The 57,671-nt window shown below is 59.8% G+C and carries 43 protein-coding genes, 1 tRNA gene and 2 pseudogenes (2 of these 46 cut by a window edge); 24 read left to right on the top strand and 22 right to left on the bottom strand.

Annotation, left to right across the window (positions count from 1 at the left end):
• Positions 1–761, bottom strand: partial view of a peptidase domain-containing ABC transporter gene (locus WFJ47_RS02900; RefSeq protein WP_127100765.1) — the start only. 1,402 nt of this gene lie to the left of the window's left edge; 761 of the gene's 2,163 nt are visible here — the first part of the coding sequence; the start codon lies at positions 759–761; its stop codon lies beyond the left edge, outside the window.
• A 272-nt stretch (positions 762–1,033) separates the two neighbouring features.
• Complete coding sequence (locus WFJ47_RS02895; RefSeq protein WP_336760777.1) at positions 1,034–1,426, bottom strand: hypothetical protein; 393 nt, start codon at positions 1,424–1,426, stop codon at positions 1,034–1,036.
• Between the two features lie 155 nt (positions 1,427–1,581).
• On the opposite strand from WFJ47_RS02895, the gene metH reads away from it, so the two are divergent.
• The 4 genes from metH to WFJ47_RS02875 all read left to right on the top strand — a co-directional run bounded on the left by metH (position 1,582) and on the right by WFJ47_RS02875 (position 9,419).
• On the top strand, positions 1,582–5,082 hold the full coding sequence (gene metH, locus WFJ47_RS02890) for a methionine synthase (protein ID WP_408868606.1): 3,501 nt from the start codon (positions 1,582–1,584) through the stop codon (positions 5,080–5,082).
• Positions 5,083–5,229: 147 nt separating this feature from the next.
• On the top strand, positions 5,230–5,985 hold the full coding sequence (locus WFJ47_RS02885; RefSeq protein ID WP_336760776.1) for a YdcF family protein: 756 nt from the start codon (positions 5,230–5,232) through the stop codon (positions 5,983–5,985).
• A gap of 106 nt (positions 5,986–6,091) precedes the next feature.
• Positions 6,092–8,224: a glycosyltransferase gene (locus WFJ47_RS02880; RefSeq protein WP_336760775.1), complete on the top strand. Its 2,133-nt coding sequence runs from the start codon at positions 6,092–6,094 to the stop codon at positions 8,222–8,224.
• Position 8,225: 1 nt separating this feature from the next.
• Entirely contained in the window at positions 8,226–9,419 is a 1,194-nt protein-coding gene (locus tag WFJ47_RS02875; RefSeq protein WP_336760774.1) for a polysaccharide pyruvyl transferase family protein, read from the top strand.
• A gap of 355 nt (positions 9,420–9,774) precedes the next feature.
• Here WFJ47_RS02875 and WFJ47_RS02870 read toward each other — a convergent pair.
• The 3 genes and pseudogenes from WFJ47_RS02870 to WFJ47_RS02860 form a co-directional block, all read right to left on the bottom strand.
• Positions 9,775–10,653: pseudogene (locus tag WFJ47_RS02870) on the bottom strand (IS630 family transposase); the annotation flags it as partial.
• A 158-nt stretch (positions 10,654–10,811) separates the two neighbouring features.
• Positions 10,812–11,684, bottom strand: a complete 873-nt coding sequence (locus WFJ47_RS02865; RefSeq protein WP_127100639.1) for a hypothetical protein — start codon at positions 11,682–11,684, stop codon at positions 10,812–10,814.
• 87 nt (positions 11,685–11,771) lie between these two features.
• On the bottom strand, positions 11,772–12,851 hold the full coding sequence (locus WFJ47_RS02860) for an alkene reductase (protein WP_336760773.1): 1,080 nt from the start codon (positions 12,849–12,851) through the stop codon (positions 11,772–11,774).
• 123 nt (positions 12,852–12,974) lie between these two features.
• On the opposite strand from WFJ47_RS02860, the gene WFJ47_RS02855 reads away from it, so the two are divergent.
• Both WFJ47_RS02855 and WFJ47_RS02850 read left to right on the top strand, forming a co-directional pair.
• The gene (locus WFJ47_RS02855) at positions 12,975–13,271 is read left to right on the top strand and encodes a helix-turn-helix transcriptional regulator (RefSeq protein WP_336760772.1); all 297 of its coding nucleotides are present in this window, start codon (positions 12,975–12,977) and stop codon (positions 13,269–13,271) included.
• 54 nt (positions 13,272–13,325) lie between these two features.
• Positions 13,326–15,467, top strand: coding sequence for a hypothetical protein (locus WFJ47_RS02850; protein WP_336760771.1), 2,142 nt, complete (start codon positions 13,326–13,328; stop codon positions 15,465–15,467).
• 95 nt (positions 15,468–15,562) lie between these two features.
• Here the strand turns inward: WFJ47_RS02850 and WFJ47_RS02845 are convergent, their stop codons facing one another.
• The gene (locus WFJ47_RS02845) at positions 15,563–15,913 is read right to left on the bottom strand and encodes a hypothetical protein (RefSeq protein WP_336760770.1); all 351 of its coding nucleotides are present in this window, start codon (positions 15,911–15,913) and stop codon (positions 15,563–15,565) included.
• Between the two features lie 33 nt (positions 15,914–15,946).
• Between WFJ47_RS02845 and WFJ47_RS02840 the strand changes: the two genes are divergently transcribed.
• Together WFJ47_RS02840 and rpoH are read left to right on the top strand one after the other, a co-directional pair.
• Entirely contained in the window at positions 15,947–16,930 is a 984-nt protein-coding gene (locus WFJ47_RS02840) for an RluA family pseudouridine synthase (protein WP_127100649.1), read from the top strand.
• 241 nt (positions 16,931–17,171) lie between these two features.
• Complete coding sequence (rpoH, locus tag WFJ47_RS02835; protein WP_127100651.1) at positions 17,172–18,086, top strand: RNA polymerase sigma factor RpoH; 915 nt, start codon at positions 17,172–17,174, stop codon at positions 18,084–18,086.
• A gap of 130 nt (positions 18,087–18,216) precedes the next feature.
• Here the strand turns inward: rpoH and WFJ47_RS02830 are convergent, their stop codons facing one another.
• Positions 18,217–20,868 (bottom strand): Hint domain-containing protein, encoded by a 2,652-nt coding sequence (locus tag WFJ47_RS02830; protein WP_336760766.1) that lies wholly within the window; start codon positions 20,866–20,868, stop codon positions 18,217–18,219.
• A gap of 620 nt (positions 20,869–21,488) precedes the next feature.
• Between WFJ47_RS02830 and WFJ47_RS02825 the strand changes: the two genes are divergently transcribed.
• Complete coding sequence (locus WFJ47_RS02825) at positions 21,489–22,157, top strand: CPBP family intramembrane glutamic endopeptidase (RefSeq protein WP_336760764.1); 669 nt, start codon at positions 21,489–21,491, stop codon at positions 22,155–22,157.
• Positions 22,158–22,220: 63 nt separating this feature from the next.
• On the opposite strand, the gene WFJ47_RS02820 is transcribed toward WFJ47_RS02825, so the two are convergent.
• Positions 22,221–23,108, bottom strand: a complete 888-nt coding sequence (locus WFJ47_RS02820; RefSeq protein ID WP_336760762.1) for an NAD(P)-dependent oxidoreductase — start codon at positions 23,106–23,108, stop codon at positions 22,221–22,223.
• Positions 23,109–23,229: 121 nt separating this feature from the next.
• Here WFJ47_RS02820 and WFJ47_RS02815 point away from each other — a divergent pair, with 121 nt between their 5' ends.
• Positions 23,230–23,997, top strand: a complete 768-nt coding sequence (locus WFJ47_RS02815) for a helix-turn-helix domain-containing protein (RefSeq protein ID WP_127100657.1) — start codon at positions 23,230–23,232, stop codon at positions 23,995–23,997.
• Between the two features lie 30 nt (positions 23,998–24,027).
• Here WFJ47_RS02815 and WFJ47_RS02810 read toward each other — a convergent pair whose 3' ends face one another.
• A complete protein-coding gene (locus tag WFJ47_RS02810) occupies positions 24,028–25,461 on the bottom strand; it encodes a sugar porter family MFS transporter (protein ID WP_336760759.1) in 1,434 nt (477 codons plus the stop codon).
• Positions 25,462–25,960: 499 nt separating this feature from the next.
• On the opposite strand from WFJ47_RS02810, the gene WFJ47_RS02805 reads away from it, so the two are divergent.
• Positions 25,961–26,746, top strand: a complete 786-nt coding sequence (locus WFJ47_RS02805; RefSeq protein ID WP_336760758.1) for a hypothetical protein — start codon at positions 25,961–25,963, stop codon at positions 26,744–26,746.
• Between the two features lie 92 nt (positions 26,747–26,838).
• On the opposite strand, the gene WFJ47_RS02800 is transcribed toward WFJ47_RS02805, so the two are convergent.
• On the bottom strand, positions 26,839–28,206 hold the full coding sequence (locus WFJ47_RS02800; protein WP_336760756.1) for a Hint domain-containing protein: 1,368 nt from the start codon (positions 28,204–28,206) through the stop codon (positions 26,839–26,841).
• A gap of 271 nt (positions 28,207–28,477) precedes the next feature.
• Between WFJ47_RS02800 and WFJ47_RS02795 the strand changes: the two genes are divergently transcribed.
• Positions 28,478–29,440, top strand: a complete 963-nt coding sequence (locus tag WFJ47_RS02795; RefSeq protein WP_336760754.1) for a GlxA family transcriptional regulator — start codon at positions 28,478–28,480, stop codon at positions 29,438–29,440.
• 57 nt (positions 29,441–29,497) lie between these two features.
• Here the strand turns inward: WFJ47_RS02795 and WFJ47_RS02790 are convergent, their stop codons facing one another.
• The 6 genes from WFJ47_RS02790 to argC all read right to left on the bottom strand — a co-directional run bounded on the left by WFJ47_RS02790 (position 29,498) and on the right by argC (position 36,251).
• A complete protein-coding gene (locus tag WFJ47_RS02790) occupies positions 29,498–30,787 on the bottom strand; it encodes an adenylosuccinate synthase (protein ID WP_336760753.1) in 1,290 nt (429 codons plus the stop codon).
• Positions 30,788–30,799: 12 nt separating this feature from the next.
• Positions 30,800–31,945 (bottom strand): ATP phosphoribosyltransferase regulatory subunit, encoded by a 1,146-nt coding sequence (locus tag WFJ47_RS02785; protein ID WP_127100669.1) that lies wholly within the window; start codon positions 31,943–31,945, stop codon positions 30,800–30,802.
• Positions 31,942–33,102 carry a phosphoserine transaminase gene (locus tag WFJ47_RS02780; protein ID WP_336760751.1) on the bottom strand — a complete coding sequence of 387 codons (1,161 nt, stop codon included), beginning with the start codon at positions 33,100–33,102 and terminating at the stop codon, positions 31,942–31,944. The genes WFJ47_RS02785 and WFJ47_RS02780 overlap by 4 nt, the downstream gene beginning before the upstream one ends.
• 102 nt (positions 33,103–33,204) lie before the next feature.
• Positions 33,205–33,288: transfer RNA gene (locus WFJ47_RS02775), tRNA-Leu, on the bottom strand.
• Positions 33,289–33,351: 63 nt separating this feature from the next.
• Positions 33,352–35,193: a bifunctional diguanylate cyclase/phosphodiesterase gene (locus tag WFJ47_RS02770; protein ID WP_336760749.1), complete on the bottom strand. Its 1,842-nt coding sequence runs from the start codon at positions 35,191–35,193 to the stop codon at positions 33,352–33,354.
• A gap of 158 nt (positions 35,194–35,351) precedes the next feature.
• Positions 35,352–36,251, bottom strand: a complete 900-nt coding sequence (argC, locus tag WFJ47_RS02765) for an N-acetyl-gamma-glutamyl-phosphate reductase (RefSeq protein ID WP_127100675.1) — start codon at positions 36,249–36,251, stop codon at positions 35,352–35,354.
• A gap of 67 nt (positions 36,252–36,318) precedes the next feature.
• Between argC and WFJ47_RS02760 the strand changes: the two genes are divergently transcribed.
• From WFJ47_RS02760 to WFJ47_RS02745, 4 genes and pseudogenes are all read left to right on the top strand, one after another.
• Positions 36,319–37,695: an amino acid permease gene (locus WFJ47_RS02760; RefSeq protein WP_336760747.1), complete on the top strand. Its 1,377-nt coding sequence runs from the start codon at positions 36,319–36,321 to the stop codon at positions 37,693–37,695.
• Between the two features lie 38 nt (positions 37,696–37,733).
• A complete protein-coding gene (locus tag WFJ47_RS02755) occupies positions 37,734–38,570 on the top strand; it encodes a methyltransferase (protein WP_336760746.1) in 837 nt (278 codons plus the stop codon).
• A 172-nt stretch (positions 38,571–38,742) separates the two neighbouring features.
• Positions 38,743–39,492 (top strand): annotated as a pseudogene (mazG, locus tag WFJ47_RS02750) (nucleoside triphosphate pyrophosphohydrolase).
• A 264-nt stretch (positions 39,493–39,756) separates the two neighbouring features.
• Positions 39,757–40,647 (top strand): AraC family transcriptional regulator, encoded by an 891-nt coding sequence (locus WFJ47_RS02745; RefSeq protein WP_336760744.1) that lies wholly within the window; start codon positions 39,757–39,759, stop codon positions 40,645–40,647.
• 25 nt (positions 40,648–40,672) lie between these two features.
• Here WFJ47_RS02745 and WFJ47_RS02740 read toward each other — a convergent pair whose 3' ends face one another.
• Complete coding sequence (locus tag WFJ47_RS02740; protein ID WP_336760742.1) at positions 40,673–43,963, bottom strand: Hint domain-containing protein; 3,291 nt, start codon at positions 43,961–43,963, stop codon at positions 40,673–40,675.
• A 424-nt stretch (positions 43,964–44,387) separates the two neighbouring features.
• Here WFJ47_RS02740 and WFJ47_RS02735 point away from each other — a divergent pair, with 424 nt between their 5' ends.
• Positions 44,388–45,173, top strand: a complete 786-nt coding sequence (locus WFJ47_RS02735; protein WP_336760740.1) for an FkbM family methyltransferase — start codon at positions 44,388–44,390, stop codon at positions 45,171–45,173.
• A gap of 102 nt (positions 45,174–45,275) precedes the next feature.
• On the opposite strand, the gene WFJ47_RS02730 is transcribed toward WFJ47_RS02735, so the two are convergent.
• The gene (locus tag WFJ47_RS02730; protein WP_127100683.1) at positions 45,276–46,547 is read right to left on the bottom strand and encodes an autotransporter strand-loop-strand O-heptosyltransferase; all 1,272 of its coding nucleotides are present in this window, start codon (positions 46,545–46,547) and stop codon (positions 45,276–45,278) included.
• A 192-nt stretch (positions 46,548–46,739) separates the two neighbouring features.
• Positions 46,740–47,387, bottom strand: coding sequence for a TetR/AcrR family transcriptional regulator (locus WFJ47_RS02725; protein WP_336760738.1), 648 nt, complete (start codon positions 47,385–47,387; stop codon positions 46,740–46,742).
• 157 nt (positions 47,388–47,544) lie between these two features.
• Here WFJ47_RS02725 and WFJ47_RS02720 point away from each other — a divergent pair, with 157 nt between their 5' ends.
• On the top strand, positions 47,545–48,291 hold the full coding sequence (locus tag WFJ47_RS02720) for a glucose 1-dehydrogenase (protein ID WP_127100685.1): 747 nt from the start codon (positions 47,545–47,547) through the stop codon (positions 48,289–48,291).
• Between the two features lie 45 nt (positions 48,292–48,336).
• Here WFJ47_RS02720 and WFJ47_RS02715 read toward each other — a convergent pair whose 3' ends face one another.
• Positions 48,337–50,064 carry a DUF885 family protein gene (locus WFJ47_RS02715; RefSeq protein WP_336760737.1) on the bottom strand — a complete coding sequence of 576 codons (1,728 nt, stop codon included), beginning with the start codon at positions 50,062–50,064 and terminating at the stop codon, positions 48,337–48,339.
• A gap of 135 nt (positions 50,065–50,199) precedes the next feature.
• Positions 50,200–51,714, bottom strand: coding sequence for an FAD-dependent monooxygenase (locus WFJ47_RS02710; protein WP_336760735.1), 1,515 nt, complete (start codon positions 51,712–51,714; stop codon positions 50,200–50,202).
• A 50-nt stretch (positions 51,715–51,764) separates the two neighbouring features.
• Between WFJ47_RS02710 and WFJ47_RS02705 the strand changes: the two genes are divergently transcribed.
• From WFJ47_RS02705 to WFJ47_RS02680, 6 genes are all read left to right on the top strand, one after another.
• Complete coding sequence (locus tag WFJ47_RS02705; protein WP_336760733.1) at positions 51,765–52,433, top strand: TetR/AcrR family transcriptional regulator; 669 nt, start codon at positions 51,765–51,767, stop codon at positions 52,431–52,433.
• A gap of 156 nt (positions 52,434–52,589) precedes the next feature.
• Entirely contained in the window at positions 52,590–53,144 is a 555-nt protein-coding gene (locus WFJ47_RS02700; RefSeq protein WP_336760732.1) for a hypothetical protein, read from the top strand.
• A 60-nt stretch (positions 53,145–53,204) separates the two neighbouring features.
• Positions 53,205–53,759 (top strand): hypothetical protein, encoded by a 555-nt coding sequence (locus WFJ47_RS02695; protein WP_336760731.1) that lies wholly within the window; start codon positions 53,205–53,207, stop codon positions 53,757–53,759.
• A gap of 196 nt (positions 53,760–53,955) precedes the next feature.
• Positions 53,956–54,909, top strand: coding sequence for a metallophosphoesterase (locus WFJ47_RS02690; RefSeq protein WP_336760730.1), 954 nt, complete (start codon positions 53,956–53,958; stop codon positions 54,907–54,909).
• 124 nt (positions 54,910–55,033) lie between these two features.
• A complete protein-coding gene (locus tag WFJ47_RS02685) occupies positions 55,034–56,311 on the top strand; it encodes an anthranilate synthase component I family protein (protein WP_336760728.1) in 1,278 nt (425 codons plus the stop codon).
• Complete coding sequence (locus tag WFJ47_RS02680; RefSeq protein ID WP_336760726.1) at positions 56,308–57,123, top strand: aminotransferase class IV; 816 nt, start codon at positions 56,308–56,310, stop codon at positions 57,121–57,123. Before WFJ47_RS02685 ends, WFJ47_RS02680 begins: the two co-directional genes overlap by 4 nt.
• A gap of 8 nt (positions 57,124–57,131) precedes the next feature.
• Here the strand turns inward: WFJ47_RS02680 and cls are convergent, their stop codons facing one another.
• Positions 57,132–57,671, bottom strand: partial view of a cardiolipin synthase gene (gene cls / locus WFJ47_RS02675; protein WP_127102041.1) — the 3' portion only. 909 nt of this gene lie beyond the right edge of the window; the window shows 540 of its 1,449 coding nt (coding positions 910–1,449); the start codon falls outside the window, past its right edge — the gene reads right to left on this strand; the stop codon is at positions 57,132–57,134.

Below are 57,671 nucleotides of genomic sequence, written 5' to 3'. Positions count from 1 at the left end.
AGGAAGTCACGTACCTTGTAGATCGCCATATAGCGACCGAGAATGCGCCCGGTCTGCTCACGCTCGTAGAATTCGAGGGGTAGAGCCAGAAGTCTGCTGAAGGCGTGCAGCGAGATACGCGTATCGACGCGGGTGGTCAGCACAAGCATGAGCTCGCGCCGTCCATAGGTCAGCAGGACCTCGTAGAAACTCAGGATCAGGACGATGGCGGTGATCGAGACCAGCGTCGACATCGAATGGTAATTCACCACGCGATCGATAACCTGCATGACGATCAGCGCTGGGAAAATCTGCAGGATAGCCAGAACCATCGAGGCGAAGAGCACATCGCGCAGCGAGTTCTTCTCGCGCATGACGATGCGTACGAACCACATCAAATCGAAAGGCGCATCGGCCTCGGAAAGGTCACGACGGCGTTTGATGAGCAGGATATCGCCTGTCCAGACCTGAGAGAGACGCAGCTCATCCACGGCCACAGGTACGCTGCCATCATCCCCAAGGGGGTCACGCAGCCAGACGATGTTGCGCTCCGGATCGGCACGCACCATCAAGGCCGCCGAGCCATCGCGGAACATCAGCACGATCGGCGGCGTATTCTGCATACGCACAAGAAAGCGCCATTTAATGCGCATTCCCTTCGCCACAGCCCCGTTTTCATTGAGCCAGCGTGCGAGAGAAGCAGGGGAAGGCGATGATTCACCAGGTTCCGCAGCGAAGTCACGGATATCCAGATCGAGCCCGTGATATTTGGCGGCCGCCATGGCGGCGCGCAGCCGGATATAGACTGGATCCTGGGTCTCGCTGTCCGCAGCGACGCCATCACGATGCTTCACGAAGCTTCCTCTTGCTTACCTCTGAGCCGCCCGGATTCCAGGACGCCAGAATGAGATGGGATCACCGCCCCAGATCGGGCGCACCCTTTCATCCTCGACCTGAACTTGTAGAAATCACGGAACCGCGCCCCGAAACCCCTCTTATTCCCTTAACGATACTGTGTAAATTCCTAAGAGGATGATGAAAAAATACATAGAATTTAAAATTCGTATCGCGCCATGATCATTCCATCACTCTTGAGCTTGGCTCTGACTTCATTTTCCGCGCCTCCGTTACAGAGACAGATTACAAAGCCGAAGTCGGGACAGGCACCGCGCACATGATCAAGGAAGAGTTGATGCAGAGCCGTGATCAGAGGATCCCGCCCGCCGCAGCACCCGCAAAAACGTCCATGCGCCCCATACCCGGGCATCATCGGGGCGACTGACCTCCTCAGAGCCCAGTCCGGCTCGTCCGGCGGGAAGATGCCCTCAGCCGTCATGCCTCCCCCATAAGAGAGAAAGGCCCCCTCGCGACGACGCGCCTGCCACGGCATAGCGAGCGCCCGAGTGTTAGTGATCAGGATGAGCGGGATACGACCGCCTGAAGACATGGCTGAAGACCCTCCCTGTTCGCCATGGACATTTATACGTATCGATCCCTACTCTGGACAGAATCCATTGCCTCTGAAAAAAGCGGGCTGCCGCGACCTCCCTGGCGGCGCAATCCCGATCGTGCCCGATCCGAACGACGAGACCCATTGCCATCATGACACGTCCCCATCTTCTCGACGCCCTGCGTGACCATGTCCTGCTTTGCGACGGCGGCATGGGATCGCGCATCCAGATGCTGGATCTGGGGGTCGAGCGCGATTACTGGGGGCAGGAAAACTGCACGGAAATCCTGACCCTCTCCCGGCCCGAGCTCATCCGCGAGATTCATCGCGGCTATTTCGAGGTCGGCGCCGATATGGTCGAGACCAACACATTCGGTGGCTCGATCGTCACCCTTGCCGAATTCGGGTTGCAGGACCGCGCTCGCGAGATCAACCGCAGATCTGCCGAGCTGGCGCGCGAGGCTGCCGAGACCTTCAGCGACGGGCGTCATCGTTATGTTGTGGGCTCCATCGGTCCAGGCACCAAGCTGCCCAGCCTCGCCAATATCGACTACGACACTCTCGAGGCCGGGATCATCGAGCAATGCCGTGGCCTGATCGATGGGGGGGTCGATGCCTTTCTGATCGAGACCTGCCAGGACACGCTCCAGATCAAGGCAGCCGTCAACGCCGCCAAGGCTGCACGGCGCGAGCTGGGCTCTGACGCCCCCATTTTCGTGCAGGTAACGGTCGAGACCACCGGCACGCTTCTGGTCGGCCCCGATATCGCCGCAGCGGCCACCACCATTCATGCGCTGGACGTGCCTCTCATCGGCATGAACTGCGCCACAGGACCGCAGGAAATGGCGGAGCATGTGAAATGGCTGTCAGAGAACTGGCCGGGGCTGATTTCCATCCAGCCCAATGCGGGGCTTCCCGAGCTGGTGAACGGCACCACGCATTACCCTCTCACCCCCGGTGAGATGGCGAGCTGGGTGGAGCGCTTCATCGTGGAGGACGGGCTCAATCTGGTAGGCGGATGCTGCGGCACCTCCACCCCGCATATCCAGGCGCTGGACGGGATGCTTCGCAAGCGCGGCGGGACCAGTCACCGCCCTGCCCCGGTCAAGCGCATCCACCATTGGGTGCCCTCCGTTGCCAGCCTATATACCCAGACGCCGCTGCGTCAGGAGAACTCTTATTTCTCCATAGGCGAGCGCTGCAACGCCAATGGCTCCAAGAAATGGCGTGAGTTGCAGGAAGCCGGCGACTGGGATGGCTGCGTTGCCGTAGGGCGCGAGCAGGCCACCGAGGGCTCCAATGCGCTCGATCTCTGCACGGCCTTTGTCGGACGCAATGAAATTGCCGAGATGAATGAGGTCGTCACGCGCTTCACGTCTTCGGTGAATGCGCCTCTGGTGATCGACTCAACCGAGACCCCAGTCATTGAAGCTGCGCTCAAGCTGCATGGCGGCAAACCCATCATAAACTCGATCAATTTCGAGGATGGCGAAGGCCATGCCGAGGACCGCATGATCCTGGCGCGCAAATTCGGCGCTGCGGTGATTGCGCTCACCATCGATGAAGTGGGCATGGCCAAGACGCCGGAAGACAAGCTGCGTATTGCCGAACGTCTGGTCGATTTCGCCTGCACGAAACATGGTCTGCCGCAATCCGATCTGATGATCGACCCGCTCACCTTCACCATTGCCACGGGCGTGGAAGACGATCGCAAGCTGGGTGTCTGGACGCTCGATGGCATCCGGATGATCCGCGAGCGCTTCCCCGATATCCAGATCATCCTGGGGCTGTCGAACATCTCCTTCGGCCTCAATCCGGCGGCGCGCGCCGTGCTGAACTCGGTCTTTCTCGATCACGCGGTCAAGGCTGGCATGACCGGCGCCATCGTGCATGTCAGCAAGATCCGCCCGCTGCATCTGATTGCCGCCGAGGAAGTGAAGGTGGCCGAGGATCTGATCTTCGACCGACGCAGCGAGGACTACGATCCGCTCCAGAAGCTGCTGGAGCTCTTTGCGGGCCGAAAAGCTGCCGATGCCGTGCAGAAGCGTCGCGCCGAAACCCCGGCCGAACGTCTGAAGGATCGTATCGTCGATGGCGACCGCAAGGGCATCGAGGACGATCTCGCCGCGGCAATGGAAGAAATGCCGCCACTCGACATCATCAACACCGTGCTTCTGGATGGCATGAAAGTGGTGGGCGAGCTGTTCGGCGCGGGCAAGATGCAGCTTCCTTTCGTGCTGCAATCGGCCGAGACCATGAAGACCGCCGTGGCGTGGCTCGAGCCCTATATGGAGCGTGTAGAGGGTCAGGCGCGTGGCACGATGGTCCTCGCGACCGTCAAGGGCGACGTGCACGATATCGGCAAGAACCTCGTCGATATCATCCTGACCAATAACGGCTACCGCGTCATCAATCTGGGCATCAAGGTCCCTCTGGCCGATATGATTGCTGCAGCGCGCGAGCATAACGCGCAGGCCATCGGCATGTCGGGCCTGCTTGTGAAATCCACCGTGATCATGCGCGAAAACCTTGAGGAGATGGCGCGGCAGGGTATCGATATTCCTGTCTTCCTCGGTGGCGCAGCACTGACACGCAACTACGTGGAAGATGAATGCGCCCGCTCCTACGGTATCGAGACAGCAGGGCGCGTCGCCTATGCGCGCGATGCGTTCGATGGGCTGTCGCTCATGGACAAGGTCGTGAATGACCAGTTCGACGACTATCTGAGCGCCATCCAGACGCGCCGGGCGGGCAAGCAGCGCAAGGTCGAGCGTGCGCCCGAGCTGGCCGAGACTCGCGGCTTCGCGCCCATCGACAAGGATGCCGCGCGCATCCGCCGTGCCCGCGTGGCCGGAACCCAGCCCGTACCCGTGCCGCCTTTCTGGGGTGCCCGCGTGGTCGAGGCCACGCCCGCGGCTGTGCTCCCCTTCCTGAATGAGCGCTCGCTCTATCAATTTCAATGGGGCTTTCGCAAGCAGGGGCGCTCGCTCGACGATTTCATGACCTATGCCAAGCAGGAGCTGCGCCCGGTGCTCAAGCGTATGCTGGCGCTCTGTGCGGAAGAAACCATTCTCAAACCCCAGGCCATCTATGGCTACTGGAAGGCCGCGGGCGAGGGCAATGACCTGGTGCTCTTTCATGAGGATGGCGTGACCGAGGCTGCGCGCTTCACCCTCCCCCGCCAACCCCGTGAGGATGGCGAGTGCATTGCCGATTTCGTACGTGACATCGACGAAACCGAGCGCGATGTGGTGGGTCTACAGGTCGTGACCGTGGGCCAGAAGGCATCTGATCTGGCGCGGGACTGGTTCGAGGCCAACCGGTATCAGGATTATCTCTATCTGCACGGGCTGTCGGTCGAAATGGCCGAGGCCATGGCGGAATACACCCATAAGCGGATCCGCGCCGAACTGGGTTTTGCGGGCGAGGATGACCGCGACATGGAAAAGATGCTGGCGCAATCCTATCGTGGCTCGCGCTACTCCTTTGGCTACCCGGCCTGCCCGCGTCTGGAAGATCAGGAGCCCATTCTGAAGCTCCTTGATGCAGAGCGCATTGGGGTCTCGCTTTCGGATGGCTATCAGCTGCATCCCGAGCAATCGACTTCCGCCCTCGTCATGCTCAACCCGCGGGCCAAGTATTTCACGGTCTGACCCGAGTGTGATGCCGCGTTCCAGCCGGCACGGGGCCATACTTGTCCGCAATGAAAACCGGCGTCGCATTTCCCCAGTAGGTGCGGCGTCACCCTACCCGGTCACTCCCTCGATCGGTTCGGGAGAAACGAAGGCGATGGGACAGAGATGACACATCCGGATTTTACCGCTCTGGAACAGCCCGAGATCAGGGAGGCCTCCGATCGCATTGCTGCCTATCTGGCTCTGATCAGCAGCGATGATGCGCCAAACCGGATCGACCTCGTCTGCCTTGCTGGCAATGGCGTACTCGCCTGCGTGGATCATGCTGCGAGCCTGGCGCGCCAACATGGCTGCCTGTTGATGATTACCGGCGGCATCGGGCATTCGACTCCGCCGCTGGTAGCGGCCCTCGCTTCACGTCTCGATTGCGCGCCGTCTGCCCTTGCCGATCTCTCCGAGGCCGAGTTGATCTCTCGCCTGATTGCAGCGGACTCCCTCATCGCGAGTGACCAGATCATCCTGGAAACCCGCTCGACGAATACGGGCGAGAACGCGGCTTTCACGCGCGACACGCTCGATGAGCTCGGGCTCAGGCCGCATCATGTCGTTCTGGTTCAGGACCCGCTCCTGCAACGCCGCACCGATGCGACGTTCCACCATGTCTGGCGCGAGCGAACAACACGCTTCTTTTCCTCCCCACCCTTCGTGCCCCTTCTCGGGGAAGCGCTCACATCAAGATCGTGGACGCAACAGCGGTATTTGTCTCTGCTCCTTGGGGAGATCACGCGCCTGCACGATACGCCAGATGGTTATGGTCCCAAGGGGAGAGGATTCATCGGCCACATAGATGTGCCTGATCACGTTATATGGGACCAGGAGTTATTAGCGGACTCATTTCCTGGTTTGTGTCGCTATTGCTGAAATCAGAAGAAGGCGGTTCTCAAGCGCTATACCCGCCCACTACGAAGGCTGAAAGGTGGATTGAGACACCAGCGTATTGATTCACTCTATGAAGCGATAGATCGTAATGATACAGGGCATTGAACGCAAAAAAGGGTTACCGCAAGTGGTGCATGTAGACGTTTCCGTTGTACTCAATGTGCACCGCGAGGGTGATCTCATATATCCCACCCTACGATCCCTGGAAGCAGCAGCAGAAAATGCTTCTGCGAATGGCATAGTTTGCGAATTGATAATCGTTGCTGATAATATCGACAATATAAGCGAAAAAATAATCAAAGAATACACGTTCGTAAGCTTCGAGAAGATCTCTTACTTGCAGGTTGATCTCAGATCCCTGGGCCTCTCGAGAAACGCCGGAGTGAAAGAAGCGTGTGGCAAGTATATCGCCACCGCGGATGCCGACGATCTCGTCTCATCCAACTATTTGACGGCGCTTTATAACAAAATTTCTACAAACTCTGAGTCGAGCATCGTATTTCCTGAGTACTATCAAGCCTTCGGTGACCGTCACTACGTCTACAAGATGTTCCCCTCTCAAAAAACGGGTATTCGCCGGCTATTTAGTGAGCATACTTATGTCTCACGTTTGATGGTCAGTCGCTCAGCCTTGCTGGAAGAACCATATCACGACTGTTCATCCCATCAGGTTTACGCATATGAAGACTACGATCTCAATCTGCGCGCGGCAGCTCGAGGGTTCGAGTTCATCATCGCTGAGGACACCATAGTCTTCTACAGACAGCACCAGAAAAGCATCATGGCTCTGCTGAGCAAATCTGCACGGCTCAGCCCACCCATCTCGCATTTCTTCAGACCGGAACAATACATGCGTCTCGCCAAGGAAGATGCCCTTGGACTAATCGAACCGCCTCATCACGTCGAGTATAAAAAAGAATATAGGTCGTCCTATCTCATTACCAAATTCATGCAAGAGGCCAACCTCATAGAGCCCGAGATAAATTGCGCGAAGCTTTCATCTGCCGAATTTTTCAGCAATCTCGGTGCGCCCATGAAGCCAGGCGAAGTGTATTTCGATATATGCAACAAACTTCGCAACCGGAAATACTCCGATGTTTTCTTCTTGCCTTTTCTGACGAAGGGCGGAGCGGAAAAGTACATTATCAATTTTATCGCTGCCGCCAATCGAGACCCTTCCCGCTCATGCCTGTTGATACTTGGCCAGGAGTTTGATGCAGACAAGAGCCGGTTTGAAGTTCCCGCGGATGTGGAAGTCCTGGATCTTTTCCCTATGCTCGGAGCTCAGCACGCGCACCATATTCTCGACATTACGTTTAGAGTGATCAAGACATTCGCTCCTAACGCACGTCTTTTCTTCAAATGCTGCGCTTTCTGCGTCGATTTTATCCGCGCGTACCATAACGCTCTAGCAGAATACGCGTTGTGCTACTTCTATTTCTGCCCGAGCTTTTATCTGAGCAACGGTTATTTGTTCGAAGACGGCTATGAACATCGCTTCCTCCTCGAGTATGCCGACACTTTCGATCTGGTAGTCTCTGACCATTCACAAAATCTCATTCAACTTCAGAGCCGGATCCCATCGTGGTCCGGGCGCACCTTTGCACTATATAATTACGGCGTCAGGGGGGATCGCATTCCTGGTCCTTCGTCAGGAAAGCGCCTGATCTGGGCATCGCGCCTGGACGCCCAGAAACGGCCAGACCTTCTGTGCCGCATCGCAACAGAGCTGGAAGCATCAGGGATCGATATCGAGATTCATGTTTATGGGGAGTCGGTACTCGATAGTTTCTGTATCGACTTATTTAACGCTCACCCGAATATTTCCTATCGCGGACCATTTTCAGGATTGAAAAGCATACCACTCAATGATGGTGATGCATTTATCTATACCTCTCTGTTTGATGGGATGCCAAATGTTGTGCTGGAGGCGGCAGAACTCAATCTTCCTATAATAACCGTGGATATCGGCGGAGTCCCCGAGCTTCTCAATGACGATTGCGCCTATATCGCGAGAAATACGCCAGATGACGGCCAGCTCGCTTTCAGGTATGTGGAGAAGATACAGGAATACCTGCAGGCGGATCAGGAAGTGATCGACCGAAAGGTTACACTTCTTGGCAAACGATTTGCCGACAAGCATGCACTCAGCATTTATAGGAGTAAGGTACAGGAAATCTTTGGATTTCTAGACCTGGCAGCAGAAAAGGCTTCGCACTGAGATGGATACAGACTACCAGAGCGTAAGAGCAACAATCCGAGACGAAATTTGGAATGATCCGGCTCTGACAGGAGCGATCCGAGAATTCGCATCCAACAACGCAGCCTATTATCCCGGGTATGGAAATCTTGGTGACGCCTTGATCCAGCTAGGCACCCTGGACTTGTTCAACGACTTAGAATGGTCACCTCGGATTATCGAGGGAAGAAATCCAAATGTCTTTATCGGCCATAACCATGTGGTGATGGGCGGCGGCGGTGGCTGGACACGCGGTTTGTGGGAAACCTACCTGGATCAAGTGCTCGCATTTCTTGAGACTGGTGGACAATTGCTTATCCTCCCCTCGACTTTCTCAGGCTTTGGGTCAGAATTTGTTCCCTATGCGGAGCAGGTCACGCTGTTTTGTCGCGAGGAGAGGAGTTATGAAGACCTCATCCGTAATGGCTTTCCGTCAAACCGGATATTCGTGTGCCACGATCTCGCGTTCTACGTTCACCCTCGCCATTTCTCACAGTTCGAGATTGCGGGGGTATATCCAGATCTAAAAATGCTTCGTCGCGACGAGGAAACAACCCAGTCTACGGTTCCTCGTCATAGCTTCGATTTTCCTCTACTTTTCAACGATATCCAGTGGCAGACAGCAGCTCAGTGCCTCGCCCCCCTCCAAGCTGCGGCAACCTTGATTTCCCAGTTTGATCGTATCGAAACAGATCGCCTGCACATGAGCGTCTTGTCTGCCTTGATTGGCCGCAATGTCAAGATGAGTGCGAATAGTTACTTCAAGAATCGAGCGGTATTTGATTACACGCTAGCCCGCTTCCCAAATGTCATGTTTTCAGAACCAAGTACGTTGCGCTCGCGCGAAGATATGGGTCGCGACGCCGAACTCCGTCTACTGCGGGACATGTTCAAAAAAACCCGAGTTCAACTGGAGCATGAAAAGGAAAGCCATCAGCGCACGCTCAAACAGAACGACAAGTTATTACAACGAAGCGAAGAACTCCCCCGCGTCGCGGCTGAAAAATATCGCTCCCGAGAGGAAGCTCTGAACCGGGAGATAATTTTGAGAGATATCGAGCTTTCTGCGATAAGGTCATCGAAAATAAATCGATTGCAGCGCAAGTATTACGCCCTTTTCGATAGACCTTTGATCGGCCGCCTTTTCCGCAAGCTACGGAAGCTTGCCTCCGCCTGATTTCCAAAGCTATTGACTGAAAGTGTTCACAAAACTGGCTAGTTGTGGCGAGTTGCTGCGCGACGCGCTCACTCACACGTAGTGGCCCTGTCACGCTGCAGTTTCGAGAACACTTTGAACGTTGAGCGCCCTCTCCAGAGCTTAAGAGAAGACAGGTCTGATCTGCGAGGGATTTTGCACGTTCCTTCAGCCGATCTTGGTGCGCGAGGCAGGCCTCGGCGCGTTATGAGCTTTTCCGCGCGATAAGATACGTCCTGCCTTCGCATCCTAGAGCGTTTTCCTGTCAATCTGGCTCCTATCCAGCGGCGGTGAAGAAGTTGGCGTATTCTGCGGGCGCGACCTGATTGATGAGTTAGCCGATCCTGTCCCAAAGCCCGTCGCGGGTGCGGGCGGCGGTGCGGCGGAGATGGGCCTTGAGTTTGGAAAACGCCATCTCGATTGGGTTGATAATCCGGGCTCTAGGGTGGCAGGAACCGCAGGCTGGCTCCGGCGGCCTCGATCGCCGCCTGCACGCCCGGCCCCTTGTGCGAGCCGAGATTGTCCATGACGACGATGTCGCCGGGGCGCAGATCCGGCACGAGGACGCGTTCGACATAAGTCAGGAAGCTGCGGCCGCTGATCGGTCCGTCCAGCACCATGGGCGCCACGATGCCGGTCAGTCGCAGTCCCGCGATGAACGTTGTGGTCTTCCAGTGCCCGTGCGGCACGGTGGATCGTAATCTCTGCCCCCGCCGACAGCGACCATGACGTCGCGCCATATTGGTCGAGGCCCAGGCTTCATCGATGAAAACCAGCCGCTCGAGGGCGAGATCGGGCTGGCTATCGAACCACTCCTGCCGTCGGGTCAGGATATCGGTGCGACCCTGCTCCGCCGCGTGGGCGGACTTTTTCTCCATGCGATCCGGTGGCGGGCGAAGAAGCGCCACAGCGTGCCAATTGCGAAATGGTGGCCATCCTTAGCCAGCTGGATACGGATTTCGGCGAGGGTCAGGTCGTCCTGCGTCGCAATCATCGCATGGATCCGCGCGGCCTGTGCTTAGAACCTGTGTGACAGCCGATCCCCACCGCGTGGCTTTGCTGCGGGGCTGCCAGTCGACGCGGCCAGGGCCCACCAGCGAACGGCACTCGCCGGACTGACGCCGAAGCGCTCGACAGCCTGCCGGCGAGACAGGCCCTTTGAAACCGCGGCGACAACGCGGGCACGTAGATCCAGAGATAGCGTGCGTGACGACATTCAGCGTCGGCCTCCATTCCGGCCGTCATCTCGAATCAGATCACAGTCAGATTGGGAATCTCTCGCGATTCAGTTCGCGCAGAAACAGCTTTAGCCGGGCACTGAAACGACAGTCCGGCGTGAGATGAGTGCCCATGCCGGATTATCCTGCTGCGATCTCAGTACGCGTAGGCGAGACCTGCACGAAGGGTCAGGCCGTTCTGGATGCCGCTTGAGGTCCAGCGTCCTGCGACCTGCCCCTCACTTACGCTCTGATAGCGATACTGGTCTTTGTCATGGCCATAAGATGTATAGGCGTAATCCCCCCCGGCTGTCAGATGCCAGTGGCGCGTCATGCGGTAATCCGCCCCGAGGCTGCCTTCCCAGCGCGGCCGCGTCGCAGCGCCCTTAACACGATAGGTCTGCGTATCGAGAATCTCGGCCCAGCCAAACCGACCGCGAAGGACCAGGCGATCGGTGAGCGCATAATCCGCATTCACGCCGAGACCGACAAAAAAAGCATTCTGCCCGCCGAAGCTATCGTAGCCATAGGAGTCATATCCCCCCTGGACGAAGGGGGTGATGAGCGCCTTATCATGCAGGAACAGGAAACCCTTGCCGATTTCGCCTCGACTATAAGTCGAGTTAGCACTTTCCCCGCCATTGCTCTGCCAGGCGTCGCCTCCATAAGCCGAACTGTAGCGACGCGCATATTTGTCATTGCGCGTTCCTGATCCGAGCCGGAAAAGTGCCGAAGCATAGAGGTTCTCTATTCGCCCCAGAGACACCATCGTCGAGGCGTCCACCTGGAACCCCGGAACCCAGCCGATACGACGGGAGCGGGATTGCGACGCAGAACGATACGGGCCGTACCACCGGCCGCCGGTCGTCTGATACTGGTCGCCATAGCCCCCTACGAGATTATCGAAAATCCCGGCCATCGAAAGGCCAATTTCCCGATTAACAGCAACCACAGGCAGCGGGTCGGCCAGCGCCGTCGAAACCGTGAGAACTGAGAGGAGGGCTGCGGTGAAAATGGATGTTGCGCGCATCAAGGTCCCAGGAAGAAACGAAATGTATCTTCCTGAAACCCGAACGCGCGATGACGTCAATGTTGTCTTATCGAAATCAACATCAAGTCATGATTCGTTATAAAACGGGTAATCGATGTACCCCTCATCACCACGGCTGTACCACGTCTTGATATCGTCCGACTGAAGCGGAAGATCCTCGGCCAGACGTCGCGTCAGATCAGGATTTGCGATGAATTTTCGACCAAAAGCAATGGCATCGGCAACTCCGCCAGCCACCGTTTCGATCGCTTCCTCGCGCGTATAGTCCTGATTCAGGACCAGAGGATTCCGGAATACTTCGCGAATCGGCCCATGCAGCTTGGGCTGGTCGGTCTTGCCGAAGGTACCGTCCGGGCCAGGCTCGCGCAGTTCGAGAAAGCCGATCCCCAGATCGTTCAGCATTCTCGCCGCAGGAACGAACACGGTCTCAGGCGCGCTGTCGATGCAGCCTTGGGTGTCGCCGTTCGGCGAGAGGCGCACAGAGGTACGCTCTGCGCCGATCGTCGCAATCACACGCTCGGCAACCTCACGCAGCAGTCGGATACGGTTCTCGGGCGAGCCACCATATTCGTCCTCACGATGATTGGTGCCATCGCGCAGGAACTCGTCGATGAGATAGCCATTGGCCGCGTGGATCTGCACCCCATCGAACCCGGCGGCAATAGCGTTGCGTGCAGCAACTTCGTATTCGCCCAGAATCCGCGTGATGTCCGCCTTGGTGAGCGCGCGCGCCTGCTCTGGATCCTGCTTGCCGTCATAGGTGTGCAGCGGCGCGGGAGCTGAGGTGGGCGAGCTTGAAACTGGCTGCTGGCCGGTTACGCTGGAATGAACCATACGGCCCATGTGCCAGAGCTGGACGATGATCTTGCCGCCCTTGTCATGAACGGCCTTCGTTATTGGCTGCCAGGCCTCGACCTGCTCCTGCGACCATATTCCGGGCGCATAGGGCCAGCCCAGCCCCTCGCGGCTGATTCCAGTCGCCTCGGAGATGATCAGTCCGGCACTGGCGCGCTGGGCATAGTATTCTGCCATAACAGGTGTTGGCACATGGTCACGCGTGCCACGGCCGCGGGTGAGCGGCGACATCAGGATCCGGTTCTTCGCATGGATAGCGCCAAGCTGGATCGGATCGAACAGAGTTGTCATAATGCTGTGTCCTCATGAACCCGTGGGGGTTTAATTCGATTTTGATCGAACAATATCAGGAATGGGGATGTCCATGGCTCACGACAACCCCTCCCCCGAGTTTTTTGGAATCGGACAGCGCAAATGCCTGACTATGACCACCCCGCTCCGGATGCTCTGACCCTGCTGGGTGTTCTGCGAGGACTAGCCGATCCGATCCGACTTGAGATCGTTCAGCACCTCGGGAAGGTTCCCGAAGCAAGTTGCGCTGCCTTGCTTGGTGACCGCCCCCGATCCAGCATGTCCCATCACTTTCAGGTGCTGCGAGAAAGCGGGCTGTTGCACACACGGGTTCAGGGTGTGCAACACTTCAACTCCCTGCGGAAAGCGGATCTGGATGCCCGTTTTCCGGGTCTGATCGACGCCGTGCTCGCCTGCTGAGTGAAGGGGGAAGCAGTGTTCACCCCGGCGCAAGGCAAGAAGGAGGAAACCCGGATGGCACGCATCTTACTGACCTGGCATGGAGCGGTCGTTTGTTGGTCGGGTGGCTTACTGGCCCCAGTCAGTCCAGCCGCAGTGGCAGCCGGCGATGCAACTCCCCTTCTCCTTGATGAAAATGATCACCTTCTCAGTGGTCCCGCCTGCATTGCGATAGACCCTGCCCCCGGAGATCCTGTCCCGACGGGGCACAAGGCGTCGGCTTTCGTGATCCGCACGGGATCGCTCTATCTGAGCTGCCGAAACGACACCGAGTTTCATCTCGTACCCCATGCGCAGGCATGGGAGTTTTTCGTGTCTTTACCGCAAGCGTGCATTCCCCTCATCGCCCGCGTCGTAGCGATGCGCTGGCTCGTGCAAGGAAAACAGACGCCACGAGGTCGATGTGCCGAGTTCTCGGTCTGGCTCGGAGAGGAACGCTTCGACCCCTCTGCCCTGCTTTTGTCGGAAGATGGGCAGACCCTGACGCTTCCGGATGGCCGCGTTTGCCCGGCCTATCCTGGCCCCGCCCTGTCTCATGCTATCGCATCGGTAGACGATTTGATCCGAAATCCTCTGGTCACCTCAGAGGAGAGAATCTGGGCGCATGGCGGTGATCTGGCCGCCCAGATGCTACACGTGATTACCGCCCCCCACCATGCACCGCATCTGTATCACCTTGCTCGCCTCTGTGCGCTGCTCGGGCATTATGACGCGGCCCTTGCCTGCCTGGACGCGTTGGACGGGCTCATGGAGCCAGCAGAGCTGCTTTGGGCCCGCGCCACTATCGCGTATCGACAGGAGAGATACGCTCTTGTCCGGCCGCTTTTGCGCGACGCAATCGAGGACGCTGCCAAACGCTCACCACGTCAGCAGCTCATCATAAAAACCAGCGAGAGATTTCTTCCCGAAAACTGTCATCCGCTGGCAGCCGCCCGTCTATTCCGCGAGGTTTACGACGTGCATCTCGACGGCGAATTCTGCAGGGTCCTCATGCCCTCTCCCCTGCTTGCAGATGCAACGTACGAGACACGCAGCGTCTATCTGCAGACCCTCGAGGAAATCTGGGGGCAGTGCCCCCCCGCTCGCCGTCGCCTCTTTCTGGAAGCCGAGAAGGCCTTCAACGAAGAGTCCCATGCTCTGAGCGTGGTAAGCGGACATGAGGCGTGGTATCGCGGGGATGCAGACGGTGCGAACCCCCATTACGAACGGGCACGACAGCTTTCGATCGAAACAGGCATGCAGTTCGTGCATTTCAACTGTGGTGCCTATTCCTGGCTGACCGGCTTCCCCCGCAAGCCGGAGCCCGCGCCGCTCGATCTCTCGGGGTGGGAATGGCACTGGACGGGGACGGATGCCACAGCTGCCCAGCCCGATCTTTGCATCGTCGCCGGCAGCGATGAGCGCTATTTCCGCTTCGTGCCAAGGCTGGTCGCCTCTCTCATTCAGGCCTGCGCCGCAGGCAGCCGCCCCGGCATGATCCATCTGATCCTCGGCTTCGCGAGTCCCAGCCCCGACCAGATCAGCTTTCTGGAACGCGTCGCAAAAACGTTGCACGCCGCCCGCAGCCCCGTCGCCCTGAGTTTTACCTCCGGGCGTCTGGCGCATAATGACGGCGCGACCTATTCCTGCATTCGCTATCTCATGATGCCGGAAATTGTCGAACGGTTCTCCTGTCCGGTCATGACAACCGATATCGACGCCATGTTCCCGACCGATTTTCTTTCCCTCTCGGAAGCTCTGCGCACCAATTATGATTACGGATTCCGGCTCTATGCCTTTGACTCGGAGGGCAGACAATTCATGGGCGAGCCCTGGGGCTTTGGTGCCGGTGTCTCGTATTTTGGTGAGACAGCATTGCTACCCGTACTCGCACACGACCTGCATGACTATTTGCGTACGGCCTATCTGACGGCAAACCCGACAAACTGGTGTATCGACCAATGCGCATTGGCCGCCATTTTTCACCGCCATATTGGGCCGCGATGGGCTGATCTGCGCATCCGCTTCATGGATACGCCCCCCGCTATCGTCGTGATGCCCCACCACACCGGCATGGACAAAAGCAGCTTTGCGGCATGGGAGGGGCTCGTTGACATGGCTCAGGTCTATGCTTCTCTGGGCCTCAACCCCGAAGAGGCCAGTGCGCTCGTGACATGACAGGATGCGGTACGCGCTTTTGTAGCGTCGGGGCTTTGCCCGAACTGACGCTCCTCCAGCTCTGACCGCCTCTTTGGGCACCCAGCGCGTCGCCCTTAGGGCGTGACCGAAAACTGCGCCGTGACAAGTCCTGTATCGGGATTCCAGACCACGACCTGCTCTCCCTCGGGATTGCTGATAAGCAGAACGACAGAACCATCCGGGCGTACGGATTGCGAGACGATATGGCCGGTAGCGTGATAGACGAAACCGGGCCGGGCACCACCTGATGACGCGCCTCCCGTCTTCGGCGGGGTGGATACGCCATGATGCGCCGCCGTGCCACCCGAGAGCGCCCTATGGGCGATCACCCCGATCAGCCCCGCCACCCCTACTACGATCATCACACCCATGATGATAACGGCCGCCATGAGCGCACGGGAAACGGGAGGGGCAGGCGTGGTCATGGCGAGACGCGATCCTAATTGCTAAACGGGCGCATGACCGAAGCCCACGCACCCCATGACGACCGATTCGATTTTGATGTCACGCCCGACCAGGCGGGGCAACGCCTCGATCGCTTTCTGGCGGAATCGATCGGCACCCTTTCCCGTTCGCGCGTCAAATCCCTGATCGAGGCCGGACAGGTCTATTGCGATGGCGCCATCATACGCGAGCCCTCGGAAACCACCAGAGCGGGGCGTCATATCACGCTGATCCTGCCCCCAGCAGCCCCGGCCCGCCCGCAGGCGGAGGATCTCCCCCTGCCCATCCTTTTCGAGGATCGCGACCTGATCGTGCTGGACAAGCCTGCCGGCCTGGTCGTGCATCCCGCCCCCGGGAATGAGACCGGCACTCTGGTCAACGCCTTGCTCGGCCATTGCGGTGAGGATCTTGAGGGGATCGGAGGAGAAAAGCGCCCAGGGATCGTGCATCGCCTCGATAAGGATACCTCAGGTCTCATGGTCGTGGCCAAGACCCCCACGGCACATAATGCCCTCTCCGAGGCCTTTGCCGCGCGTGACATCGATCGGGCCTATCAGGCTCTCGCCTGGGGGCTGCTTCCGCCGCAAGTCAGCTATGACGGGGCCATCGGTCGAGACAAGCGCGACCGCAAGCGCATGACCGTGGTTACGCAGGGCGGCAAGCATGCCCTGACGCATGTGCGCTGCCTCGAGGCCTTCGACGCTTCGGTGAGCCTTGTGGAATGCAAGCTCGCCACCGGGCGCACCCATCAGATCCGCGTTCATCTATCACAGGCTGGCCATCCTTTGCTGGGCGATCCGGTCTATCTGCGTCGCATCCCCGCTGCGGCACGAGGACTCGGAGAAACCGCAAAACGCGCTGCACTCGATTTCCCGCGCCAGGCACTGCACGCAGCGCGCCTGGGCTTCACCCATCCTCGAACGAAAGAGACACTGCTCTTTACCTCCGAACCGCCAGAGGATTTCCAGACGCTGCTGCGCACCCTTCGGGGGAGTTAATTAGGAGTAATGTGGTACGTTTTCTTGACTCGAAATTCGGTGTATGATCCACTCATGGTCGATCCGACGAAGTGACGCGCCGCCGGAATGGACGTACCGCCTGGCATTGCTCATGCTGAGGATGCTGTGCGGGGACGCTGGTCCTTCCCTCATCAAGCGTCACCCGGTGTCGGGAACCCTGACGGGGTCATCCCCGTAGATAAGGTTCCTCTCTGCACCGGGCGAAAGGAGTTGCAGCCCAATGGCCTCTTCCGCCGTGTTGTCTCTTGGTCCTGAAAACAATCTTACCCGTTACCTTCAGGACATCCGCAAATTCCCTATCCTGACACCGCAGGAAGAAGGTGAACTCGCTCGCCGCTGGCGTGACCGTCAGGATGACGCCGCAGCCCACAAGCTGGTCACCTCCCATCTGCGCCTCGTCGCCAAGATTGCCATGGGCTATCGTGGCTACGGCCTGCCGCTGAATGAGCTAATCAGCGAGGGCAATATCGGCATGATGCAGGCTGTCAAACGCTTCGATCCTGACCGTGGCTTCCGACTGGCTACTTATGCCATGTGGTGGATCCGTGCCGCGATGCAAGAGTACATCCTGCATAGCTGGTCGCTCGTCAAAATGGGCACCACCGCGTCGCAGAAAAAGCTCTTTTTCAATCTGCGTCGCCTGAAGGGCCAGATGCAGGCGATTGACGATGGCGATCTGAAGCCGGAGCAGGTCGACAAGATTGCGACCACGCTGGGCGTACCCGAGCAGGACGTGGTCTCGATGAACCAGCGCCTTTCCGCACCAGATCACAGTCTGAATGCGCCTCTGCGCAGTGACAGCGAGGGCGAATGGCAGGACTGGCTGGTCGATGATCAGGAGAGCCAGGAAACAACGCTGGGCGAGGCTGAGGAAATGAGTGGCCGCCAGGCGCTCCTGACCGAAGCTATGAAATCGCTCAATGAGCGTGAGCGCCACATCCTGACCGAGCGACGCCTGAAGGACGAGCCTTCCACCCTGGAAGAGCTCTCCCATGAATACGGTGTCTCGCGCGAGCGTATCCGGCAAATCGAGGCCCGTGCTTTTGAGAAGCTGCAGAAAGCCATGGCTGCCGAGGTCGAATTGCGGCGCAAGCAGGATGAAGGTATTTCCCTGCACCACCACATCCAGTCCTGATGGGCTGGCCGGGAAGGCGAAACTCCGGGGGAACGTCCCCTGTTTCCCTTCTCATCGTCCTGAGGTCTCGTTTTCAGCCCCAAGTGCCGTGTGAGGCCCCCACCGGATCGCGGGGGCCTTTCGGGGCCGTTTAGGCGGCTACGACCCTCTCCGCTTGCAGGTGCACGACATCCTCATCGGGGCAATACGGCCCTGCCGCCAGGATTTCGATCGTCAGTACGCTCTCTGACGTCGAGGCTGTGTCACCCAGGGTAAGGGTGGCGTTCCCATCGGTCCAGCGCCCGATTTCCGCTCCTTCGTGCCAGCCCAATTCACGCGAGGCGCTCGTATGGGTAGTAATCACACCGTGCCCTGACGCCGTGAAGTGATTGACTGCGCCCACCATGACGCCGAGACGGCGGCGATCATCCACATAGGGTCCAATCATGTCGCAGGGACGTGCCGTGCGTGACGCGATTCTGACCTCGGACAGACCCGCAGGCAGCTGGAACACGTAGTTACTGCCTGTCCTGCGTGTTGGGCTGAGTGTCGCACCACTCGGACAGACAAGCTTCAGATCGGGATCATGCATGACCGATATGTTCTGACGGGGCGCCTGCTCTCCGGCAAAACGACGATGCAGGGCCTCGGCGAAATCGCGATCGACGCAGAGCGGCAGCGCCCGCTCCGGCAAAGCGCCATGGCGAAGGATGGAGACATTCCCCCGGGCGGTCAGTCCGTCGCGGTTACCAGTATCGAGATAGCTTTCCGCCGGGGTATTCTCGGCCAGAAGGATCGCATGGTCAGCCAGCTCGATATGGAAATACTCGTAGCTCTGGATCGCCTTGTCGTAGAAAATCGTTCGCCCGTTGACCAGCATGCGGATCGGCAGCAGACGCCCCTCGAACGCAAAGCAATGCTCAGGCGTCACCAGCAGATCACGCGAAGGAATGCCGGGCTCGAAGGCATCAGCCAGGATGCGCACCGGATATCCGGCGAGGTCGTCCGGCTGATAGGGCTCAAGACGGTTGAAGCGGCTGCCGATCCAGAGGATAGGGCGATAGAGGATCTCTCCGTCCACCACGCACGCCACTGCCTCGCCGATCTCGAGTTCCTCCACACGGACCTCGCCGCGCGCTGTCAGGATATGCGTGCCTTTCACGAAGCACACCTCGGTAACAGCCTTGTTGACCACAAGATGCCCGCCCGTTCCGACTGAGGGATCGAGCACGACTGAACTCGTATAGGCCGAGACATTGCCCCCGGAACCGACCTGCGGGCTGATCAGCGAGCCGCCAGCCTGAACCGTCGCGAGATCGACGTTGTAGCCATTATTGTAATAGAGGTCGCTCACGGAGCTGCCACCCGCGAGAACATTGACCGGTACCGAGTTGAACATATTGCCACTCGTGATGCCCCCGGCGCTGACATACACCGCGCCATTCCCGACATAGGAGCTCAGCAGCGTTCCACCATTCTGCACATACACTGTGTTGGAGATACCCGAGAGGCCGCTCGCAACCGCGCCACTCATGATCGTCAGGACAGCACCCGTGCCGAGCGTTGCCGGTGCCTGCACGATGGTTGCCCCACTCTGATACACTGTGGTGCTTCCCGATCTGACTGCGCTCCACGTACCATTGAGAACGGTTCCTGTTCCTGTGGGCGGGGTCGTCGGCGGGGTGATCGTGCCCCCCATCGAGGTGTAGGTCTCGAGATAGGTATTCGCCTCGGCATGCAGATCGGACAGATTGACGCCGGAACCGATATAGGCCGATCCGCCCGAGGTGATATCGAGACCATTCACCGTCGCGCCCGTTGCGGCGCTGATCATGGTGTTATTGTTGACCGTCGCATTGGTGATCGTGGCACCGCTGCCTACCGTTACGGATTGGACCGCATAATTGTACCAAGAATAGCTGTCATCCGTGGAGGTTGCGCCGGGATTGAGGGTAACTGCACATCCATCGAAGCGGTTGTCGCTCACAGAGGCCCCGCTATTGACGCGCACATAGGTGCGCGTCACGTGGGAGTCGGTGAGCGCGCCCCCTGCATAGATGCTGATCGTGGGGATGGAGCCCTCGATGCACCCAAGCCCGGTCACCGTGGCACCTGACATGATATAAAGGGTCGCAGCGTTGAGAATGACCGGTCCGCTGACGGTCATCGTCGTGTTCTTGTAGACCGTCTGCCCCCCGACATTGACTGCAGACCACGTGCCGGTGAGCACCGCGCCATTACGGATATTGTCGCCATTGCCCATATAGCCGGAATAGACCATCCCGCCATTGCTGATATAACCACCGCTGACAGCGCTGGTGCCCGGCGCACTTGTCTGGATCATGGCTGACCCGCCACTGGTCGCCAGAATGCCCGAGGCAGTCGCCCCGGCCCAGACATTGAGGGTGACGCCCGACATGACCGTCGCCCCCAGAATCGTCCCGCCACTGCTGACATAATTCGTGACAGCGCCGGAGGAGGCGAAAAATGTGTCATTGACCGAACTGGCCCCGGTGCTGACGGTCAGAGAGACACCGTTGAAGGCATTCGCACTGGTGATACCACCCGCCGATACACGCACCACACCCGCATTCAGTTCGGCGCCAGACAGAACGCCACCGTTGAAAAGGGTCACGGTCAGATTTGTGCCGCTCAGCCCTGTGACGACAGCACCACTCGAAATCGAGAGATAGGTTCCGTTCGAAAAGGATTGCGGCGGCTCTACGGTGACCGTACCGCTCTGATAGACGGTTTTTCCGTCAACATTCCTTGCAACCCAGCTTCCTGACAGCGGCGTAGCCATCCCTCGTTCCTTTCCGGCGATCCCCAGGATCCCCGATGCCTCCCCTCCGCATGGCTGAAGAAGAGAATCCCATCCGATAAAATCTGCGGCTTTCGAAAGCGGCGTCTATCGCCCTGCCGATAACCCTCGCGGAAAGGAAATAACGCCTTACGAGGACACGTATCAATGTGAACAATATTTCAAATGAACAAACAGAAGAAATACTCCGTCGCATTCATGAAGTATGACGAAATAGTAGATATTCGTACAATCATAAAATTCTCAAATATACTATATGTGGTTATAAGACTGTCATTTTGAGATACATTGCCATCAACGACAGAAAAACGTATTTCCCTTCCTAACATTCGCGATTCCATTATCCCGACTCACCAACCATTGCGGCACATCTTGGGCCACGCCACGCGCAACAATATTTCTAGCGACGCTCACATATTAAGTTTACCTCTTGAATTAAAGCACTGTCCTGACGCTTTGGGCGGCGCATCTGCCAGGGAAGGCGCCTGTACTGGGAGGAAAAGTGACCCCTTTCGATCCTCTCATCGGTCCTGAACGGCCTGAACCAACAGCCTGTTGCCGCATTGAACCGAGGGCGCCGATTCCACAAAGCAGGAGATTTCATGACGCATCATGGCATCCCCCCGGAGACCGGACCGGCTCGTTCCCGCTGGGGCACGATGCGTCTGGGCGCTGAATTCATGCTCCTGTTTGGGGGAACACCCTTGCTCATCCTGTCTCTGCGCAGGGCGATGGTACTCTTTATCTTCCTCTGGGTGGCCGCTCTGCTGGCGACTTGGTGGATGCGTGGTACCCGCGCCCGGCCGCATCATCGAAAGCGTGAGATCGCAGTCGTGTTCGGGCGGTTTCTGGTACTCGGATCGGGTCTGGCCCTTCTGTGCTGGCAACTCGCACCGGAGCATTTCCTGGACCTGCCCCGCCATCGGCCTGGTTTCTGGCTCCTTCTGATGCTGCTCTACCCTCTGCTGTCGGTCTGGCCGCAGGAGGTGCTCTACCGTCAGTTTCTCTTCACACGCTACGCAGCCCTTCTGGAAACACCATTACGGCGTATCACGGCCAGCGCGATCGCCTTCGGGTTTGCCCATGTCATCTTTCTGAACTGGATCGCCGTCGCCTTGACTGTGGCAGGCGGCGTCCTGTTCGCTCGCGATTACGAGCGCCATCGCTCGCTGCGCCTTTCCTGCCTGGAACATAGTCTCTTTGGCTGCCTCATTTTCACGCTCGGGCTGGGCCACTATTTCTATACAGGCGCAGCATGGCATCATGAATGACCCCACGCACAGGAGCGCATGAGGGGCTGCAACAAGAGACCGCGCCTGTGATCGCATCCCGGCTCAGCGCGGTTTCAGCCCGGCCTCCTGGCGCACCCTCTCCTGGAGCACCACAAAGTCGCGCTCTGAATCCCCCGCAGCGATAGAGGCCAGAAGCCGATCACGCGCGACCGACGCGAATGGCAAGGGAACTCTCTGCTCGCTTCCAGCCGCCAGGAACATCGCAACATCCTTGAGTCCGAGCGTGACAGGGGCACCGGGTTGATCGTAGTCCTGCGCCACCATCAGCTTTCCATAGTTGCGATGCACGGGTGCGGTATAGAAGCTGTTGGTCATGATCTCGAACATCAGGGCGGGATCAGTGCCCAGCTTCTCATTGATCGTGAAGACCTCAGCCATTTGCTCGATCGTGGAGTAGATCATGAAATTGAGGGAGAGTTTCACCAGATTGGCCTGCACCGGATCCGATCCGGCTATGAAGACCTTCTGCCCCAGACACGCGAGCAAAGGCATCGCCCGCTCGATCTGTAAAGCCTCGCCTGAGGCGATCACGTATAGCGAGCCGTCCTGCGCGGCTGGCGGACGGCCCAGCACATTGGCCGTGACATAGGCCTGACCGCGCTCGGCGTGACCGTCGCGCAACCTGCGTGCCTGCTCGAGCGAAAGCGTGCTGCAGCAGATATGCAACCCGCCATCGCGCAGCCCCTCGGCGATACCCTGTGCGCCAAAGCTCGCGGACTCGGTCGTCGCATCGTCGAACAGCATGGAAAAGACAATGTCGGAACGACTTGCGAGTTGAGCCGGGGTTTCAGCCACGAATGCGCCTGATTGCTCGAGCAGGTCGGCCTTGGCCCGCGTGCGGTTCCAGACGGTCAGAGTATGCCCTGCTTTCTGCAGGCGCAGGGCCATGGCCTGTCCCATGGCGCCCAGACCGACAAATCCGATATCCATTCTCTTACTCCCTCTGCCTGCACTTCTTCAAATCCGGAGCGCCTGACAGGTTTTAACGCGGGAGCATTTGGCGTTCCGCCGCTTCTGCGCCATAAAATGACTCATGCGCGCCAGACCCTGCATGACCCCGGATGAAGCCGATGACGAGAGGGACGCTGCGTTCTGGCTCCTTGGCGGATCCATGGCCCAGCTCACGCGCCGGATTGCCGAGCGCCATCACCATGCGCGCGGACAGATCTTTGGTATCCGGTCCGGCCTTATGGGGCTCCGGACCGAGCGGGCCTACTGGCTGATCGGCCCTGGCCAGTTCCTCTGGCTTCCCCCTTACCTCGCGCATGAAGCGCGCTCACACGGTGCAGTAGAGGGGTGGAGCCTCTACCTTAGCCGCGTGCGTTGCGCGCTGCTTCCCCACACGCCCTTCATGGCGCAGGGTACCGCACTCCTGAACGCACAGGCTGAGAGACTGGCGCGGGATGCGACCCAGAGCCCCGTTTCCGACAGAACGGCGCGCCTCGCCGAGACGCTCTGGGACGAGTTCATCGCTCTGCCGCGTCACGAGACCTGTCTGCCCCTGCCCAGCGATGAACGTCTCAAGCGGGTCACGACGGCTCTGTCGCATGACCCTTCGGATAAGCGTGAACAGGCGGAGTGGGCCAATCTGGCGGGAATGTCGCCACGCTCTTTCGTGCGGCATTTCAGCCAGGATACCGGCCTCGCTTTCGGTGCCTGGCGGCAAAGGCTGCGTATCCTGAATGCGCGGGAGCGTCTGGCGCGAGGCGAGCGCGTGACCCACGTTGCGCTCTCGGTGGGCTATGAGAGCCAGGGTGCCTTTACCGCCGCCTTCAAGGCCCTGACAGGCGTGAGTCCAGGGCGGTATTCGCGCCCCTGACCCTTATCATGTAGCCAATTCGCCACGACCTCAGCCATGGGAGAGAAAATCACCTTCATGCAGGCTGCGCTCGATCGCCTCCAGCGAACGTCCCCTCGTTTCCGGTACGCATTTGCGGATAAATACCCAGCCAAGGCTGGTCATACCTGCGAAGAGAATGAAGGTGCCGGACACGCCAATCAGGGAAATGATCGACAGGGTCACGAGCGAAATCAGCAGATCGAAGGACCAGTGGGAAATCGTAACCAGCCCCATGCCTTTGCCGCGCACCGAGAGAGGGAACACCTCCGCCCCAACCAGCCAGAGTGAGGCATTGATGCTGCCCAGCGTGCACAGCACATAGACCAGCAATCCGCCGACGGCGAAGAACTTGCCCATACCCTGAGGATCCCCGCCGAAAAAGACGAAGGCCAGTACGAGAAGCGCCAGAATGGAGCCGGGCAGAACACGCAGCATCAGGCGGCGGCGCCCCCAGTGATCGACCGCCCAGAAACCGAAAACTGTCGCGATGGTAATCGTCACGCCGATGGCGATGGAAATCAGCAAGGCCGAATTGCGATCAAACCCGGCCCCGGAGAGAATGGTAGGCGCGTAGGTCAGGACGGCGTTCGTCCCGGTGATCTGGCTGAACATGGCCAGGCCAGTACCTGCAATCAGGGCGGGCCTGAGCTTGCGTGAAAAAAGCAGACGCCAACTGCCCGTCTCACCCGCCGCCCCCTGAATATCGCGCATTTCGGCTTCGGGGTCCTCATCAGGACCGCGCAGGGAAAGCAGGATGGCGCGTGCGCGCTCGACATGCCCCCTGGACGCCAGAAAGCGCGGACTTTCGGGAAGAAAGATCAGGCCGATGAGCAACATCAGTGCCGGGACGGCCCCTAACAGAAACATCATGCGCCAATCCCCGCCCCGGCTGAAAAGACGGATGAGCAGGGGATCGTCGCTGAGCGCCCATCCAACGAGAGATGACGCCAGCACGCCCCCCACGATGGCGAGCTGAAACAGAAGCACCAGTCGGCCGCGTCGCGAGGCGGGCGCCAGTTCGGCGATGTAGACAGGCACGATCTGACTCGCCCCGCCTACGGCCAACCCAAGCACGATACGGGTCAGGGTCAGCTCCGTAGGAGACTGTGCAAGCGCCGACCCCACAGAGCCCAGAAGAAACAACGCACCGGCGAGAGCAACGACAGGACGACGCCCCCACCGGTCGGAGAGCGGCCCCGCCCCCATACAGCCGAGCAGAGCACCCGCTACCATGCCTGCCGCGATCGCCTGCTTGCCCAGCGTGCCGAGTGAAAAGCTGTCTCCCAGCGTCAGCAGCGCTGCCGAGATGATCCCCTGATCATAACCGAAGAGCACACCGGCAAGCCCCGCCACACAGGAGGCGATGAAGACACGCCGGCGTCCGTTGCCGGCAGGACCGGGGGAGCCGGTAGGGTCTGAAAATGACGGGACGGCGGACTGCATGATCTCTCCTGTCGCTTCGGCCGCCTTTACGCGGCATTACAGGAAAGTAAGAAAGAGAATCTTTCATTTCGAAAGACAAGTTTTCGTGTTGAAGCCTCCCTGCACGACAAGCCGATACGGTGCGGCAATGAGGCATCATCTACACAGGCCTCAGATCATCTTTGCGTGTGTTCTCCATCATTCCCTGTCCAGTGCCTCGGCGGCAGCCGACGCGAGAATATGGGGATGTCGACCAGCAATGAGCGCTGCGAGACCCTTTTCCGGGCCGCTTGCATAAATCAGCGCGCATCGATCCGTAGCGGCACATCGCAAGCCATGAAATTTTGTTCATTCATAGTGAATACTATTCACTATGAGAACAAATAATAAAAACCTAGCTAGATACGCGAGTATACGGTCTTTTTATTACTGCGTTCAATGTATGAACAAACAAATGTGCCAAGGTCACACTGACAGGCCGGACAACTCACCGATAAAGTAAGATAAAGGATATAATGCGATGAGAGAAGTATTCCTCGCAGGACTTCTGGCTGTCTTTGGCAATGCCACGGCTTTCGCTGCGTCGACCGATGCCGGTCTTGCCCCCAACGCGACACTGCATACGCGGCCGGACCTTCAGCAATCCGCACGCGCGCCGACACCGGAAAAATCGCAGATGGTGACACCCGGGCCGCTGACGCATCTCTATCTCTCGGCACGCCTGCTTGGCAGCTTTGACTCGATCACGGCGATGGATACCAGTCTCCGCCCCGGCATTGGCGCCTTCGTCAAAGGGCGCGAGACCGCGAACCTTCCCTCCGGGTCCTTCGCCTTTGGCGAGCGACTGACACCGAGCTGGCGCGTTGAAGCCGAGTACGTGATCCCCCGCAAGACCAGCTATACGAGTGGTTCAACGCGCTTCCCGACCAGCCTCAATCATTTTTCGAACAAGGTTCAGCGCGCGACGGTCAATATCTATCGCGATATTGCGCTGACGGAGCGCAGTTCCGTATTTCTGATGGCAGGAGGCGGTGTAGCAATTGCGCGATCCACCGGCTGGCAGGGCAATGATGCCCGCGTATTCCTACCCAACACCAATACAAATCTCATGTACATGGTCGGGACCGGTTTATCCCAGCGCCTGGGAGGACGCCACACGCTGGATCTCGGTTATCGTTTTGCGGATATTGGCAACGTCCATACCAGCATGAACGGCTTCGGCAATGCCCGCAACCTGCAAGACGAGCAGCTCAAGGGCCATCTCTACGCGCATGAGGTCTTGCTCGGATATCGTCTCGATATCTGATATGCCGGTCATGAGTTAAACGAGGGGCAGGCCATGTTGCCTGCGCCATCGATAGATGCTGCGGCGTGATCAGGGCGTGGCGCGCGCGGGCTCTATAGCCGGTACGCCTCGCTTCGCACGATACGCACTGCAAGACACGCCTCATTGGCCTGAACAGTTTCAGGCAAGACAAGCTCGGCCGATCCAGCGGTCCAGCGCGTGTCATTCTGTTCGGGGTCATGCCATCCGTTGAGCGAAGGGTCCTGGAAATCGATCTCTCGCGTGGTCCGGCTGTGCATGTCCTGCACCGTGACAGCCCCGATCAGGACTCCGAGGCGTCTCCTGTCATCGATGAAGCGCCCGACCGTATCGCAGGGCCGCCCGGCGCGAGACCGTATGAATACGCGCTCGACGCCCGCGCCCAGACTGAACAGGGCGATCCCTCCCTCCACGGAGATCGGGGCAATTTTCATACCGCAGGGTAGAGCGAGGTGGAGATCCGGATCGTCCGTCATTTGCCCAGCGGAAATGTCACTGATCGCGTCATCCTGCCCCAGCCCAGCAAGCGCGCGATACAAAGGCTCGACAACGGCTCGGTCCGTCACAATAGGCCGCGCTGGATGGAACGGTGCCGTTATCTCGGCCAATGAACCCTGGCGCATCGTGAACCCGGATTCGTTATCACCCGGCAGATAGCTCTCGGTACAGAGATTTTCTGCAAGGATGATCGAATGGGTACGGGTGGCAATATGATAATAATCATACACGGGCCGTCGTCGATCATAGAAGATACTGACCCCATTCACGAGCATCCGGATGGGGATCAGACGATCCCCGACCAGCACGCAATGCTCAGATGTGAGCCAGAGATCCCGACGCGGTGTCCGGGGTCCGAAAGCGTCTGCCCGGATACATACCGGCCACCCTGCCTCGTCTGGCCCCAGCCCCTCTGCGGCATCGACAATGCGACGACTATGCCCGACATAAATCACCTTTCGGAATTCATGTCCGTGATCGCCCATGGTGATCACGGTTTCTCCTGGTGTGATGGTCTCCACAGGTTTGTACCCCTCCCGCGTCAGGATGAGGGAGCCTTTTAGAAAGCAGGGGTCCGGCTTTGGTACGACGGGCTGGGTTATGTGGAAACCCACGGTACCATCATGCTGCCAGCCGATATTGACGATCTTGCCGATTGGGTAGCCGGGCTGACTATAGGATTTGAAATGCATCTGGAAATGCTTGCCGCCCCGTGCCCAGGCCTCGATCGTGACAACGCGTCCGGTTCCATCCTGGACGACATAATCAGCATAGGCACTATCGTCGTCTGCAACGCTGCCGCTCTGCCCCCACTCCACATAAAACCTGCGCGATTCATGCGCGGGTATGAGGTCGGGTGCCTGAAAACGCATCTGATAGGCGCCACCCACGCCTTTTTTCAGATCGTAATCGGTATCGTTGTAGAGCGTAATATAGCCACCCAATCCCATGACGCACCTTCTTCATCACTCTTGGTCAGTCGCAGCGAACGGGCGACGCAAGACACAATCCGGGTCTTTACGATCCAGAAATAACGACTATTGTCTTTTTGGACGAATACCTTACGAGATTGAATGTTCGATCATGATACAGGAACAATGACCGAATTATTTATTGCGTAGTGCCCCAGACAGGCCCAGTCTCCGTTCTTTGTTGCTTGCCTGATACATCGACGGGAATATTGACCACAACGACAGAAATCCCTCATTTTAGGCCATGCGAAAAAAAATCGGCTTCGTCCTCTATCCGGATTTCCAGATCGTCGATGCGACCGGACCCGCTGCTGTCTTTGAGATTGGCGGGGTGATGAGTACCGTCTCGTACGAGATCGCCATGCTTTCTGACCGAGGTGGGCTCGTGCGCTCCTCGTCAGGTATTGCCGTCGAGACCGCATTGCTGGATGCCAGGGAGAGCTTCGACACGCTCATTGTGGTGGGCAGCGCCTATTATCGTGAACGACTGGATAATACCCCCATCGCTGATTTCCTCAGACAGCAGGCACGTCAGACACGGCGCCTGTGTAGCGTCTGCACCGGTGCTTTCTTTCTTGCAGAGGCCGGCCTTCTGGCCGGGCGTCGGGCAACGACCCACTGGCAGGATCTAGGCCATCTGGAAACACGCGCCCCCGATGCCGAAATCGAAAGCGACGCCGTCTATATCCGCGACGGTCAGGTCTGGACGTCAGGGGGTATCACGGCTGGCATCGACATGGCGCTCGCCCTTCTGGCGGAAGATGCCGGTGAGGCGGTGGCCCAAAGTGTCGCCCAGACGATGGTGCTCTATTATCATCGCCCCGGGGGACAATCCCAGATCTCGTCTCTGGTTCAGATTTCCCACGGGACTGACCGGTTTTCCAGCCTCCTCGGCTGGATCCGTGCGCATCTCACCGACGACCTCTCGATCGATGCTCTGGCCACTCGGGCAGGAATGAGCGCGCGTAATTTTTCACGCAGTTTCAAGACCGAAACATCGATGAGCCCAGCCAAGGCCGTAGAGGCCTTGCGCCTGGAGGCCGCTCGTGAGCGGGTCATCAACTCGAAAACACCCATCGAGTTGATTGCCGGGCAGGTCGGATTTGCTGATCCCGAGCGATTGAGACGTGCCTTCAACCGCGCCTATGGGCTTTCTCCGCAGAAAATGCGGCAGAGCATGGGGCATCCTCTGCACCGCCTGGACTGACAGGAAGTCCAGACGTCTACGCAAAAAAAAACGGGCCCGAAGGCCCGTTCTTCCAGCTCAGTCCTCGAAAGGATCGCGCATCAGGATGGTGTCGTCGCGTTCCGGGCTGGTCGAAAGCAGCGTCACAGGAGCTTCGATCAGTTCCTCGATACGGCGGATATACTTGATGGCTGCGGCGGGCAGATCGGCCCAGCTACGCGCCCCAAAGGTCGTTTCCTGCCAGCCAGGCATCGATTCCAGAACCGGTTTCAGACGCGCCTGTGCGGCCGGGCTGGATGGGAAGGAGGTGATGACCTTGCCATCGAGCTCATACCCGACGCAGATCTTCACTTCCTCGAACCCGTCGAGCACATCGAGCTTGGTCAGGGCAATACCGCTGACACCACCAACACGCGCAGCGCGGCGCACCAGTACGGCATCGAACCAGCCGCAACGGCGCGCGCGGCCCGTCACTGTGCCGAATTCGCGCCCACGCTCGCCCAGATCCTGCCCGACCTGATCGAACAGTTCGGACGGGAACGGCCCCTCACCCACGCGGGTGGTGTAGGCCTTGGCAATACCGAGCACGAAACCCACCGTACCGGGACCAACGCCGCTGCCGCTGGCCGCAACCGCCGCAACCGTGTTGGAGCTGGTGACGAAGGGATAGGTGCCGTGATCGACATCGAGCATGACGGCCTGCGCACCCTCGAACAGGATGCGACGACCGGAGCGACGCGCCTCGTCCAGACGTTCCCAGACCGAGCAGGCGAAGGGCAGCACACGCGGGGCCAGCTTCGCCAGATGATCCAGGATTTCCTGCTTCGTGAAAGTCGGCGCGCCGAGACCAGCCAGAAGCGTGTTGTGATGAAGCAGCAGCTCATCAAGCTTCCAGTCTAGCGTTTCGGGCTCCGAAAGATCGCACAGACGAATGGCGCGACGCGCGACCTTGTCCTCATAGGCAGGGCCAATACCGCGCCCCGTGGTGCCGATCTTGCGGTCGCCGCGTGCCGCCTCGCGGGCGCGATCGGTAGCGACATGCAGCGGCAGGATGAGCGGCACGTTATCGGCGACCCACAGCGTCTCGGGATTGACCACCAGACCCTGGGCGGAAACACGGTCGATCTCGGCCAGCAGCGCCTCGGGATCGACCACGACGCCATTACCGATCACGCCCGTCTTGCCGCGAACCAGACCGGAAGGCAGGAGGGAGAGCTTGTAGACCTGATCGCCCACCACGAGTGTATGACCGGCATTATGGCCGCCCTGGAAGCGGACGACGATATCCGCACGGCTGGCCAGCCAGTCCACGATCTTTCCCTTGCCTTCGTCACCCCACTGGGTGCCGATGACGGTGACGTTGGACATGCTCTTTTCCTTTTACAGCGTGATGAGTTCGTCGGCGACGAAAACGAAGGTACAATTCAGGCGCTGCGCTTCGGCAGACAGGTCCTCGACGGGCTCGAGACCGGCCACGGTAGCGTAGCCTTCCTCTCGCAGCCGGGCCGCGCCGGGTGAATCCTGCATCTCGGCGGCAATATAGACGCGTGGACGCAGGATGATGGGACGGGCCGCACGCAGCAGCACCTCGGGACGGAAGGTCAGACCACAGGCCGGTTCCTCTCCCTGCGCCTGGTAACGACCGCCACGCCCCAGTTCTTCGCGCTGGCTCCTGGCAAAGACGGTCATGCAAACACCCGTATGATACTGCCAGCCCCGGAACTCGGCGGGGTCGACCGTCAGACGCAATGCGGGCGCGCGGGAATGGAGCATGCGCACAACGGCCATCAGGCGTTCGGCATGAATACGGATCTCGGGTGGGAGGTCGAGTTTTTCCAACAGCAGCAGCGCCGTTTCGGAAGGCCCGCAAGCCTCGACCAACGCCGTAAGCACCGAGGCGACCGGCCCGCCCAGCTCCGCGACGGCAGCGATATCCTTGCGATCGAGCGCATGAACGAGTTGCGCACGCCGGGTCCCGGTATAGCCCGAAAGCGCCACAAGCGCCTGAACGAGCGCCGGGCAGGAGAGATCGAAGGAATAATCCTCGATCCCGAGCTTTTCGAGAGCCTCGGCCGCAATCAGCACGACTTCGCAATCCGCCTCAACGGAATCGACACCGATCAGCTCGATCCCGGCCTGACTGATCTGGCGTTCGCCTTCGCGCCCGGGACTTCCGACGAGAATGCATGACCCGGCATAGGACAGGCGCAAAGGACGCGATGTGCCAGCCAGCCGCGTGGCGGCGATACGGGCGATCTGGGTGGTCATGTCCGGGCGCAGCGCCATCATACGCCGGGAATCCGGGTCCATCAGACGAAAAGTCTGTTCCTCGAGCGCCTGACCCGCGCCATGGAGCAACGAGGTTTCGAATTCCAGCAAAGGGGGGCGCACCCGCTCATAACCGTGGGCGGCGAACACATCCATGACGGATTCGATTCCCTGCGCCTCGGCCTCGGCCTCGTGCTGCAAAAGGTCGATGAACCCTGAGGGCAAAAGGGCGGTATCGGGCTCGTCGGTCAGTTTCATGCGGCGTATTCCATGCTGACACTCTCATAGGCCCAGTCGAGCCAGGGGAGAAGCGCCTCGATATCCTCAGCCTCGACCGTGGCCCCTCCCCAGATACGCAGACCGGGCGGCGCATCGCGATAGGAGGCGAGGTCGTAACCCGCCCCCTCATCGGCGATGAGCCCTGTCAGGCGCTTGACGATTTTCTGCTGGATTTCGACTTCTTGGGCCGTGAACCAGGGGGTCGTAATACGCAGGCAGATGGACGTGGTCGAACGCTGCGCAGGGTCGCTGGCAAGAAATTCCACCCAGGTGGTGTCTGCCACCCAGCGTGCCACCGCGTCGAAATTGCGGCGCGAACGCTCCTTCAGCGCCTTGAGGCCGCCAATCGCCTCAGCCCAGCGCAACCCGTCCAACGCATCCTCGACACACAGCATCGAGGGGGTGTTGATGGTATCGCCCGAGAAGATGGCGTCTATCAGCCCCTTATTGTTGGTCAGGCGGAAGATCTTGGGCAGGGGGCGTGGCGCAGCCTGTTCCAGACGCGCCACGGCACGGGGGCTGAGGGCGATCATGCCATGCGCGGCTTCACCACCCAGCGCCTTCTGCCACGACCAGGTGACCACATCCAGACGATCCCACGGCAGATCCATCGCAAAGGCGGCCGAGGTAGCATCGCAGATCACGAGCCCCTCATGCTGCGCCGGAATGCTGTCCGGGCCAGGCAGGCACACGCCCGAGGTCGTACCGTTCCAGGTCAGAACCACGTCATGCGACCAGTCGATACGCGTCAGGTCGGGTAGTGCCCCGTAGGGCGCCTCATGGACGGTCAGGTCATCAAGCTTGAGCACATCGCGCAGGTCCTGCGCCCAGAGTCCGGAGAAGCTCTCGAAGGAGAGAACATCGATAGGGCGTTCTCCTGCAAGCGCCCAGAGGATCATCTCCACAGCGCCGGTATCAGAGGCGGGGACGATACCGATCTTCCAATCCGAAGGGGCCTCGAGCAGGGCATGAGACCGATCGATCACGTCTTTCAGCCGAGCCCGCCCCTCAGCCGCGCGATGCGAGCGGCCCAGCAGCGCGCCATCGAGCGCGTTCAGCGTCCAGCCCGGGCGCTTGGCGCAGGGCCCGGAGGAAAAGAACGGACGGGCAGGTTTCTGAACGGGACGTTGGGGCATGATCGGTCCGGCAAACTCCAGGAAAGTTTGCGAGATATGCCGGAGGCAGACCCACAGGCGCAAGTCACGGCCCGGTCACTCACCTGTTTTCAGTGAAAAATCTGGTACGAGAGGGGGGATTCGAACCCCCATGCCTTGCGGCGGTCGATTTTGAGCCGACTACGTCTACCGTTCCGTCACTCTCGCCTGATGGCCGGATTGTTAGCGGGGTTCGATCGAAAAGGCAATTGATACGCGCCGGGGAGCGTTTCAGACCGGGAAGCGACGGCTTCCCGTCAGAAGCCGGGCAAACGCCGTGGAATCGATCGGGGTAGAGAAATGATACCCCTGTCCCGTGGGGCAGTTGATTCGACGCAGCAAGGCGAGTTGATCGTCAGTCTCGATCCCTTCAGCCACAACATCGACAGAGATGGCCTCCCCGAACCGGATGATCGCCTCGACGATGACCTCCATCGAGGGCTCTGCGCAGATACGCCTGATGAAACTGCGATCGATCTTGATGCAGGATACCGGAAAATCGCGCAGGAAGCCGAGCGAAGAATATCCCGTCCCGAAATCATCGAGAATGATCCTGATCCCCGCGCGCTGAAGCTGGGCCAAAGCGCGGTGAATATAGTGCTCGCTGTTCTGGTAGAGCACATGCTCCGTCAGTTCGAGCTCGATCATTCGTGCAGACAGGCCGAAGCGCTCGAGCCGCGCGAGCAGCTTTTCGGCGTAATCGTCCTGCATGAACTCGACCGGAGCGACATTGATCGAAATCGGCGGCGGCATCAGCCCTGTACGGCGCCACAGTGCGATATCCTCGAAAACACGCTCCTGCACGCGCGCGGAGACACGTGAGGCGAGATCGTAATTACGGAAGATCTCTGGAAAGGAGTCCGGGCCGCAATGCAGGTCACCCCGGCCACGCCAGCGCATCAGCGCTTCGGCACCCATCAACTGCCCATCGGTCAGCCTGACCTTGGCCTGATAGGCCGGATAGACGAGATCGTCGCTCAACATCTGCCGGACCACATTGGCCTGAGCGCTGACACCGCCTTCGGGCTTCATGGTCGTCGGATCAAAAAGCCTGAAGCCACCGCGACCATGGGCCTTCACATCCCCCATGGCAATCTGGGCTCCCTGATACAGGCGAGAGAGTACGCGCCCGTCGCGCGGGAACAGCGCGGCACCAATACTCAGACCGAAGGTGATCTGCTGCGCGCCGATTGCAACGGGATGATCCGTGGCGGCCAGAAGAGCCTGGGCCAGATCGGCCAGATTTTCATCCCGCCCGATCCCCGTGAGCAGAGCGGCGAATTCATCATCGCCGCTACGGGCCACGATCCCCCTCCCTGCCACGATATCCGACAGGCATTCGGCGACAATGCACAGGATACGATCGCCTGTCTCACGCCCATAGAGCGTGTTGATGTCACCGAGATAGTCGATATCGAGCAGGAGCAACCAGACGCGCTCGTCGAGCGCCCCCTTCTCGAAAAGAAGAAGCGCCGCCTGCCTGTCGAACGCGGCCCGGTCCGGCAGGCCGGTCAGGGCATCATGGGCCTGTCCGTCGTCTCGTCCATTCTCCGGCTCCGAAGCAAGACCGGCGGGGTGGTCCGCGGGCTCACGCAGAAACGGTGCGGTTTGCTGCAGTCTGGCTTCAGCCTCACTCCGGCCTGGCTCGGTCAGCGAACTGGCCGCCCGCATCAGACCGGGTTCTTCGCCGTCCGGACGCTTTGCCAGCACGCCCAGCGTATGATCCTTGCGCGAACCGGCCTGCATGTCGGTTTCAGGACTGCAATAGAGGAGCCATCCCCCTGTCGCCGGATCCATTTTCTGCCAGTGCAATCGGGCGCGTATATCTCCACGCCCTGGGTGATGCAGGGAAACGGCTTCATGCAGGCAATACGCCATGGGTTCGGGACACCGGCAGGGCAACTGGCCCTCGCCCTCTCCGATCAGATCGGTCCAGGACAGGGTGCCCGCCGTCTCGCACAGACCGGAGAAGCTTCTCCAGCAATGATTGAGATAGGATACCCGGCCATCCGGCTCGACATGGCAGACGAGCAGGGGAAGGGTATCCAGAATACGGCCAGGAAGGCTTGGCATGATACGCTCTCGCGCCTTCCTTTCTATGACGCCGCGCCCCTTTTCCCCGTCGGTGCCGCAGCCGACACAAGGGATGGCATCATGAAGGTTAGCAACCAAAGAATGATCAAACGCTAAGAATGCCCTCCGTTCCGGCACCCGTTGCCGCTTTCCCGGCTCTAGACGCCGCACATGAGGCGAATGTTCTGCAGCGCCGCGCCCGATGCCCCCTTGCCGAGATTATCCAGACGCGCCGTCAAGAGCACGTGGCGCCGGGCTTCATTACCGTGCACCCGCAACTCCATATCGTCTCGACCGGCAAGCCCGGCCGCGTCCAGACGGGGCAGATCGGCAGACGCCATCCTTACGGAAGACGATTCCTGATAATGCGCTGCAAGGCAGGATTCGATATCAGCCACACTTATGGTCCCAGGCAGATCATCCAGATGCAGCGGTATGGAAACAATCATGCCCTGGGCGAAATGCCCGATGGATGGCACGAAGATAGGACGTCTGGTCAGGCCGGTATAATGCATGATCTCGGGGACGTGCTTGTGCTCGAGACCAAGACCATAAAGCTCAAAGGCAGGGCCACCCGCCTGCTCGTGGGCCTCGATTTCGCTGCGCCCCCCGCCGCTATAGCCGCTGACGGCATTGATCGTGACCGCATGATCGGCTGCAAGCAGTCCGGCATCGATCAGCGGGCGCAGGAGGGCGATGGCCCCGGTTGGATAGCAGCCCGGGTTGGAAACGAAGCGCGCCGTTCTGATACGCTCGCTCTGGGCAGAATCGAGCTCGGGGAAGCCGTATTCCCAATCATCAGCCACGCGATGCGCCGTGCTGGCGTCGAGCAACCGCAGATGGTCGAGTCCCGCGGCCAGGGAAACAGTCTCTCTCGCTGCGTCATCGGGCAGACACAGCACCACCAGATCCGCCTGCTTCATCAAATCAAGGCGAGCCTCAGGTTCTTTCCGACGAGCCGGGTCGATGGATAGAATCTCGACGGGGAGGGCGCGCAGGCGTTCACGGATGCCCAAACCCGTCGTTCCTGCTTCGCCGTCTATGAACACCCGTGTCATCAATTCATTCCTTCACTAAAATATTCTGTCTGGACGAAGTAAGCATTTACATGGCTTTGTCCAATGCATGATGGATAAAGATCGACACTCAGAACAGGTTTTTTCCCTTGAAGGCGAGCCCCCGCTGCTCCATGGCGGCAAGCTCAAGGACCGGCATATTGCCATGATCGCCCTTGGCGGTGTCATTGGTGCCGGTCTGTTCATAGGCAGTTCTGCCGCGATCGCCGCAGCGGGCCCGGCAATTCTTCTGACCTATATCGGCACCGGACTTCTCGTCGTCATTGTCATTCGCATGTTGGGCGAAATGCTGCTGGCCCGACCGGGCATCGGCACCTTCATCGACTGCATCCGGACAGCGCATGGCCCCTGGGCGGGGTTCCTTTCGGGCTGGCTTTACTGGCTTTTCTGGGTCGTCACCATCGGCGCCGAGGCTATTGGTGGCGCCATCGCAATGCAGGACTGGGTCGGTTTACCCGTCTGGATTCTGGCCCCGGCACTGATCGTGGCGGTCAATCTGATCAATCTCGTTTCGGTGCGTGTTTTCGGCGAATGCGAATTCTGGCTTTCCCTCATCAAGGTCGCCACCATCATCGCATTCTGCGCCCTTGGCCTGCTCAGCCTGAGCCATTTCATCGGCCCACACCCCCGGATCGCGCATAACGTCTTCAGCCATGACGGCTTTTTTCCGCATGGCTGGGGTGCAATTCTGGCAACGGTCCCAACCGTGCTTTTCTCGATGATCGGCTCTGAATCAGCGACTGTCGCCGCGGCCGAATCGGAAAATGCCGAGGAAAATCTGGCGCGTGTGACCCGTACGATCGGTATCCGCGTCACGCTCTTCTATGTGCTGTCGGTCATTCTGATCCTCACGCTCGTACCCTGGACCGCCATCGAGCCGGGCTACTCGCCCTTCGTGACCGTGATGCGCCATATTGGCGTGCCCGGAGCAGCGACGCTGATGCAGGTCGTTGTGTTCACGGCCATCCTGTCCTGCCTCAATTCCAGCATCTACATCACCTCGCGCACCCTGCGCGGCCTCGCCGAACTCAAGGATGCGCCGCGCTGGTTTGCCGCTCTGTCACGCACCCAGGTGCCGCAACGCGCCGTCACCTTCTCCAGCGCGATCGGACTGGTCGTGGCCTTCTGCTCGATCCTCTCGCCCAAGTTGATCTTCGCCTTCCTGCTCGGTGCGACAGGAGCGGTCATGCTGCTGATCTACGGATTGATCGTCTCGTCCCACAGGATCATCCGCCTGCAGGACCCTCAAAACAGGGCTTTCACCCTGCCTTTCGGCACTGCGCTGAATACCGGCACCATCGGCGCGATCGGTCTGGTCGTGCTCGCAATGCTCGTGCAGTCTTCCCAGCGCCAGACCATCCTGGCGAGCCTCGTCAGCGTGGGCCTGATCATGGGGCTGTATCTCTTGTGCCGCAGGAACAGATAAGCCAGAGTTTTCTTCCAACTCCTGTCAGGATGATCGGTATGAAGCCAAGCGTCTCCCTTGCCCTCCTCCTGACCGGGTTTGCAGCCCTGCAAGGCCATCGAGCCCTGGCGGCCCAGCCAGGGACGACCCAGCCGGGAACACCCCAGACACCCACGACCCAGACGGCGGTTCGGCCTGCCCTCTCCGGCCCGGCGCTTCTGGCATCGCCCGCCCGTCCGGTTGGCGACCAGGCCCGGGATGCGCTGCGCAAGCCGCTCGATCTTCTCGCGCTCATCCCACTGCCGAAAGACGCCAGGGTGGCTGATCTCATGCCTGGAAGCGGTTATTTTACACGGCTTTTGAGCCTGAAACTGGGTAGCGCCGGCCATGTCTACGCCGTGATCCCCGCCGAGATGGCCGCACGTCACCCGCAACTGCCCCAGACAGCGCAGGCCATCGCAGCAAGCCCGGATTTCTCGAATGTTTCGGTGGTCATCACGCCCGTAGTCGATTTCCATGTCTCGCAGCCGCTGGATCTGGTCTGGACCGCGCAGAATTATCACGACGTCTATGGCGCCATGGGACCAGAAACCGCGCAACGCATGGACCGCGCCATTTTCCAGGCACTCAAACCGGGTGGCTACTATATGGTCATCGACCACGTCGCCCAGGCGGGGAGCGGCACGATTGCCCCGACCAGCCTGCATCGCATCGATCCCGCCCTGATCATCCAGCAGGTTGAGGCCGCCGGATTCACGCTCGTGATCAACAGCCCGATTCTGCGCAACTCTCAGGATACCCATACCCTGCCGGTTTTCGACAAGTCGATCCGTGGCCAGACGGATCAGGTCGTTCTCGGGTTTCAGAAACCCCGCACCCGCGACGATGGAAACTGAGCGCAGCGCTGCCTATACTCCGCAACGCCTGACCACCGGACCGGAGCACGCCTTGACCTCTTCCATTCCGCCCATGACTGACCCTGCCGATCATGCTGCGATCGGCCCCCGATCGGTCGGCTCGGAAACGGCGCATCATGCGGCGAAGCAGCTTGAACGCCTGATCGCGATCATGACCCGCCTGCGTGACCCGCAAACGGGCTGCGCCTGGGACCGCGTGCAGACCCATGAAACCATCGCCCCTTTCGCCATCGAAGAGGCCTATGAGGTCATGGACGCAATTGCGCGCAAGGACTGGGTGTCGCTTCCTGACGAACTGGGGGATCTGTTGCTTCAGGTCGTCTATCAGGCCCGTATCGCGGAAGAGGCCGGGCGCTTCGATTTCGGCTAGGTTGCCCGCCTGATCGGCGACAAGATGATCCGCCGTCACCCCCACGTCTTCGGTGACGCGCAGCGCGATGCAGATCTGTGGGAGCGCAGCAAACAGGCCGAGCGCGCGGCGAAAGCCGAACACGGCATTCTGGCAGGGATCGCTCCTGCACTGCCCGCCCTGATCCGGGCCGAGAAACTCGGCAAGCGCGCAGCCCGTGTCGGGTTCGACTGGGACACGCCCGAGCAGGTTCTGGCGAAAATTGCAGAGGAACTCGACGAGGTACGTGACGAACTTCCCGGCGGTGACAAGACACGGCTCGAGGATGAGGTCGGTGACGTACTCTTCACCGTTGCCTCCCTGGCGCGCAAGCTTGGCCTCGATCCTGAAGCCTGCCTGCGGCACGGCAACGCGAAATTCACCCGGCGGATCGAGACTATGGAAGCCGTTCTTGCAGAGACGGGCAGCACTCTTGCCGATCTCGATCTCGCCGCACAGGAAGCGCTGTGGCGCGACGTCAAAATCAGGCTGGCGGCCTTGCACACCGCCTGACCCCCCGCGATTCAGGCCTCCAGCCAGAGGTGCGGAAAAATACCCACACGGGCTGTACGCGACCCGGGCTTCCCCTCCCTTCGGGCCTTGTCCTCGTTACACGCCCCCTATCCCGATTCTGGCCTCTGCTACAGCTTTCAAAAAGCGCAAGATCGGTCGGGCAGCGGGCTTCAGTGCCGGTAGGATGGGAGGATAGCGGGTTTTCACGTCGGAATGAGTGCCGACGGGGGCCCGACGAGAACACCTGAGCCGAAGGAATCGCGGGTGACACGACATCGCCACATGACTGAGGCGCGTTTCAAACGCGCCAGAGACCATATCAGTAGTTTTCCCGGCGAGCGGCTCGATCTAGCCACGCTGAGTCGTATCGCGGCTTTGTCGCCCAGTCATTTTCATCGGCGCTTTCGCACGCTGTTCGGGATGAGCCTGCATCGCTTTACCCAGCTGACGCGGCTCAAGCACGCTGCTTTCCACCTCGCCCATGGCACGCACCCCATTACGCGCATTGCCCTCGAATGCGGGTTCGAAACTCCGGATGGGTTCGCGCGGGCATTTAGACGCTGTTTCGGCACCACACCGTCACGTTTCCGTCGCCAGCAGGACTGGCGCGTATGGCGCAAGCCCCTGGCAGAGCTGACGATTGCGGAGAACCGGTATCAGCGTCGGCGTTTCGAGCCTCGCGATGTCACCATACGCTTCTTTCCCGCCACACCCATCGCTCTGATGATGCATCAAGGTCCTGCCGAGCGGGTCAGCGAAACGGTCCAGCACTTCATTTCCTGGAGGAAACGCAATGGCCTATCCCCTGACAGGGCTGCCACCTACACTATTTTCTTCGACGACCCGGCTGAGACCCCGCCCGAATCCCTGCGGATCGGGCTGGCGGCCGGGGTATTGCGCGCGCTTCCGGCGCAAGGAGACGCCGTGACGCTCCGCACTTTGCCCGCGGGGCGATGCGCCATGCTGCGCCTGGTCGGACGCGCAGACACCATAGAGGATGCTGCCCTCTTCCTCTACCGCGACTGGTTGCCCACAAGTGGCGAGCGCCTGCGAGACTTTCCCCTCTTCTGCCAGCGTGTCGCCTTTTATCCTCAGGTGCCGGAGACCCGCGCCGTGGTCGATCTGTATCTCCCACTCGAAGGGGCCTCGACCTGAATACCGGTTGAACGCAACCCGCCGATCAAACCAGCAGCCGCATCTTCTCTTCACTGAGATACGGAGCCACCCGTTCAGGCTGCTCCATCAGATACGGCCCCCCGGCAACAATCTCTATAGCGATCAGATGCGGCCCTTCATCGGCATGAAGCGTAAGCGGCAGGAGGGCTTCGCCGTTCGTCCAGCGGCAATGATGCCCATCGCGGCAGAGCCAGCCTTCCAGCGTCTCGCTCGTGATATGTTTCTCGACCTCGCGCATCTGCGCATTGCTGAAAATAGTGACCCGCCCGACCAGAACTCCCAATTTGCGTCGATCATCCACAAACGGGCCGATAGCATCGCAGGGGCGGCTGGCATTGGAGCGCAGCGTCAGGTGACGCACATCGCCCTCAAGCATGAACACATGCTTGTCTCCGCTGATCCGCAGCGGCGGAAATACGCGCCCATCCGTCGCCACCAGTTCCATGGCCGTATCGAATGTCGTTTCAGGGGACTCGGCGGTCACCCCGGCCCGCTCCAGGAGACGCTGATAGACAGGCTCGACCCGCGCCCGCGTGCTATCGAGGGGAGCTGCCGCATCATGTGCCCAGTCATGGGCGTGATCGGCGCCGAACTGCACAACCGAACCGTGCTGATGGAAATTCCGTCGGTTTCCCGTATCCAGATAGCTCTCTGTCAGCATGGCTTCCGCCCAGAGCACGGAGTGCTCCTGCGTCTCGACGTGATAGACGAAGTGATCGGCCCTGGTCTTGTCGTAATAGATACTGCGGCCATTCACGAGCATGCGCGCCGGTATGAACACCCCATCAAAAAACAGGCAATGCTCTGGCGTCACATACAGATCACGCGCTGGAATACCTGGTGCCACGGCATCTGCCCGGATACAGACAGGATAACCCGCCTGATCATCGGAGAGCGTGGGGTCGATCTCGACACGCTGCCTGCCAACCCAGCGCAGGCGGCTCGTCCGCTCCACGCCATTCTTCCAGTCCCAGACGCAGACATGATCGCCGATCTGCAGATCCTCGACCGATTTTTCGCCGTGGGGCGTCCTGATGGCAGTCCCGGCGAGAAAGCAGAGGAGCGTGAGCGTGTCTCCTGTGAACGCAAATTCATTATGCGTATAAGTGCCGGCCAGCTGGATACTCGCGGTGCGCCCATTGCTGGCGCGCACAGTCAGCAAACCATCCGATGTCAGATTGGCCGAGGTGATGGTACCGCTCAGATAGTTGAAATCGATGGTGCCGTGTTCCTCGAGACGCCCGCTGACGAGCCCCCCGGCATCATTGATGACGACGGTGCCGCCGCTTCCGATCGTCGCGCCGTTTTCCACGGCGCCGACACCGATGATCTCCGTACCGCCACTCGCGATGTAGGTATTGAAACTATGCGCGGGATCAGAGGTGTTGTTGGAGCTCCCCACATACATGAGGCCACCGCCCTGAACGAGAGCGCTGGTCACTACACCCGTCGTGGTCGCGGAGAGCACGCCGCCATTCGCAATAATCGGCTTGAACGCCGAGCCATAATTCTCAACGATCAGACGCCCGCCGCTCATCACTGTGTCATTGAGGGACAAGCCGCTGGCAACGGATGTGTTGCGTCGTCCGGCCCAGATCGTCCCGCCCGAGGTGATCACGCTCGAGATAGACGTTCCCCCGCTATCAAGCAGTACCGACCCGCTATTGCCGATTTCGGCCTGGCTCACCACAGCACCCGCCTGGGCCGAGATCATACCAAACACCCCGGTCACATGCGCGTCGGAAACAACGGCATTGGCCCCGGAGGCATTGACCACACCATATGTGGTGATCTCGACACCAGTCAGGGAAGCGTTTTCTCCCACATAGACGCGTCCCTGCGATGTCACGGCATAATTGGTCGCATCGAAATTGGAGATATAAGCCGATCCATTGGCATTGACGCTGACAACACCGCCATCCTCCGCGGTATCGTTATAGCTGAGGCCGCCGCTATTGATCAGAGCCGACCCGCCCGAAAGCACGAGCGTCCCACTGGTAATGCCGCGTGAGTCGACAGCGCCTGCCGACAGTCCGGCGCGACCCGAATTGATCAGCACACCCCCATTGCTGACCACCGCCGTCAGCATGGTCCCGCCAGAGCCGACGATGGCCGTCCCACCATCGCGCACCGCTGCGCTCGTCACGACACCCGATGTATCGACGATGGCACGACCACCCGCAGAAACGGCAGGCATGACACCGGTGCCCCCATTGCGTACCGTCAGCGTACCGCCGCTGAGCATGGTATCGTTGATGGAAACACCCCCTGATACCGCAGAGACGCGCCCCCCGGAGGAGACGACGGCGGAAACCGAACTCCCCCCCACAGAGGCCAGGATCGTACCTGAGGCACGGAGATGCGCGTCGCTCACTACGCCTCCGGAACTGACCTCGATCGTGCCGAACACCCCCGACACATCGGCCCCGATCACGGCGGCGCCCTCTCCTGCCACCGTCACGACGCCATAGGTCTGAACGGTCGCATTCGAGAGCACGGCATGGTCCTGAACCCAGACCCTGCCCTGGGACGTCACAAGGTAATTGCCGGTTTCGATGCCTGAGACAAAGGCAGAGCCGTAAGCGCCGACGATGATAGAGCCGCCGTCCTCTGCGACCTCATTATAGCCTATGCCGCCACTGCCGATAATCGCGGTTCCGCCCGCGAAAACCTGCGTGCCGCTCGTGATTCCCCGCAGCGTATCGTTGCCCGCGGAGATGACGCCGTAATTGGACAAAATTCCACCGGAGCGAACAAGCGTGTCATATGCTGTTCCCCCGGAAGAAACGAGCGCGGTTCCGCCCTGTAAAATGGCAGCGCTGGTGCTGACCCCCTGATAATCGACAATAACCTTGCCGCCCGCGCTGATATTGGTGCGTGTGGCGCTCCCCTGATTCGCAACGGACATCGTCCCGCCGGCCCGTACGGTATCATCCAGCGAAACCCCACCCTGGATGGTTGACCCACGTCTGCCCAGATAAAGGCTCCCTCCGGAGGAGATGACGTTGGAGACCGACGATCCATTCTTCCAAACCGTGATGATACCGCCTGAGAGGACAGTATTGTTTTGCGCTATACTGGCACCCCCTGAGATAGCCACATCTAGCTGACCGAGACGCGACAAAGTCAAATCGGAGGCAATGCCCGAAGAAAGCGCAATATATCCGCGCGATGTCACCTCACCGCCAGCAATGGTTCCGGCACTCGTCACGCGTACCGTGCCCAGAACCAGAACATCTTCAAGAACGGTACCGACCACGTTTGACGTGACCCCGCTCGAAACCACAGCAACCATGGAATCTTCTCCGGATTTATTTTAGTAATAATCCGGTCTGTCCGTTTCTTTACATTGACTCAAATCACGATTTTTTAAGATTTCAGACGATTTCAAACCGTCCATTTTGTACTTCTGAAACGTAGTCAAATAAAGGGATTGATTTAACACGGTAATTGTTTCGAAAATTCAAACTGTGTGGGCGCTCCGAACAACCCTGAACCGGGCGACGACATAATTCGATAAAGTGAAAGCTTTCTTACTGCTTCGAGAATTGAGCCTTGGCAGGTTGGCGCACCTTCCGCGCAAGGCGCCCCTGCCTCGGGAGTCGCGGCGGCCATCCCGCCCCAGAACGGCTCCGCAGGCATGACAAGATGTGTCGGAACGGACAGAGAGGCAGGAACACCCCGTATAACCTGACTCACCAATGCGGAGCCCGCCCCCCATGACCTCACGAAAAACCGCCTTTATCCTTGCAAATGCCGATCATGGAACCATGATCGTCAACAGGCTCGACTTCAATCGGAATGAGAGCGCCAGCCTCAGCTACGGGGTCGGCTACAGCCTGCTTGAGGAGGGATGCTATGACCCCAATGACGTTCGGTGCCTCAAGAGTATCCTGAGCGTCCTGCGCCAGTTGAGGGGTGATGGCATCATGGCGCTCGATGTCGGCGCGAATATAGGCGTTCATACGCTCGAATGGGCCAGACACATGACTGGCTGGGGCTCGGTATTGGCGGTCGAGGCCCAGGAGCGGATCTTCTATGCGCTTGCCGGCAATATCGCGCTCAATAATTGCTTCAACGCCACCGCGCTCAATATCGCGATGGCCGATACAGTCACGCGTATGAAAATACCCCAGCCCGATTATACCCTTCCCGGAAGCTTCGGCAGCCTGGAATTGCAGCCCCGCGCCGAAAGCGAATTCATTGGCCAGGAAATCCGGTATGACGACGCTGCGATGGCCGAGATCGAAACGCGTACGATCGACTCTCTCGCCCTCGGCAGGCTCGATCTGCTCAAGATCGATGTGGAGGGAATGGAAATGGCCGTCCTGCACGGCGCCAGAACGATGATTGCCCGCCATCGCCCTGTCCTATTCATCGAGCATATCAAACTCGATTTCGGGGCACTTGAGGCCTTCATCGACCTCGAGCAGTATCAGATGATCAATGTCGGAATGAATATGATCGCCTACCATCGCGACGATCCGGTTGCTTCCTACCTCTGAAAGCAGAACCCGGTCGCGCCTGACGCGACCGGGGACATGACATGTGGCTTGCCAAGGTGCTGACCACAGAGGCAGCGTCATGTTGCCCCCTCAGGGGCGGCCTCAGGCGTCCAGTGCCTGGGCAATACTCTTCGTGACCACATCCGTCGAGATGAGCCTCGAGCATTCGAATTGACGATCCGTATTGGCGTGGCGCGGGCACCAGAGGAAATCATTGTGATTGAACATGTGCCGCGGGTCGTTCCAGCAGGAATTGCAGGAATGCCATGAGATGACACGCCAGGGGGTGTGAAACTCATTATTGGGGTGGGTAAAGCCCGAGATCATGACGGTCTTTGTCTGAGTGGCCCAGGCCAGCCAGGAGAGCCCGGAGCTCAGCCCGACGAACAGATCGGCGTGCTTCAGCCACCGGGCACGCTCGGCGAGAGGGCGATTGCCTGTCTGGTCCTCAGCACCGTTGGGGATATGGTTCCAGACGATACCCGTCCCGCTGAAGGGCTTCTGATCGATACAGATCACGCGATAACCGCGTTTTTTCAGAAATTCGATAACTCCGAGCCAGCCTCCCGGATTATTCCAGTATTTGCACTGCGCCGAGGCCTGGGTGGCAATGCACACATAGGGCTCCTCGATCGGGCGCGTATCATCCTCGATCGCAATACGAGGTGCTTCCTCTGTCGGGTCTACACCCAATATGTAGCCAGCCGTGCGATGCAGGCCAACATAACGAAAATCGCAGGGCTGGTGGATGTTGTCGGTGTCATCGAAAAACAGGCCGATATTATAGGTCGCATAGACTTGCGAACGAAGCGGACTCTTTTCGAAATCCTCTTTCGTCGTCAGTTCGATCTCGGGATATTCGGTAGCGAAAAGCGGAATGAACACCTTGGCCAGGCAGCAGATCACGCGTGCACCGCTCTGTGCGGCAAACCGCGCCACATAAGGGAACCAGCCCAGCGTATCCCCCAACGTGCCTACCGGGAGTTGAACCAGAACAATCTTTCCCCGTGCATCGAATTCATGGTGCAGGATCTTCGTCTCAGTGCCATCAGGCGCGATGCGCTCGACATCCACGGCAAAGCGAATGAAGAATTTCTTGGTCGAGGAAAGATGTCCCTCCTCCAGCTCGCCCTGGAAGATAATCGTAGAGTTATCGAGGTCGGTCAGCGTGGCGCGCCAGCGCCCTTCCGTGGATTTCGGCAGCAGGACGCGTGCGCCCCAGTTGAAGTCGAAGTGAATACCCTGTCCCGCATCATTCGTCGGCAGATCGGGCGGCAGGATATAGGGATTGGGCATGGGGGCAGGCTGAGCCTGGGCGACGGGCGGGGTCTGGGCCTCGGCTGCGGGCGTTTGGGCAGAACTGTCAGTGGACATGGGCCGCGTCGTCACCTTTTTTCAGAGCGTTCGGAACAGAGAGCACCGGATGCGCTCCCCTGTGATCGGCAGGATCATTGTTAACGATTGGTTTCGCTATTTAAAACCCGAGCAGTCAGAGTTCAACGCGTGAATGCGCCTGTTCTCTTTCAAATAATATCGGTCTCGTTACAGCTCTATACGAGAGTGAAATCAGGACGATAACTGTCCTGATAGAGCATTACCCCCTAGCACAGAGACCGCCAGAGCGCCGATCTGCAGCAGCCTGTCCCGACTTGCCCCATCGCGCGCCTGGACCCCCATACCGTTGATGACGGCGCTGAAATAGGCCGCGAGTGCCGCGCAATCGACGTTTTCGGACAGCTCTCCCGTGGCTGCCGCCTGGGCCAGACGCGCCTCCATCAGGGCCTCAGCAGCATGACGCTGGTCGATGACCATCTGCCTCAGCCGCGCCTGAGCGGGCGAGCATTGTGTTGCAGCAACCGCGATCATGCAGCCCGAGGGCGCATCGCAACGCGTGAAGGCAAGCGCGGCAGCGTCGAGCATCGTCCTGAAAGCCAACGCAACGCCACCATCGCTCCCAAGCGCCTGAGTGAACCACGCACTCTCACGCCGTGCATAGGCCTCTATCGCCTCGACATACAGCGCTTCCTTGCTGGCGAAGCTGTTGTAGAAGCTGGACGCGCTGATCCCCATCACCCCGATCAGATCGTCAAAACTCGTACCTTCATAGCCTCTGTCCCAGAAGAGCGTCATTGCCTGACTGAGGGCAATATCCCGATCGAAGGAGGGGGGGCGGCCACGAGGGCGGCGCGGGGCGCATTCTTTTTTTGGTGTCATCGCTCCATAAATCCTTGAAACCTGCTTCAGGCTTCTCATATGCGTTATGTTGGAGCCATCGCTCCACAAATAAAGTCCTCCAGCCCCTCTTTCTTACACCCCTTTCCTTCCGCGCCGCAGAGCACCGGAAGGCGTTTGTCGAACAGGCAGGATCATCATGAGCAAGCTTTCAGGAAAAGTCGCGGTCGTCACGGGTGCCTCCAAGGGCATCGGCACCGAAATCGCCCGGGCTCTGGCCAAAGCAGGCGCCGCTGTCGTGGTCAATTACGCTTCTGGCCGGGATGGTGCCGAAAAACTGGTTGCGGCCATTACCGCGGAAGGCGGCAAGGCCGTTGCGGTTCAGGGCGATGTCTCCAAGAAGACGGGGGCCAGCGCCATCATCGACAAGGCGATCGAGAGTTTTGGCCGTCTCGACATCGTCGTGAACAATTCGGGCGTGTATGAATTTGCCGCCATCGAGGATATCACCGAGGAGCATTTCCACCGCATCTTCGACATCAATGTTCTCGGCACGCTTCTGGTGACGCAGGCGGCCAGCCCGCATCTTTCGGCGGGTAGCTCCATCATCAATATCAGCTCTGTCGTCACGCGTATCACCCCGGCACAGACGGCGGTCTATAGCGGGACCAAGGGAGCCATAGACGCTATCACCGGTACCCTGGCCCGCGAACTCGGTCCGCGCCAGATCAGGGTGAATGCCATCAATCCGGGTCTAATCAAGACAGAGGGCACCAATACTGCCAGCGTCATCGGCTCTGAAATGGAGCAGGCAATCATTGCCCAGACCCCGCTTGGGCGCACCGGCGAAGTCGAGGATATCGGGCCGCTTGCGGTCTTCCTGGCTTCCGAGGATGCGCGCTGGCTGACGGGTGAGACGCTCATCGCCTCGGGCGGCTTGCGCTGACTCTTTCCTAAGGGCCGGGAGGGGTATCCTCCCGGCCCTTGGAACTCATCCCTTGCGGGTTTTTTCAGACTCAATCCATTCCGCCACGCGCTCGCGCAGCAGAGCCAGCGGCATGGCCCCTTCATCAAGGACCAGATCATGAAAGCGCCGTTCGTCAAATCGGGCACCGAGCGCCTTTTCGGCCTGATGGCGCAAATCGAGAATGGTCATCTCGCCAATCTTGTAGCCCAGGGCCTGACCCGGCCAGGAGATGTAGCGATTGGTCTCGTTCTGGATATTTTTTTCCGCCAGGGCCGTATTGTCGCGCAGGCAGGCAAGCGCCTGGTCGCGCGTCCAGTTCTTCCAGTGCAGCCCCACATCCATCACGAGACGACAGGCGCGCCACATCTCCATTGAAAGCTGGCCAAAGCGCTCATAGGGCGTGGGATAAAGCCCGATCTCGCTGACAAGCTGCTCGGAATAGAGCGCCCAGCCCTCCACGAAGGCCGTGGTGGCGTAATCACGCCGGAATCCCGGCAAATCGGTCATTTCCTGCGCGAGAGCGATCTGGATATGATGGCCCGGCACGCCCTCATGCGCGACAAGCGAAGGCAGTTCGTAAAGTGGCCTCTGATCCAGATGCGAGGTGTTGATCATCAGCCCACCCGCAATACCCAGCGTCGGGCTGCCCGGATCGTAACGTCCGGTCGTATAGCCTTCCTCGATCGCGCGCGGCACTTCGCGCACCCCGTAGGTCAGGCGCGGCAGTTTGCCGATCAGATGCGGCAGGGCGCCATCGATTTTCTTGGCAAGGAAACTCGCCTTCTCCATCAGCGCCTGGCGCGTGGTGACGTAAAAGCGCGGATCGGCCTTGATCTGCGCGACAAACGCCTTGAAATCACCCTTGAACCCGACCGCTGTCATCTGGCGCTGCATCTCGCCATGGATACGGGCGATTTCGGACTGCCCCAGAGCAAAGATCTGGTCGGGTGTCAGGGTTGTCGTGGTTTCGCTGCGCACGAGCCATGAGTAATAGGCGCGCCCCTCCGGCAGGGACGACGCGCCGAGGGTGTCGCGGCTGGCCGGCAGGTACTCATGCTCGAAAAACGCCGCCAGTGCGCGCTCGGCTGGTTTGATCCCGTCATGCACGATGCGCGCGCCCTCGTCACGCAGGGCATGGCGCTGTGCCTGCGGCATTATGGCTGGCAAGCTGTCGAAAGGGCGCAGGGCGGGATTGTCCTGCTCAGGCAGATCTGCCTGCGCCTTGACCGCGCGATATGCAATTTCCGCAATCAATCTGGGCTGGACGAAGCGGGTGGCGATGCCGCGACGCATATTGGCCATCTGCTGGGCGTCATAGGCCGGAATACGCTCCATGCGCCTAAGCCAGCGTCGTGCATCGGCCTCGCTACGCAAGGGCGTGTTATCGGCTGCGTAGCCCACCTCCTGATAAAACCCTTCATCGCTGGTGAAAGGCATACGCGAGGGATCGAATTTCTGGCCCTCGATGGCGAGATCGTTTTCCCATGTCATCAGCCGGGCATTCAGGCTGTCTTCGCCCTTGAGCGATTTCGGGTCGAGCGCAGCGAGGCGTTGCCGGAAATTCTGTCTCTGCCTGAGCCGAGCCGCCTCGGCGGCAGGGCTGTCATCCGGCCAGCGCTCGGCCGCATCCAGATCGCCCCGTGAGGCTGCGGAAACCGGGTCGAGTGCTGATGTGAAATGATCGTAGTCGCTCACGATCTGACCGATATCATCTGCCCATGCGACACTCGGCGCGAGAACAGGGCAGACCATGAAGCCCCCTCCGATAAGGAGAGCCCGTCTCCACGATGACCGGCCCCTGTTACGATGCTGAGCGCGCATTCTGCCTCCTGAGATATCGGTTCGTAGGCATAACGACCTCAAGATGGCCGCCGCGTCAACGTCCGGTCACGCGTCCAGACTGGCGCCGAACCATCTGACGAGCGCCGTGTTCAGGGAGGCGCGTTCCCGAGGCGCCCCCTGCCAGACCAGACATCCATCGGGGCGCATAAGTGATACGAACGCCTCATGCCACGACGCCAGCACGAGATTTCCCGGTATCGTCAGGCCCTGGAAGGCATGTCTCGTCTGGTCAGGTACCAGAAGAACGCCCGCCCCCTGCTGCATCAACCCGAAAACCGAGCGTCCATCGGGCAGAACCTGATCACCGGGCAGGGTTCCAAGCGCGGGACAATCCGCCGAATGCGCTATGGTGTCATAACGCATTGTGTACCCCCTCATCCGGGCTCCGAGTGTCGCGCAGGGCTCATCGCGGCTCAGTATCTCGGCCATGAGCGCATGAAGCGCACGGGATTGTGGATCGGGTCGCATAAGGGCTGTCTGGGCCCGGGTATTGTCCAGCACATCGCGCGCGACCGGGCGGCGCTCTTGCTCATAGCTGTCCAGTAGGGTTTCGGGCATACGCCCCGAAAGGACGGCGCCCAGCCTCCAGCCCAGATTGGCGGCATCGACCAGACCCAGCCCAAGGCCCTGTCCCCCGAAAGGCGGATGGATATGCGCGGCATCTCCGGCAAGGAAAATCCTGCCCTGCCGATACTGGTCGACCAGCCTCGTATGATCGGTCCAGCAACGCCCGCCTCGATAGGCCGAGAGCTTCATCGCACGTCCGCAAACGCGCTCGATTGCGGCTTCCACCTGCATCTGGGTCGGGATGGTCTGCCCTTCTGGCGGTGGACCGGAGTAATCGACGAGGAAGAGCCGCTCCGGTATTGGACCATAGGCCATGACACCGCCCGGCTGCATCTGCCACCCGGCGGGCCGGACCGCATGCGCTTCATCGAAGGCCACGAAGACCTGATAAAAGCTGAGCGTGGGGTCCGTACCCGGAAAGGCAAAGCCCCCCAGTTTGCGCAGCGTGCTGCGTGCGCCATCGCATCCGACGGCATAGCGGCAGGCGATACGTTCAACCTGACCATCCTCGCGCGTGAAGGTCAGGATGAGAGCCTCTTGCCCCTCCTCCACTCCCGTCACCCTACACGGGCGGCGCAGCATGATCCCCCGTCTTTCCACCTCGTCCTGCAGGGCGCTCTGAAGATGGCGCTGGTCGATCAGGCGTGTCGGACGTTTATGGTCCTGCTCCTGACTGAGCAGAGGAATACCCGCAAAATGGCCGGCAAAGCGCTGCCCCTCCTTGCCGGACCGACGCCACCCGCCGCCAGATCCGGAGAGGAAGGGCGCCATCAAGGCCTGGCTGCGTGCCTCCAGAGCATCGAGTTCTGGCCCCATGCCCTGCCTCATCAGGGCCTCTGCCCCAAGCGGCCCCACAGACAGGGCTTTCTGCACCTCTTCCTGTTGCTCACGGGCCTCCAGCACGACGCACGACGCTCCTGCCCGCTCGAGTTCGAGAGCGAGTAGGAGCCCCACTGGACCGGCCCCGACAATCACGACATCCGTATGTTTCATAGACCGAATCCATATTTGTACTCGGTATAGTTTTCTGATAGTGGATGCGCATGTCAACAAGGATCGACCGGCACACGAAAAGACGCCTTGCCACGCGGCAGCGTATCTCTGACATCGCGACCGCTCTTTTTGCCGAACACGGGTTCGACAAGGTCACGATCGATGCGATCGCCGAGGCCGCCGATGTGGGGCGTATGACCGTGTTCAATCATTTTGCGCGCAAGGAGGATCTGTTCTTCGATCGCGAAGCCGTCATACGCGACACGTTGAGCGCCGCCATTCTCGCCCCCTCTCCCCTGCACCCAGTGGAACGGCTGCGTGCTCTTGCCCATGATCTGGTGGCGCAGGACGCACCGTTCCTGCGCTTTGCGCCCCAGGCTCAGGGATTTATCGATACGCTTCTGACGAGCGAGACCCTGAAATCACGTGCCCGCGCTCTACGCGATGAGGTCACGGCCGACATAAGGCGCGATCTTGCGCACGCGCTGGAGGCCACCCCGCATAAACCAGTTCGACAAGATGATTTGTCAGAGGCCGGACTGACGCTTGATGCCGCGCTCTCGCTATGCGCCTCTGTCCTCGTGGCAAGCTGGGTCACGGCTTTTACCGAGGCACAACGACATTTCGGCGCAACAGGCAATAGTGCCTCGGCACGCTCCCTTTTTCTCTGCCTTGTCGACAAGGGCAGCACAGCGGCACTAGGTATCTTGCAAGTGTGATTTGCGAGCGGACCTTTTGAGACGGGTAGTGGCACAGGTTCAGACAAGAGCAAGGCGCGATAAAGTAATCGTCACGACCCTTGCCCTTGCCCAAATTCGCATCGTCGCCAATCCTGACCTGACCGACATTAGCCTGTTCCGGAGTGCAGATAGCGTATGAGCACCGTCATTCCCTCCTGGCAGATTCCTACCCGTCGAGCTGAGGTCATCCGCACCAGAAAATATGTGGCCGTGATCTGTCTGGAAACCTGGGGCGGCATGCACTTCTCCCGTTCTGGCTGGTCCACCTTCATTCCCCGCAAACAGGTTACGACGGAATGGATCGGGGCCAATCTCAAGAAGGCCCTGTATAGCAGTGAAGATTTCGGGGCTCATCTGCCTCGGCCTCTTCCAGACGAGCCTTTTGACTCCATGAAGCCAGAATCGGGTGCCAGATCTAATGAATTCTGGTTACGTATCCAGCAGGAGTTCGGCTTCAAGGACCGTCTGACCGCCAAGTCCAAATCGGCAATGGTTTTTGTAGACTGGCCGGAGGACAAAGAGGATCAGGTCGAAATGGTCGCTTCTCGTGGAAGCGGTGCGCACCATTCCGCATGGGGGACCAATGAGAATTTCGGCAAGGTTTTCCATGCCTCGATCAACCTCAGTGACCTCGAATTCGGCGAGGTCGCGGTGCAGGCTCTGGATCGTTGCCAGCCGAATTACGCCTGAGTGATCAAGCGCGCCCCTTCCCACGACTGACGTCAGCCTTTTAAGGAGTGCAGATAGCGCATGAGCACCGTCATTCCCTCTTGGCAGATTCCTACCCGGCGTGCTCAGCTCATCCGCACCAGGAAGTATGTGGCCGTGATCTGCACAGAGCGATGGGGAGGAAGTTATTTCTCCCGCTCTGGCTGGTCGACGTTCATCCCTCGCAAACAGGCTACAACAGAATGGATCGGCGCCAATCTCAAGAAGGCGCTGTATAGCAGCGAGGATTTCGGAGCGCATTTGCCTACGCCGATCCCGAGTGACCTCTCTCGCCCAGCAAAGGACGAGTCAAACCAGAAGTCTCGTGAGTTCTGGTTGCGTATCCAGCAGGAATTCGGCTTCAAGGACATTCTGACTGCCATGTCGAAATCAGCACTGATTTTTGTAGGCTGGCCTGAAGATCAGGGGGATCAAGTCGAAATGCGTTCTTCCCGTGGAAGCGGTGCGCATCATTCCGCCTGGGGGACCAATGAGAATTTCGGCAAGGTTTTCCATGCCTCGATCAACCTCAGTGACCTCGAATTCGGCGAGGTGGCCGTGCAGGCCCTGGATCGATGCCAGCCGAACTACGCCTGAATGACCAAGCGTTCCTTCCAGCAGCCTCTCGAATGCAGGGGGCGTTCTCTCGAATGCGTGCTCCGGGTGATGCGCGTGTCATCGCCTGTGTCTTCTGTCATTGAAACTTCACTGACGCCAGACACGCGGCGGTCTATGCCTGCCCTCACCAGAGACGGTCTGATGGCGCGGCCATTGACCAAGGAAGGATGTTTCGATGCTGCTCCCCAGACGCCGTTTTCTCCGCTCGGCTGCGCTCACCGGTTTGGCCGCCGGAACACTCGGGCTGTCTGACCGGGCGCTCGCGCTGGTACCACAGCGCCCGGCTCTTCTGCCGCATGAGGATTTCAGCTTCATCTTTCTGACCGATACCCATATCCAGCCGGAACTTGACGCTGCCAAAGGCTGCATGGCGTGCTTTCGCCAGGCCCGCACAGCCAATGTCGATTTCACCCTCCAGGGGGGCGATCATGTTTTCGATGCACTGGGCGTTCCGAAGTCACGCGCACTCAGCCTGATGGACCTGTACAAGCAGACAGCCGATACGCTGGGCCATCAAGTGTATAATACCATGGGCAATCACGACATCATGGGCGTGTATACCAAGAGCGGCATCGAACCCACCGACCCGCTCTATGGGAAGAAGTATTACATCGATAATTTCGGCGCACCCTATTACGCCTTCGACCATAAGGGAGTGCATTTCGTGGTGCTGGATTCCATCGGCATCACATCTGACCGGTCCTATGAGGGCTATATCGACCCGGCCCAGATTGCCTGGCTCAGCCGCGATCTGGCGGCCATACCCACAGGGACACCCGTGATTGTGTCGACCCATATTCCGCTCGTCACCGCCGTGGAGGATTACGCTCCGCCGCCGGGCAAGCCCCCTGCCCATCAGGGCATGCGCGTCAGGAATGCCTGGCAGGTTCTGGATCTCTTCGACCATTACAACGTGATCGGGGTGTTTCAGGGCCATACCCACGTGCTGGAGACCGTCACATGGCATGGCGTGCCCTACATCACCGGGGGCGCCGTATCAGGTAACTGGTGGCATGGCACACGTCTTGGCACACCCGAAGGCTATCTGACGGTGCGCGTGGAAAAAGGCCGGGTCATTCCGGATTACGTCACCTACGGGTTCAAGACCATCGACCCGAAAAATACCTGAGAAGCGTCTCGCCGCCTGATTGACTGGACGCCCGGCAAGGCGCGCGCTAAGGCCGGAGGATGCGGCGTTCCTCCCTCCTTCCAGCCCTTGTTCCTGTCGGGGCTTGCGCGTCTGGCGGCGCCCGATGATCGTTCAGGCGCTGGATTGGCGCTCGCCCGATGCCTTCGTGGCCCAATATGGCGACATGCCGTGGTCGGTGCTGCTCGATAGCGGTGGCCCCATCGGCGAACGCACGCGCTGGTCGTTCTTCTGCTGCGCACCCGAAGCGACCCTGACCCTCGACACGCCCGGTAATTGGGCGCAACTTGAAGCCCTCATTCCGAGACCCGAAGCCCCATGCTCTCTCCCGTTTTCAGGAGGGGTGATCGGGCTTGCCAGCTACGAGGCCGGGCTTGCAATCGAAGGCATCGTGTCGCGTCATACGCCCGTGCTCCCCTCCCTCCATGCGGCGCATTATGCAGGCGCCTTCGTGTTCGATCGACAGGAAAAGCGCCTGTACTGGAGCAGTGCCTGCGATGCCCCCATGCCGGTCGCCCTGCCATGCTGCTCCGCTCCCCTCGCCCCCACGCCCCGGCTCGACTTCACGCCCGATCTCGACCATGCGGCATACAGCAGCGCCGTCAAAGAGATGATCGCACGGATCGACCAGGGGGAAATGTTCCAGGCCAATCTGACCACGCAATTCCGCGCGCAGCGGCCCGAAGGGCTCACGGCAGCGGGGCTGTATCGCACCCTGCGTCGCACGTCCCCTGCGCCTTTCGGCGCGCTCTTCAGCCTGCCCGGCTTTGCACTGCTCAGCGCGTCGGTCGAGCGGTTCCTGAGCATGGCACCCTCGGGCGCGATCGAGACGCGCCCGATCAAGGGCACCGCCCCGCTCGGTGCCAGTCCTGAGGAAGACGCGATCATTGCCGCCTCTCTCGCGTGTGATGAGAAGGAATATGCCGAAAACCTGATGATCACCGACCTGATGCGCAATGATATCGGGCGTGTGGCACAGATCGGCTCGGTTCAGGTGCCCGTGCTCTGCGCCGTCGAGCGCTTTGCCCATGTGCATCATCTGGTGTCTTCGGTGCAGGGACAAATCGAGCAAGGCAGAACCGCGCTCGATCTGTTGCGCGCCACGCTCCCGTCGGGCTCAGTGACGGGCGCTCCCAAACATCAGGCACTCAAGGTGATCGACCAGATCGAGCGCTCCGCGCGCGGGGCCTATTGCGGAACGCTCTTTCGCATCGGCGCGGATGGCGCGCTCGACAGCAGCGTGATCATCCGCAGTCTGCTGATGTCCGCGCAGGAAATAAGTCTCGGCGTTGGGTGCGGCATCACCACGCTCTCCGATCCGGAGCGCGAATATGAAGAACTGCGCCTCAAAGCCGAAGCCTTGCTGGCGCTGTTCGGCTCATGAAATTTCTCTGGCACAATCAGGGGCTCGAAGCCGTTTCCGAAGCGCGCATCGACCCACAGGACCGGGGGCTACTGCTGGGGGATGGCCTCTTCGAGACCATGCGTCTCAGCGCAGGAAAAATCCTGCGTCTGCAAGCGCATCTGGCCCGGTTGACCGCCGGAGCGGCACTGCTGCGTCTGCCTTTGCCCGATCTCGCGATGCTGCAGGCGGCGCTGGACCAACTGGTTGCCGCCAATGGTGCTGCAGAAGGTTCGTTACGCCTAACCCTGACCCGTGGCGCAGGGCCGCGCGGGGTGCTCCCCCCAGCCACCCCAACCCCGACGCTTCTGATCACCCAGGCCCTTCCCGCCGCCGCATTACTGCCCTGCCGCGTACAGATCAGCCCCTGGCGTCGGGACGGAGCCTCGCCCCTGAGCCGCATCAAGCATCTGAACTACCTGCCTCAGATCCTTGCCCGTCTCGAGGCCAGTGAGGCGGGGTTTGATGATGCGCTGCTTCTCTCGGGTGACGGGCAGCATATCGCTGAATCCAGCGCAGCCAGCCTTGTTATTCTGGACGGCTCCCATTTGGTCACACCGCCGCTTGAGGATGGGGCGCTGGCAGGGATCGCACGCGCGGCGCTGCTCGCAACCGGCCAATGCGTCGAGAAGAGCATCACCCCGGATGCTCTGTGCGCATCCCGGGGAGCATGGCTGGTCAACAGCCTGTCGGTGCGTGAAATCGCGCAGTCAGGCGCGTATGCGCTGCCGCGCCACGAAGCATGGACAGCGCGCCTTAGTGCGATACTGGCGCAGGACACTCCCCAGACTTAGAGCCTCGTTCACAGAACGGGGCCGATCATCGCCAGCGTGTTGTTCCACAGACGGCGATACCATGGCCAGGCACGGACATCGTCGAGCGTAATCTCCACGGCATCACGCAGATAGCTTTCCTGGCGCGCATGGATCTGAGCCGTGAAGTCCTTGTCGGCAAAGAGGATATTGTTCTCGAAATTCAGGTCGAAGCTGCGTCGGTCGAGATTGGCCGAGCCGATCATGCCCATCCCGCCATCCAGTGTCAGCGCCTTGGTATGCAGAAGTCCGAGCGGATATTCGAAAATGCGCACACCTGCTTCAAGAAGCTCGGCATAATAGCTTCGGCTGGCACCTGCCACGATCCAGGAATCATTGCGGGTAGGCACGGTCAGCGTCACCTTGACCCCTCTGCGCGCCGAAGCACAGAGCGCCGCCTGGATGGGCTCATCGGGGACGTAATAGGGGGTGGTGATCGTGAGCTCACGTGAGGCCGCATTCATGAGCGAAACGAACACCTCGGGCATGGCGGCATAGCGCAGTGCGGCACTGGTGCCGATTACCTGGGC

It is taken from the genome of Asaia sp. VD9 (genome assembly GCF_037150015.1).
Lineage (GTDB): Bacteria > Pseudomonadota > Alphaproteobacteria > Acetobacterales > Acetobacteraceae > Asaia.
This window is presented reverse-complemented; position numbering and strand designations above follow the sequence as displayed.

Excerpts from the sequence above, each read along its gene's own strand:
- WFJ47_RS02895 (WP_336760777.1), bottom strand. The coding sequence starts at position 1,426 with ATGTCTTCAGGCGGTCGTATCCCGCTCATCCTGATCACTAACACTCGG.
- metH (WP_408868606.1), top strand. The coding sequence starts at position 1,582 with ATGACACGTCCCCATCTTCTCGACGCCCTGCGTGACCATGTCCTGCTT.
- WFJ47_RS02885 (WP_336760776.1), top strand. The coding sequence starts at position 5,230 with ATGACACATCCGGATTTTACCGCTCTGGAACAGCCCGAGATCAGGGAG.
- WFJ47_RS02880 (WP_336760775.1), top strand. The coding sequence starts at position 6,092 with ATGATACAGGGCATTGAACGCAAAAAAGGGTTACCGCAAGTGGTGCAT.
- WFJ47_RS02875 (WP_336760774.1), top strand. The coding sequence starts at position 8,226 with ATGGATACAGACTACCAGAGCGTAAGAGCAACAATCCGAGACGAAATT.
- WFJ47_RS02865 (WP_127100639.1), bottom strand. The coding sequence starts at position 11,684 with ATGCGCGCAACATCCATTTTCACCGCAGCCCTCCTCTCAGTTCTCACG.
- WFJ47_RS02860 (WP_336760773.1), bottom strand. The coding sequence starts at position 12,851 with ATGACAACTCTGTTCGATCCGATCCAGCTTGGCGCTATCCATGCGAAG.
- WFJ47_RS02855 (WP_336760772.1), top strand. The coding sequence starts at position 12,975 with ATGCCTGACTATGACCACCCCGCTCCGGATGCTCTGACCCTGCTGGGT.
- WFJ47_RS02850 (WP_336760771.1), top strand. The coding sequence starts at position 13,326 with ATGGCACGCATCTTACTGACCTGGCATGGAGCGGTCGTTTGTTGGTCG.
- WFJ47_RS02845 (WP_336760770.1), bottom strand. The coding sequence starts at position 15,913 with ATGACCACGCCTGCCCCTCCCGTTTCCCGTGCGCTCATGGCGGCCGTT.
- WFJ47_RS02840 (WP_127100649.1), top strand. The coding sequence starts at position 15,947 with ATGACCGAAGCCCACGCACCCCATGACGACCGATTCGATTTTGATGTC.
- rpoH (WP_127100651.1), top strand. The coding sequence starts at position 17,172 with ATGGCCTCTTCCGCCGTGTTGTCTCTTGGTCCTGAAAACAATCTTACC.
- WFJ47_RS02830 (WP_336760766.1), bottom strand. The coding sequence starts at position 20,868 with ATGGCTACGCCGCTGTCAGGAAGCTGGGTTGCAAGGAATGTTGACGGA.
- WFJ47_RS02825 (WP_336760764.1), top strand. The coding sequence starts at position 21,489 with ATGACGCATCATGGCATCCCCCCGGAGACCGGACCGGCTCGTTCCCGC.
- WFJ47_RS02820 (WP_336760762.1), bottom strand. The coding sequence starts at position 23,108 with ATGGATATCGGATTTGTCGGTCTGGGCGCCATGGGACAGGCCATGGCC.
- WFJ47_RS02815 (WP_127100657.1), top strand. The coding sequence starts at position 23,230 with ATGACCCCGGATGAAGCCGATGACGAGAGGGACGCTGCGTTCTGGCTC.
- WFJ47_RS02810 (WP_336760759.1), bottom strand. The coding sequence starts at position 25,461 with ATGCAGTCCGCCGTCCCGTCATTTTCAGACCCTACCGGCTCCCCCGGT.
- WFJ47_RS02805 (WP_336760758.1), top strand. The coding sequence starts at position 25,961 with ATGAGAGAAGTATTCCTCGCAGGACTTCTGGCTGTCTTTGGCAATGCC.
- WFJ47_RS02795 (WP_336760754.1), top strand. The coding sequence starts at position 28,478 with ATGCGAAAAAAAATCGGCTTCGTCCTCTATCCGGATTTCCAGATCGTC.
- WFJ47_RS02790 (WP_336760753.1), bottom strand. The coding sequence starts at position 30,787 with ATGTCCAACGTCACCGTCATCGGCACCCAGTGGGGTGACGAAGGCAAG.
- WFJ47_RS02785 (WP_127100669.1), bottom strand. The coding sequence starts at position 31,945 with ATGAAACTGACCGACGAGCCCGATACCGCCCTTTTGCCCTCAGGGTTC.
- WFJ47_RS02780 (WP_336760751.1), bottom strand. The coding sequence starts at position 33,102 with ATGCCCCAACGTCCCGTTCAGAAACCTGCCCGTCCGTTCTTTTCCTCC.
- WFJ47_RS02770 (WP_336760749.1), bottom strand. The coding sequence starts at position 35,193 with ATGCCAAGCCTTCCTGGCCGTATTCTGGATACCCTTCCCCTGCTCGTC.
- argC (WP_127100675.1), bottom strand. The coding sequence starts at position 36,251 with ATGACACGGGTGTTCATAGACGGCGAAGCAGGAACGACGGGTTTGGGC.
- WFJ47_RS02760 (WP_336760747.1), top strand. The coding sequence starts at position 36,319 with ATGATGGATAAAGATCGACACTCAGAACAGGTTTTTTCCCTTGAAGGC.
- WFJ47_RS02755 (WP_336760746.1), top strand. The coding sequence starts at position 37,734 with ATGAAGCCAAGCGTCTCCCTTGCCCTCCTCCTGACCGGGTTTGCAGCC.
- WFJ47_RS02740 (WP_336760742.1), bottom strand. The coding sequence starts at position 43,963 with ATGGTTGCTGTGGTTTCGAGCGGGGTCACGTCAAACGTGGTCGGTACC.
- WFJ47_RS02735 (WP_336760740.1), top strand. The coding sequence starts at position 44,388 with ATGACCTCACGAAAAACCGCCTTTATCCTTGCAAATGCCGATCATGGA.
- WFJ47_RS02730 (WP_127100683.1), bottom strand. The coding sequence starts at position 46,547 with ATGTCCACTGACAGTTCTGCCCAAACGCCCGCAGCCGAGGCCCAGACC.
- WFJ47_RS02725 (WP_336760738.1), bottom strand. The coding sequence starts at position 47,387 with ATGACACCAAAAAAAGAATGCGCCCCGCGCCGCCCTCGTGGCCGCCCC.
- WFJ47_RS02720 (WP_127100685.1), top strand. The coding sequence starts at position 47,545 with ATGAGCAAGCTTTCAGGAAAAGTCGCGGTCGTCACGGGTGCCTCCAAG.
- WFJ47_RS02715 (WP_336760737.1), bottom strand. The coding sequence starts at position 50,064 with ATGGTCTGCCCTGTTCTCGCGCCGAGTGTCGCATGGGCAGATGATATC.
- WFJ47_RS02710 (WP_336760735.1), bottom strand. The coding sequence starts at position 51,714 with ATGAAACATACGGATGTCGTGATTGTCGGGGCCGGTCCAGTGGGGCTC.
- WFJ47_RS02705 (WP_336760733.1), top strand. The coding sequence starts at position 51,765 with ATGTCAACAAGGATCGACCGGCACACGAAAAGACGCCTTGCCACGCGG.
- WFJ47_RS02700 (WP_336760732.1), top strand. The coding sequence starts at position 52,590 with ATGAGCACCGTCATTCCCTCCTGGCAGATTCCTACCCGTCGAGCTGAG.
- WFJ47_RS02695 (WP_336760731.1), top strand. The coding sequence starts at position 53,205 with ATGAGCACCGTCATTCCCTCTTGGCAGATTCCTACCCGGCGTGCTCAG.
- WFJ47_RS02690 (WP_336760730.1), top strand. The coding sequence starts at position 53,956 with ATGCTGCTCCCCAGACGCCGTTTTCTCCGCTCGGCTGCGCTCACCGGT.
- WFJ47_RS02685 (WP_336760728.1), top strand. The coding sequence starts at position 55,034 with ATGATCGTTCAGGCGCTGGATTGGCGCTCGCCCGATGCCTTCGTGGCC.
- WFJ47_RS02680 (WP_336760726.1), top strand. The coding sequence starts at position 56,308 with ATGAAATTTCTCTGGCACAATCAGGGGCTCGAAGCCGTTTCCGAAGCG.